Origin of the sequence: Marinobacter maroccanus (assembly GCF_002933275.1) — a bacterium.
Classification (GTDB): domain Bacteria; phylum Pseudomonadota; class Gammaproteobacteria; order Pseudomonadales; family Oleiphilaceae; genus Marinobacter; species Marinobacter maroccanus.
The window spans coordinates 1-54,643 of sequence record NZ_PSSX01000009.1 but is presented as its reverse complement, the minus strand read 5'-3'; the positions used below and the strand labels follow the sequence as shown (position 1 = coordinate 54,643).

The window sequence follows — 54,643 nt, the reverse complement described above, 5'->3', positions numbered from 1 at the left end:
CATTACTGCCTTCCAGAGCAATGATGTCGCCGAGTTTCTGAGGCTGGCGGCTAACCAGGCCCATGTCTTCACAGTAGGCGATCCAGTCCTTGCCGGAGCCCTCTGGCAGGGTTACCGTTTCCGCATAGGGGAAAGCCCTGAGCAGCCCGGCGTATTGATCCATCAGGCGGATTAACTGGCCCTCATCCATCGCCAGTCGGTCGGTGCCCAGCAGAACCGTAGCGGTCATGCCGATCGGGTTAACGGCAACCGAGGCGTTGATGTTGGATGCCACCCGGAACGATAGCTCCGACACCGCGCTGTTAAGCCAACGTGGACGATATTCAGTGTCGTAGGCCTCATCCCGCCAGCTGCTGTGAACATCATCGAGAACCTCTGACAGGTGAATGGCTTCGCCAAAGTTCACCGCGACGCGACCAAAGGAGTTGCTTAGTTTGCGAACGGTTTTCGCCAGGCCTAATACGCTCTCTTTCTCTTTTTTCTTGCCACGAAGTTCGCCCAGATAGGAGCGACCCTCCATGACTTTTTCATAGCCGATGTAAACGGGCACAAACACAATGGGTTTGCGGTGGTCGCGGAGGAAGCTGCGAACGGTCATTGCCAGCATGCCCGGCCGCGGCTGCAGCATCCGGCCCGTGCGGCTGCGACCACCTTCCACAAAGTACTCGACGGAGTAGCCCCGGGAGAACATCACGTGCATGTATTCATTGAAAACCGTGGCATACAGGGGGTTGTCCTTGAAGCTGCGGCGCATGAAGAATGCCCCGCCCCGGCGCAGGATCGGCCCGACAACCGGCATATTGAGATTGATGCCAGCGGCAATATGCGGTGGCATCAGGCCGTTCTTGTAGAGCACATAGGACAACAGCAGGTAATCAATGTGTGACCGGTGGCAGGGCACATAGACCACCGCGTTGTCCTGGGCCACTTCTTTCACCACCCGGATATTGTTAACGGCAATACCTTTGTAGATCCGGTTCCACAGCCATGACAGCACCACTTCCAGGAACCGGATGGTAACGATGGACATGCTGGCGGCAATTTCGTCTGCGTACTTGTAGGCCTTGGCACGAACCTTCTCCGGGGGGATGTCGTCTTTTGCCGCGGTCTCCCGAATAGCCTCCTTGACTGCCTGGGTGCGCACCAGGCCTGCCACCAGGGTGCGGCGATGAGAGAGGTCGGGCCCCAGAACAGCCTGGCGAACGCGGCGGAAGTGGGTTCTCAGAATTCTCGCCAGTTTGCGGTTGGCGCGCTCCTCACTGTGCCGGTATTCATCGATGACCTGCTTCAGTGACAGCGGCTGGTTGAACTGTACGTAGGTATTGCGGCCGTGAACCATGATGATCAGGAACTTCTGAAGCCGACCGGCAATGGACCAGGTGTCGGATAGCAGCAGTTTGACCAGGGATTTTTCCTTGTCCGGAGAGCGGCCCCAGAAAAGGGACACAGGAACAATCTGGACATCCTGGTCTGGATGTTCGAGTCCGTAGCGAACCAGGGCCTGAAATTCATTTGTGGGCGCAGGCGCCTGGCGCCCTCTGAAAAAACCGCCAATCCGGCGGTACAGAAAAAAGAAGGAGTGGGACGGTCCGTTCTTCACCGGCAGGGCTTCAGTGGCGCCCGGCAGGCCTGCCCGGATGACTTCCTGCTCGAGAACCAGGCGACTCGAGAGAGAGCTGTATTGCAGCACGTAGCAAACTGGTTTTTCGGGATCCAGGGCGAGGGCGTCAACGCTGTTGCCGCTGACATCAGTCCGGACCCAGATGAACAGTATCTTGCGGAAAAGGGTCAGGATCAGGCTGCGAATGCCCTGGTAAAGACGCATAAAGTGCAACTCCGTTGAAGAAACAGGTGCCAAGTTTACTTGGTTGAGTACAGGGCGGAAAGTCGAGCTTTCATTCTTGGCCGGTGCAGCAATGTGGTACATTTCGGACTGATCTATTAATCACCCGGTTGACGCATCAAATGGTGGTCGAATGACTCAGTGGATACCCGGCTGGACGACCCGGCCGCCGGAAAAAGGCGATCTGATCCTTGCGTTGTCGGGATCGGACGTGATCAAGCCTGAGAACGGCTGGCTGCATGATGGCGGCAGTCGCCTTTTCCGGGACGGGTTGCCCGAGTCAGTGTCTCTGGGCAGCTACAAAGGACGAGACGTATTCGTCACCGAATTACCAGACTCCAGTGTTGGTGCTCATGAGGCCATTCCCTTGCGGGATGCCTTGCTGATGCTCAGCGATGCCCCGGCCGATATGCTCAGCACCGGGTTTCAGGTCTGGCAGTGGTGGCGGGACCATCGTTTTTGCGGCCGCTGCGGCGAACAAACCGGCTTCCACCCCCGGGAGCGGGCCAAGTGGTGCGAACCCTGCGGAATTCCCTGGTATCCGAGGCTGGCTCCCTGCGTGATTGTGGTGATCCGTCGGGATGATCGGCTGCTGCTTGCAAGGTCTTCGAGGGTCAAGAGGCATTTCTACAGCCTCATTGCCGGGTTTGTTGAGCCCGGCGAAAGCCTCGAAGGCGCAGTGCATCGCGAGGTTAAAGAAGAGACCGGGCTGGATGTCACCAATATCCGCTACCATGCGTCGGAACCCTGGCCTTTTCCCCATCAGCTGATGGTCGGATTTTTTGCCGACTACGCCGGGGGCGAGCTGGTTCTTCAGGAGGACGAGCTTGCCGATGCCGACTGGTTCCTGCCGGGTGATACCCCACCGGTGCCGCCGGAAACCACGATTTCGGGCCGGCTGATCCGGGCTATGGAGAACGAGATTTCCCGGGGAGGCATTCCGGTTTGAGCGGGCAGGCGCCTCCAAGGGTTCTGGTGTTCGACTCCGGTGTGGGCGGGCTGAGCGTTGCAGCTTGCATTCACCGGCATCTGTCGGGGCTGGAGATCGTCTACCTGGCAGATAACGCAGGCTTCCCCTATGGTGACAAATCCGAAACGGTCGTGATTGAACGTTGTTGCACCCTGATTGCCCGGGCTCTCCAGCTGTACCCATCCGACGTTATCGTCGTGGCCTGCAATACGGCCAGCACCGTGGTTTTGCCGCATTTACGGGCCATGACAGAAGTGCCGGTTGTCGGGGTGGTGCCCGCTATCAAGCCGGCGGCGGCGAGAACCGTGAACCGACGGATGGGGCTTCTGGCGACACCGGCAACGGTTCGCAGACCCTATCTCGACAGGCTGGTCGAAGAATTCGCCGGCGATTGCAAAGTTGAACGTATTGGTCATCCCGGGTTGGTGCGCTGGGCTGAGGACCTGGTTTCCGGAGTCGAGGTTCCCTTTGCCGAGCTGCGCGAGGCAATGAAGCCATTTCGCGATGCCGATGTGGACACGGTGGTGCTCGGTTGCACCCACTATCCGTTGTTGCTGGAGAGTCTGAAGCTGAGTTTGCCGTCGGTTCGTTTCTGGGTCGACTCGGGCGAGGCCATCGCCCGGCGGGTGGCTTGGCTGATGGATCAGGCGGGGCAGCTGGCGTTGGCTAAAGGCCAGGCTTGCAGAACAGGGGATCATCCCGTAGTCGCAGCATTGTTTTCAGGCCCGGCACCTGAGGGTATCGTACCTTTCATGACAGGACTCGGATTGGCGCCCAAGCTGCTCCAAGAAGGTTGGCCCGGTGAAGCCCCGGAAGCTACAGCAACCGGGTCAGCTTGAACATGGCGAGGAATTCCAGCGCCGGGATCGACCGTTTGTGACAGCAGTAGGTCTTGAAGTTCTCGCCCCGGAAACGCGATTTGGTGAATTCCAGGCCCTTGAAGTTGTAAAGGAAATTACCTTTCTCATAGACCCCGTGCAGCAAACGTTTCAGCAGCCGGCTCTCCTGGTGCTCGGTTGCCGAATCCAGTGACAGGGGAATCAGCCCGAGATCCAGGTAGGGCACGCCTTCGGCCTTGAACACGTCCATCGCATGGGCCATGAGGGTATAGAAAATACCCTGGCGAAAATCGGCATTGGCCCTGGAGATGTTGGGCACATAACTGATGATCTCATTGTTGCGATAGATCGGGTCGAAATAGATAAACCCAACGGCTTTACCGTCCTGATAGGCATAGAAATGCCTTTCGTTTTCTCGGTAGTCCATTTCCATGGGGCGGATAAGGAAGCGGATCTCATTGCTCTTGCATTTCCGGGTTCGGATCCAGGCCTCGGATATTTCACGGGTGTGGTCGTCGCTGAAACGTTCCTTGACGGTAATGCCGCTTTTCTCCGCCTGGTTCAGTGCGGTTCTGAGAATCTGCTTCTTTTTTCCGCTAACGGACCATTTGCTCAAATCGATGCGGGACTCGCTGCCAAACTGGGTGCCGTAGAGGCCAAAGCGCAGATGAAGGAAATCGACCACGGGCTTGGACACCTGTATGTAGCTGGCATTCGGAAATTTCTGGTGAAAGCTCTCCAGCACGCTGCCAAAGTCTTTCGGGGCGCAGACAGGATCAGAGAGCACGAAGGTTGCACCCCACTTGCGCATGTAAGCGATGTAGCCCATGCCCGGTACATCGAAATACTGCATGCCCGGTTGGAGCGTCGAGAACGACTGGGAGTGGGTTCCGTACTTCTTGAGGAATCCGACCCGCTCGGTAAACGTGAATGAGCCGCTTTCCAGTGTGCCAATCCTGTCCAGTGCGAGGATCTGATCCGACATGCTGCTGCTCCCTGTTTGTTTTTGTTGGGTGACTCTCTAGCGAGGGTAATCAGGCCTGCTTGCGTCCGAGAATGGACCAGTAGCAGTTCATGTTCAGAAGCTTGAAGTGCTTCTTGTCGGTGACCTGAAGGCCCAGCCGCTGCATGTGTTCGGGGTAGTTATAGATTTTGTGGAAGGCATTATTGGCGAACAGCCAGAAAATGAAGACCGCCATGTACCAGTAGAGCTTCTTGAACATTCTGGAAAGCAGGTTGCCCGTGGGGTAGGAAAAGTCGCCAACAACCACTCGGGCGTCGGCCTTGCCCAGACGGATCAAATGCTCCAGGACCCGGACCATCATGTCTTCGTCGAATACGTTGAGGAAAAAGTTGGCCACCACCATGTCGTACTGCTCGAACTCATCCACCTTCATGATGTCGCTGTGGATACGGCGGATGGTCAGGTGTGGCGCTTCTTTTTCCTGAGCCTCGGCAAACTTTCGCAACATGGTTTCGGACAGATCCACCACAGTCACTTCGGCGCCCAGTTCAGCAGCCCGAATGGCATCCCGGCCGTGGCCAACCCCGGCGAACAGTATCCTGTCTCCGGGCTGGACGGTTTCAACATCCAACATCGCTGTCTTGCAACGGTGAATGTTCTTTCCGCTATAGAGGTTGCTCAGGAAATCGTAGACGGGACCAATGTACTTGTACTTGTCGCGCATGATGACTGCTGCCTGTTCTTGTTCCTTGGATGCCGCCACCGTTTTTGTCGTTATTGGTCCGAGAATGTCGGACATTCCGGTGATCAGCGCCTATGGATTTGAGCTTAGAGAACAGGGTGGGAGAAATATGTGCAGTAATGCGCATTTCCGGATACACAAAGTAACGTACTGCAATACTTTGCAAACCAGATCGCGGTTTTATATCGGAGTGTCAGACAATAAATAATCGCCTGTCAGAATGATGCGACTTTAGCCCGTGTGGTGCCGAGGGTTCTGGAGATTTCGGCGGCAGGCCTGGCAGGACCGTAGAAGAAGCCCTGAACCTGGTGGCAGCCCAAGCCTCGAAGGTATTCCAGTTGCTCGTCGGTCTCCACGCCTTCGGCAACAATCTCCAGCTTCAGCCCGTGAGCCATGGCGACGATGGCATTCACGATGCACGCGCCATCTTCTCCGCTGCGAATGGCTTTTACGAAAGACTGGTCGACCTTGAGGGTATGGATTGGAAGGCGGTGCAGGTAATTCAGTGACGAATAGCCGGTGCCAAAATCGTCAATCGCTATCCGGACACCCAGAGCCGCCAGTTCCCGGAGTTTCTGGGAGATTTGCTCAAGATCGTTCATGATCACGTTTTCGGTGATTTCGATTTCCAGGTTGCCGGCGGGGAAGTTGTGGGCCTTTACTTGCTGCATCAGGGTTTCCACAAAGCGTGGGTGTTCGACCTGGATGGGTGACAGATTGACAGCCAGCCTGAGGTCGGCACGGCCGGCCCGGATCCAACGGCCAACGTCCTGGCAGGCCTGATCCAGAACCCGCTCACTGAGCTGGCCGATCAATTTGGTCTCCTCCGCCAGGGGCAGGAAGTCCCTGGGGTAGAGCAGTCCACGTTCGGGATGCTGCCAGCGGACCAGGGCTTCGAGACCGACGACCCGGTTGGTTGTGGAGCAAACCTGGGGTTGGTAAAAAACCCTTAACTCGTCCCGCTCCAGCGCCAGGCGCAGATCCCGCTCCAGGTTAAGCCGGTTGGCGGTGTCGATGCTCATGCTGTCGGAATAGAAGCGGTAGCCGTCCTTGCCCTTGCCTTTGACGTGGTACATGGCAATGTCGGCGTTCTGGATCAGTTGGTCCATGGATTCACCGGCTTCCGGGAAGATGGCGATGCCGATACTCACGCCCACGAACACCTCGTGATCACCCAACTGAAAAGGCGCCCTCAGGGCATCAATCAGTTTCTTGGCGATCTGTCTGGCATCGTCGTGATTGTGGATGGAAGGCAATAACAGGGTGAATTCATCGCCACCGAAGCGGGAAAGGGTATCGCCCTTGCGCAGACATTTCTCCAGACGGTGGGTTACTGCCTGCAGCAGACGATCTCCCATGGCGTGGCCGAGGGTATCGTTAATGACCTTGAAGCGGTCCAGATCCAGGAACATCACTGCCAGTTTCTGGCCGCCACGTTTGGCGTGGGTTATCGCGAGCTCAAGACGGTCCTTGAAAAGCGCCCGGTTTGGCAGGCGGGTCAGCAAGTCATGATAGGCCTGGAAATTGATGAATGCTTCGGCCTCCTTTCGCTCGGTGACATCGCGGGCGGTGCCGTAATAGCGCGCGCCATTGCCATTCCCGCCACCCTGGGTTGTTCCAGAATGGGGCCAGGTTTGCGGATCGATTGGAAAGGCCGTTATCTCGAAATGTCGGGTTGCCCGGCGGCTTCCGCGGGTTTTCAGGCGAACCTCCAGGGTTCTGGGATTGTCCGCGGTAATGTTGGGGCCCTTCAGGGCCAGGGTTCCCCGGGTCACGTCCCGGTCGTCGAGGATATGTCGGAAATGTTGACCACAGAGTTCCGCTGGCTGATATCCGAGCAGGCTCTCGACCTTGCTGTTTACAAAACAGAAGTGGCCGTCGTGATCGAGCATGAAAACGATGTCGGGCGAGCTGTTTACGATGTATCGATGCAAGGCCTCGGATTTTTCCAGTCGCATCTGGATGTGTTCGTGGGCTTCAAGAAGTGATTTCTTCCCGATAACACTCTCGACCGTGGCCAGCAATTCTTCAGGATCGAAGGGTTTGCGGATGTAGTCCAGGGCGCCCCGGCGCAGGGCGCGGCTCACGGCGCTGAAGGAACTCTCGCCGCTAACCACAATCACTCCACAATCCGGTTGACTATTGGCGAGGTGGGCCATGACATCGAAGCCGCTGACCTCCGGCATCCGCAGATCCAGCAGCGCCAGGTCGAATGTTTGCTGGTCAATCAGGTCACAGGCTTTTCGACCACCGTGGGCTTCGGCAACCTCGTACCCCCGGCTGCGCAACAGCGAAGCCAGTGTATTCAGCAGGCGGGGTTCGTCGTCCGCTACCAGTATCCGTGCCGTTAACCCGTGACTGAAAGGCTGATCAGTTTGTTCAGGTGCCATCGGTCTGTGTCCGTTGTTTCTGCGTCAGTCGGTCTCGTTCTTTTTATGGCTGGCGGCCGGGAACAGAATCCGGAAGGTGGTGCCCTCCTGCCCGGTCCGACAAGCTATGATGCCCTCCATGTCATCGATTAGCTGCTTCACAATACTCAGGCCCAAACCGCTGTGGCCTTCTCCCTTTGTGGTTTTTACCGGTGAAAACAGGGTGTCCCTGATCTCACCGGGTATTCCCCTGCCTGTGTCTTTAATTTCCAGCTCCACCCAGGTGCGATGATTCTGCCACACCGGGGAAGACGTATGTATTTCAACTGTGCCGCCATCATCCGGAAGGCTTTCCGAAGCGTTACGAACCAGGTTGATAACAACCTGGCGAATTCTGGTGGCGCCGGCTGTAACCCGTGTTGGTTCGCTGCACAGGGATAACTTCAGGTTGCGGTTCGCTGAGCTGAACAGGCTATCTTCGAGGATACGGGCCAGACTTTCCAGTTCGGCATTGAGCTCAACCCCGTCGTCACCCTGTTGGCTGTTGTCAGTATGGCTCATCTGCAGCAAAAGGTTGCCGGCCCGGTCCAGCTCATCGCGGATCACGTCCAGCTCCTGCTGGACACCGGCATCTTCGAGCCTGCCGCGTAACTGGTAAATGTACTGTCTGATGATGGTCAGCGGGTTACTGACCTCGTGCACCTGTTTGCGCAGCCGGTCACGGGCTATTTCCTGATCCAGTCCTTCCGCTGCAGTGTCCGCGTTTGCTCCAGCAGGCGTTCGGTTTGCCAACACGGAAGACAGCTGGTGGGTAAAGATATCAGCCAGTTCAAGCGTTGTCGGAAGATGATCATTGTCGGTGCCAAGGGCGAATACGCCAGGGCAATTGTCACCATCCCTGACCGGCACGGCCAGCAGCGATGGTGTGTGTAACAATGAGAGCAACTGACGGTCCAGCACCGTTGGTGAGCGTTCGCCAAGGCTGACTGGCAGCCCGGAAATGAAAGCTTCGGTGAGCACACTGCCGCCGGGCTTGGCGGTTACTGCCAGTTCGGGGATGTCGCCAATGGTGCCGGACAGGAGCACGAGGTTGTCTCCTGTGTGCCCAAAGCAAAGTGCCGGCAGGCCCGTGATAAGGGTAAGACTGTTTACCGTTTCGGCGAGAATATCCTCGGTTTCACCGGTCAGGTCGGCAAGGTTGATGGCCTGGTTCGCCATGGCCTGACGAAGAATGGTCTGTTTGAGTTGCCTCGAGGCGCTTTCGCCACAGTAATCCTCATCCAGTGGAATTCCCATAGAGGCAGCCATACCCGAGACTTCATGTCCGATACGGCGGTTGATCTCGCGGGTCAGTTCTTCGTTCAGCCCGAATACCGTGCCTGCAGCTGCAATGCCTGCGGCGTCGGACAGAGCCAGCCGGGTAGCGAGGCTGATCAGCTTTACCAGATGCCCGGCATCCCGCAGTTCCGAGGGCAAGGCTTGCTGATATCGCATGGCATCGGCGGCCATGGGCCCCAGTCCCCAGGAAGCCACGAGCTCGGCGGCGATGTCTGACTGGTGATCAAGATAGTGTTGCTTCGCCTCGGTGACTGGCGTTTTAATAGCGATCAGTTCGCCGATGTTGTGAAGCATGCCCAGCATGAAGGCTTCGTCTGGTTCCGGGTAACGGGTGAGCGTGGCCAGGGCCCGGGCGGTCAGGGCGGTAGTAAGCGAGTGTCGCCAGAAGTCTCTGAGCTGCTGCCATTCGTCCCCGCCCAGTTCGAAGAGCAGTTGCCGCAGGGCGGCGGTCAGTACCAGCGTGTGAAAACGGCGGGTGCCAAGTCTCAGGAGTGCCTGGTCAACGGATCGGATCGGGGTAGAGGGACCGTACAGGGCGGAATTGGCCAGTGCCAGTATACGAGCCACCAGCGCCGTATCGGCAGAGACAATCTCGCTGATTTTTCGGTAGCTTTCGTCCTGATGACAAGCATCGAGCGCCCGCAAGGTCACTTCCGGGAGACTCGGTAGCTGTAAATCAGGCGCAATGTGCATAGGCTTACCTGCCGTGCGGCGAAAAATCAGTATCTGACGGAGCGTTCATTCTTATTGTCCGAAAAGAGCTTAGACAATAATCCGTCGTTATTAAATACTTATTGCTCTTTTTTTAAGCAATATATTATCTGATTCGTGATATGTGTAGAATTTTTACAGGTTAAACTATCCGAAACCGAAAAATCAGGGACCTAGATTACCGGTGATGAGCGCCAGAGAACCTGTTAAGCACAATCCGAACCAACCTCGCACCATCGCCATTACCGGCGGAAAGGGTGGGGTGGGTAAAACCTCGGTTGCCCTGAATCTTGCGCTTACCCTGGCGAGGCAGGATAACCGGGTTTTGTTGCTGGATGGCGACACTGATCTGGCCAATGTCAGTATCATGGTGGGCCTGTATCCGCGAAAAACCCTTGCCAATGTGATGGCCGGAGAGTGTCGTCTGGAAGATATTATCCTCGAGACGGATTACGGCCTGCACATCGTGCCAGGGGCTTCCGGTGTGCAGGAATGCATGGATATGGGGCCGACTGAAAGCCTCCGCATACTGCGGGCGCTTTATAATCTGGAAAACCGCTACGATTACGTCATCACCGATACCGCTGCCGGTCTGCAGGCCGCCGGGCTACATATGATTGCTGCAACGGAGTTGGCGTGCATGGTCGTGACCCCGGATCCGGCCTCCCTGACCGACGCCTTTTCGCTGATCAAGGTTCTGCGGCGCAGGGGGTACAACCGGATTCCCAGCATTCTGGTGAATATGGCCCAGGGTGCCAGTCAGGCGCGATCCGTGTTTCAGCGTCTGGATGCCGCTGCTCAGCGCCACCTGGGAATCTCGCTCCATTACATGGGTGGGATCTGGCGGGACGAAACCCTTCGCCAGTCGGTTCTCAACCAGAAGCCCGTTGCACTTCTGCCCGTTTCGGACCCCTCATGCCGCCAGTTTCATACTCTTGCGGACATGCTGGATGTGCGACTGTCCCAGTTACCCAGGCGCAAGGCCGGTATTGCAGCCTACTGGCACAAGGTGTCCAAAAGAGAGTCCGCGACCCCGCCCAAAGGGTTGAGCAAGCCAGAGCCCCAGGCTGAGAGTGAGGCGCCGGCGATCAAAGAGCGTTGCCTGGAGGCCGTTGGTGAAATTGAGGCTGTATTCAGTCAGGCGCCGGTCGACCCGATGCTGCGTTATGAAGCATTCACCCGGCTTTTTGCACTGCTGGGGAGCACGCTGGACAGTGATGCCATCGAGATTATCCAGACCGGATTGGGGTCTTTCCAGTGGGAGAATCTCAGCCCGGAGCGTAAGAATCATCTGGCCATCCATCTTCGTGAGCTGGCGGACCAGATTTCGCCTCCCGCGCGCGAACCGGCCACCCCTGAGCCGGCCCACCCGGTGCTCCGCGAGCCGTTTTACGACCGCATCAGCTTTGGCGAGCAGGATCGCCTGGTACGGGTGTTGAAGGAGCAGCCGGCGGATATCTCCCTGGATCAGCTTTTGCGGTCTCTCTCGGGCAGTGACCAGGGGCGCTCCTGATAGGCAGAAAAACCTACCCTCTTTTCCGTCATTTTATTAGCACTTTTTGTAGCGTAACTTTGCTGTGTGTCACCACTCTGTCACCAAAGTTGTGCAACGATTAACCATAAATCTTAATCGTGGCCCGCAATATGCAGTGGATCTGTCGTACCGGATTCGCAAACTTTCCTTTTGTTGGCAGGTGTGCGCCGACAACGAATTGAAATGAGAAGGAGTTCTCCCATGGCAACACAGCAGTTGAATCCCGAAGCGTCGTCAAAAGTACTTGAACGGCTCCGGGGCAAGCATGTTCTGATTACTGGTACCACCGGGTTTCTCGGCAAGGTGGTGCTGGAAAAGCTTATTCGCGCCGTTCCAGACATCGGCGGCATTCACCTGCTGATCCGTGGTAACAAACGTCACCCCAATGCCCGGGAGCGTTTTTTCGATGAAATCGCCACCTCGTCTGTCTTTGATCGCCTGCGTCAGGATGACAACGAGGCTTTCGAAACCTTCATTGAAGAGCGTGTGCACTGCGTTACCGGGGAAGTGACAGAACCATTGTTTGGCCTGTCCGGTGACCGTTTCCGCAAGCTCGCTGGCACCATTGATGTGGTCATCAATTCCGCGGCCAGTGTGAACTTCCGTGAAGAACTCGACAAAGCGCTTGCCATCAACACCCGATGCCTGGAAAACGTCGCCGAACTTGCCCGGCAGAACAAAGCCCTGGCAGTCCTTCAGGTGTCCACCTGTTATGTAAACGGCATGAATTCCGGCCAGATCACAGAGACCGTGATCAAGCCGGCGGGTGAATCCATTCCCCGCAGCACGGAAGGTTATTACGAGATTGACGAGCTGGTTCGGCTACTGGAGGACAAGATTGCGGACGTACGCTCTCGCTACTCCGGAAAAATGCTCGAAAAGAAGCTGGTGGATCTGGGCATCCGTGAAGCCAATCACTACGGCTGGAGCGATACCTACACCTTTACCAAGTGGCTCGGTGAGCAACTTCTGCTGAAGGCCCTGTCAGGACGCGCGCTGACGATCGTGCGCCCATCGATTATTGAAAGTGCGCTCGAGGAGCCCGCGCCGGGCTGGATTGAGGGGGTGAAGGTGGCAGACGCCATTATCCTGGCCTACGCCCGCGAGAAGGTCACGCTATTCCCGGGCAAGCGTGCCGGCGTTATCGATGTTATTCCCGTGGATCTGGTGGCCAACGCCATCATTCTTGCCGCCGCCGAAGCCGTTGTGGATGCGCCGCGTCACCGGATTTACCAGTGTTGCAGTGGCAGCTCCAACCCGGTTTCCCTGGGACAGTTCATTGATCACCTGATGGCGGAATCCAGGGCCAACTTCGCAGAATACGATCAGCTGTTCTACCGGCAGCCGACCAAACCCTTTATTGCGGTTAACCGCCGGCTGTTCGATGCCGTTGTCGGCGGCGTGCGCATTCCCCTGAGCATTACCGGGAAGGTTTTGCGCATGCTGGGCCAGAACCGCGAGTTGAGAGTGCTCCGGAACCTGGATACCACCCGGTCCCTGGCAACCATCTTTGGTTTCTACACCGCACCGGACTATATCTTCCGGAACGACGACCTGTTGGCACTGGCCTCCAGAATGGGCGAGCTCGACAAAGTTCTGTTCCCGGTGGATGCCCGCCAGATTGATTGGGCGGTCTACCTTCGCAAGATTCACCTCGCAGGGCTCAACCGCTACGCTCTGAAAGAGCGCAAGGTATATAGCCTGCGCTCCGCCAAGGCTCGTAAAAAGGCCGCGTGAAGCCATGAGCCCGGTCGTCAGGACCGGGCTTTTTTGCGTAGCCCGCTTCCCTCCCGGTTTGCCATTGGCTGCAATCGAACTATCCTTTAGAAAGCTTCTCGTTCGACGTAATTTACCGTTGTTTTCTTGCGGGTTTTCGACCTTTTTTGGCTAAAAGTTCAGGCGGATTAGGACGTTAGTCTAATTCATTGTGTAGTGGCTGGCATGGTGAACTACCACTATCCGTCTACAGGGCCGGAGAGGCCTCAACGTCTGAATTCCAAAACCGACAATGACAACAGACTCTGACTAAAGGGGGAGCACAATGACTGATAAACAGGTATATCCGGTGAGCCCGGAAGTGGCCAAACGAGCCCTTCTGAACCGGGAACAGTATGAAAAGATGTATCGTCAGTCAGTTGAAGACCCGGATACCTTCTGGGGTGAGCACGGCAAACGCCTTGAGTGGATCAAGCCTTACACCAAGGTGAAAAACACGACCTACGATTACAACAATCTGTCCATCAAATGGTTCGAAGATGGCCAGTTGAACGCCTCAGCCAACTGCCTGGACCGTCATCTGGAAAAACGTGGCGACCAGACAGCCATCATTTTTGAAGGTGATGATCCGGCCGATTCGCGTAACGTGACCTACCGCGAACTGCACGAGGAAACCAGCAAGTTCGCCAACGTCCTGAAAGGTCTGGGCGTGAAAAAGGGTGATGTCGTTACTATCTATATGCCGATGATTGTCGAGACAGCCGTCGCCATGCTGGCCTGCGCTCGTATCGGTGCGATTCACTCTGTGGTTTTCGGCGGATTCTCTCCGGAAGCCCTGGGCGCGCGGATCGTGAACGGCAAGTCCCGCTTTGTGGTCACCGCGGATGAAGGTGTCCGTGGCGGTCGCAAGATTCCGTTGAAAAAGAACGTGGATGCGGCCCTGAAGAACGAAGACGCCGCCAGTGTCGAGAAAGTGGTGGTTGTGACCCGTACCGGCAATTCCGAAGTGCCCTGGAATGATGCCCGTGACGCGCGTTATGAGGACCTGATGAAGTCCGCCGCGGCAGACTGTCCGCCAGAGCCCATGAACGCCGAAGATCCGCTGTTCATGCTTTACACCTCTGGTTCCACCGGCGCGCCGAAAGGTGTGTTGCATACCACCGGCGGGTACATGGTCTACACATCCATGACCCACGAGTACGTATTTGATTACCACGATGGCGATGTGTACTGGTGTACTGCCGATTTCGGCTGGGTGACCGGCCATAGCTATATTCTCTACGGCCCGCTGGCTAACGGCGCCACCACCGTTCTGTTCGAAGGCGTTCCCAATTATCCGGACAGCTCCCGCATGGGTCAGGTGGTGGACAAGCACAAGGTGAGCATTCTTTACACGGCCCCGACCGCTATCCGGGCCCTGATGGCTGAAGGCGAGTCCTGCATGGACGGCACCACCCGCGAAAGCCTGAAACTGCTTGGCTCCGTGGGTGAACCCATCAACCCGGAGGCCTGGGAGTGGTACCATCGGGTCATCGGCAACAGCAAGTGCCCCATCGTCGACACCTGGTGGCAGACCGAGACCGGGGGCATTCTGATCTCTCCGCTGCCGGGCGCCATCGACCTGAAGCCGGGTTCCGCCACCGTTCCGTTCTTCGGTGTGCAGCCGGCACTGGTGGACAACGAAGGTAATATCCTCGAAGGCAAGACCGAGGGTAACCTCGTTATCCTGGACAGCTGGCCGGGCCAGATGCGCACAATCTTTGGCGATCATGAGCGCTTTGCCCAGACCTACTTCAGCACCTATAAGGGCATGTACTTTACCGGTGATGGCGCCCGTCGTGATGAGGACGGCTACTATTGGATCACCGGCCGCGTCGATGACGTTCTGAACGTGTCCGGTCACCGTCTGGGTACCGCGGAAGTGGAAAGCGCGCTCGTTGCCCATGATAAAGTCGCCGAAGCGGCTGTTGTTGGCTATCCCCATGAAATCAAGGGGCAGGGCATCTATGTCTACGTTACCCTGGTTCATGGTGAGGAGCCCTCTGACGAACTGAAGAAGGAACTGGTGCAGTGGGTGCGCAAGGAAATTGGCCCGATTGCCTCCCCGGATGTGATCCAGTGGGCGCCTGGACTGCCAAAAACCCGTTCTGGCAAGATTATGCGCCGGATTTTGCGTAAGATTGCCTCTAACGAGCACGATCAGTTGGGTGATACGTCTACGCTTGCAGATCCGGGTGTAGTCGATGACCTGATCAGCGGTCGTGCGAACCAGTAACGCCTGTGTGTTACCAGGCCACGTACCTGTAAGGAATCTGTTGAATGGCACAAACAATTATCGTCGCTGATGATCACCCGCTGTTTCGCGCAGCATTGAAGCAGGCGGTCAGTCAGGCGGTGCCCGATGCCGAGACGGTGGAAGTCGACAGCATCAAGGCACTGCAGGCGGCGGTAGAGTCGCACCCGGATGCGGATCTGGTTCTGCTGGATCTCAACATGCCGGGTGCCCACGGCTTCTCCGGGCTCGTGTTTATGCGCGGGCAGTACCCGGGGTTGCCGGTGGTGGTTGTGTCAGGATCCGAGGAGTTGCAGGTGATGCGCCGCTCGATTGACTACGGCGCTTCCGGCTTTATTCCGAAGTCGGCGCCGCTGCCCACCATCACCGAGGCGATTCAGGCTGTCCTTGAAGGGGATGTCTGGTTGCCGGAGGGTGTGGCGGACAAGATCGAGCGGATGCATTCGGATGCCACCGACTTTTCCGAGAAGCTGGCATCGCTCACTCCGCAACAGTTCCGGGTGCTGGGGATGCTGGCCGAAGGGCTTCTGAACAAACAGATCGCCTATGATCTGGACGTGTCGGAGGCCACCATCAAGGCGCATATCACGGCGGTGTTCCGGAAGCTCGGGGTGCGCAACCGCACCCAGGCGGTGATTGCGATTCAGCAGATGGAGATCGATCCTTCGGACCAGTCGTTGTCTGGTAGCTGATCTGGTTTTACTGGTTTGAATGTGAAACGGGAGCCTGCGGGCTCCCGTTTTTTCTGCTGGCGGATAAAGTCGGTTATTTGCTGCCAGCGTATCCCAGTTCCTTATCCACCAGGTTGAACAACTCCTCGCCCTTGTGCCAGCGGTCGAAGTTCTCCAGGAACTGGTCGGTCAGCGCCCGCTTCCAGCCGATGAAATCGCCGGCCATATGGGCGGTCATGGTAACGTTCTCCATGTCCCAGAGCGGGTGATCTTCTGCCAGCGGTTCTTCTTCGAAGACATCGAGTCCGGCGCCGGCAATTTCGCCATTTTCGAGGGCTTTGACCAGATCATTGGTTTTGACGATCGGGCCACGTCCAATGTTGATCAGGCGGGCGGAGTTTTTCATGGCCTTGAAGGCTTTCGCGTCAAACAGGCCTTCGGTCTGGGGCGTCAGGGGTGCCGCAATCACCACAAAGTCCGCGTGCCCCAGCTGCTCGTAAAGATCGTCGTTGCCGTGCACCGCTACAAAATCCGGATCCTCTTTTCTCGGTTTGCGGGCAATGCCGTGTGCCTTTAATCCGGCAGCGCCGACCAGGCGACCAATCTGGCGGCCAATGGAGCCGGCGCCGACAACCAGAACCTGCTTACCCTCAGCCCGCTCAGTATCCCGATGTTTCCACTGGTGCTTCATCTGCAGCCGGATGGAGTTCGGGAAATCCTTGGCGAACATCAGGATGGTGCAGAGCACATACTCGGCAATGGTGCGGTCGAAAATGCCCCGGGCATTGGTCACGGTGACATCGCCCTTGATCAGATCCGGGAACATCAGCGCATCAACGCCAGCACTGGTAGCGTGGATCCATTTCAGCTTGTCTGCCGTGTGCCAGGCGGCTGCCAGGGCCTCCGTGCGAAAGTCCGTCACCATCATGATGTCGGTGCCGGGCAGGGTGTCGCGAAGGGTCGGCTCGTCACAGGCAAAACGCACATCCGCGCGGGCCCTGACTGCGTCCATCCCCGGCGGTTCCTGCTCCCCTGGCGCGGTGAGAACGGTAACAACAGGTTTGCTGTGCTGAGTCATTAAGCCTCCGCTTTTTGTGATGAATGACTATGTGTGACTGATGATCGCCCATGAGGGTATTTACAGTCTGGTCGGCAGGTACTGTCGGGTCAACTTGCGGGGTAACAGATTTTGCCCTGACGGCGGTGATGGCGGTACTTTCACGTACACCATCTTTATGACGTTTTGTCTTGTAGAGGCCTTTCATACTGACTAACCTGCAGGAGTGGATTTTATTTGCCCCGTTTGCAGGAGGTGTTTATGGCAGAAGCCGCCAACAAAGAAACCGGCCAGACCAAACCGCGTAGAGTGAAGTACCGGAAAACGAAGGCCAGTTGGAACCCTGCCATGCAGGCTATCCCGGTGCCGGGCATCCGGCGCATGGTGAATATGGCGGCCACCATGAAGGATGTCATTCATCTTTCCATCGGTCAGCCGGATCTGCCGACCCCCAAGCACGTGATTGATGCCTATATCGATGCGCTCAATGCGGGGCAGACCGGCTACACCATGGATGCCGGACTGCCGGAACTGCTGGTGGCCCTGCGCGACTACTACGGCAAGCGTTACAACCGCAAGCTGACCCGGGATAACATCCTGATTACCAGTGGTGCCACAGAGGCCATGTACCTGGCGATTTCTGCCACCTCCGCGCCAGGTCGGCAGTTTATCGTGACGGATCCGTCATTCCTGCTCTATGCGCCACTGATCCGAATGAACGGCGGTGAGGTGAAGTTTGTCCAGACCCGGGCGGAAAATAACCACCAGCTGGACCCGGATGAAGTGATCCGTGCCATGGGGCCCCGGACCTTCGCGCTTATCCTGAATAACCCCAATAATCCGACCGGGGCGGTTTACCCGCGCAGTACCGTTGAAACCATCCTTGAAGAGTGCGCCTACCGGGGCATCCAGGTTTATGCGGATGAAGTCTACGATCACCTGATCTTTGACGATGACGACTTCGCCAGCGTGCTGAACTGTTCGATGGACCTGGATAACATCATGTGCATCAGCAGCTTTTCCAAAACCTACAGTATGGCGGGGCTGCGGGTAGGCTGGGTAATTTCCAGTCAGGCGGCGATCAAGTCTCTGCGTCGCTACCACATGTTCACCACGTCGGTGGCAAACACGCCGTCACAGTTTGCCGGTGTGGCCGCTCTGACAGGCGACCAGCAGTGCGTTCGAGATATGGTCGATATCTATCGTGAACGTCGGGACAAGGTGGTTGAGCTGGTTGATCAGACTCCCTATATGACGGGCTACAAGCCTGGCGGTGCCTTTTTTGCGTTTCCTGACCTTCCGCCCCATGTAGACGGCTCGGATCTGGCCCTGCGGATGCTGAAAGAAACGGGGGTCTGTATGGTGCCCGGTGATGCCTTCGGCGAAGGGTGTACCAACGCCGTCAGGATCAGTTTTTCCACAACCTGCGAGAAACTGGAAGAGGCGTTTGATCGCGTCATCCCGTGGATGGCCAAGCAACAGTTCTGAGGTAATGCCATGTCAGCCCTGGACTCGGTATTGATTCAGTGCCCGTACTGCTGGGAGACGCTGGATATCAGCGTCGACCCCTCAGTGCCGGAACAGGAGTATGTCGAGGATTGCCAGGTCTGTTGCAGGCCCATCCTGTTGCACGTGGTTTTTGACGACAATCTGACGCCTCAAGTGGAGGCCCGTGCTGAAAATGAATAAAACGCCGCTGTATCTCTTTCGGGCGCTACTGGTCCTGATGCTGGCGCTCGCCAGCGGCTGTGCCAGTCTGTCGCCCTATTCGATTTCCGAAGGTGAGCTGGAAAGGCATCTCCAGGATGTGGTGCGTGAATTTGATCGCAACCAGTTGAACAGCGGGTCACCGCTGAGTCTGAGTCTCGATGATGCAGACATTACCCTGGGGCTCGATGGCCGGGACGTGGCTGTGATTGATTTGAGGGGGCAGGTTGCCCTGAATGCGTTGATGGCGAAGTTGCCCGTAGATATTGCCTTGAAGGTTGAGGGTGCGCCGGTTTACGACAGCGCTGAAAAAGCCATTTTCATACGACGGTTGCAGCTTCTGGAGAGCAGTATTGACTCTCCCTTCTTCAAAGGGGATCTGAAGCCTGTAACCGATACGGTGATGCGGCTCGTGGCCCAGATGCTGGAGACCATGCCGGTGTATCGGCTGGACGAAACCGACTTCGCCCAGCGTATGTTCGGTATGATGCCTGTGGATGTGCGGGTGGCGCCTGGCCGACTTGAATTCGTCATGGCCGACCAGTAGCCCTGATTTACTGAGACAGCCTCTCGCAGATCGCAGAGCCGATTTCGTGGGTACCTCGCCGGGTACCGGAATTTTCGGCAAGATCTGCAGCCACTGCATCGAACAGTTCTTTGCCCGCGGCGGCAACGGCGGGATCTTTGCGCCCCAGCCATTCGAGCATGCGGGCGGCGGTGAATAGCATGGCGGTGGGGTCCGCCAGGCCCTGTCCGGCGATGTCCGGAGCACTGCCGTGGGTGGGTTCGAACATAGAAGGCATATCAGGATCGGTGGGGTTCAGGTTGCAGGAAGGCGCAACCCCCATGCCGCCTGACAGCACCGCGGCCAAGTCTGTCAGGATGTCGCCCTGCAGGTTACTGGCCACCACCACGTCGAATGCCCAGGGGCTTTGTACGAACTTCATGCAGGCTGCGTCTACCAGCTCATGGTGTGTGGCCACATCCGGGTATTCCTTGCTGATTTCGTCAAAGGCCTCGGTGTACATATCGCCCCAGTAGCGCAAGGCATTGCGTTTGGTGACCAGACAAACCTGGCTTTCGCAGGTGCGGCCATCCAGGGTTCGGAATGTTCGCGTCCGACCTTCCTTTACCCGATCTGCCGCGCGGTTTCGGGCCTGTTCAAACCCGTAACGGATGATCCGGTCGGTTGCCTTGCGTGTGAACACCTCCATCTGGGTGGCTACCTCGTCTGGCGTGCCCTTGCGCAACCGACCACCCTGGCTCACGTACTCACCCTCCGAGTTTTCCCGAATCACCAGCATGTCGATGTCCTTGGCGCGCTCATCCGCCAGGTATTGGCGGGCACCGGGAAGAAGCCGGGCCGGGCGCTCACAGACCCACTGGTCGAACCCTTTGCGCATGTCCAGCAGGGGTGCCAGAGAGATACTGTCCGGTAGCAGGTAGCGGTCCGGATCGTCCATGGGGCCCGGATCGCCGAGGGCGCCCAACAGAATGGCATCGTACTTCTGTAACTGCGCCAGGGCATCCGCCGGCATGGACTCTCCATGCTCTTCGTGCCAGGCGTGGGAGGGCCAGGGGAAACGCGTCCACTCGATGTCCAGGCCGTGTTTCGCGCGCAGGGTTTCCAGGCAGCGCACAGCCTCGGCCACCACTTCGGGGCCTATGCCGTCGCCCGGGGTTACAGCGATACGGGTAGATTGGGCCATTCGGGAAACTCCTTTTGTGGACAGACACGTATAAACGACAAACCCCAGTTTAGTCATGTAAACAGGGGATGCCACCGTTTGACACGCTTTAACCAAAAAGTGGTTTTACCAGAGAGGGGTTCGAAGCTATATTGGATTGAAAATACGTCTTATTGACACTGTAAAACCGCCAGAAGTGAAGTCAGGAGTTGAAGTGAACCAACCCGCCGTATTATTTGATGAGTCTCATTGTGAGCAATGTGCCTGTGGAGCGGGGTTGGACTTCTCCTTTACCTTCGCGTTCCAGCCCATTGTCGATGTTCTAAACAAGTCTGTTTACGCCTATGAAGCCCTGGTGCGAGGCACTGAAGGCGAGGGTGCGTTGAGCGTTCTCTCCAAGGTGAATGACCAGAACCGCTATGCATTCGACCAGGTATGCCGTGTCAAAGCGGTCAAGCTCGCTGCCAAGCTGGGCATGGATACGATGCTCAGCATCAATTTCATGCCGAACGCGGTCTACCGGGCGGAGTACTGCATCCGGACCACGCTCGCTGCAGCGAAGACCTACAGTTTCGATACTCGCAAGATAATCTTTGAGCTGACCGAAGACGAAAACCTGACGTCTACGTCTGTTGAACATCTGGCGTCGATTATTGAGGCCTACCAGGAGATGGGGTTCAGCACTGCCATCGATGATTTTGGTGCCGGATTCTCCCGCTACAACATTATGATGGCCAGTCCCCCAAATCTTCTTAAACTGGATATGGCTCTGGTTCGTAATATTCACGTAGAGCCCAACAAACAGGCGGTAGTGGCCGGGATTATTACCATGATGAACCAGCTTGGCGGCCAAATAATCGCTGAGGGTGTCGAAACCAAGGAAGAGTACTTCTGGTTGCGCTCGCAGGGTATTAACCTCTACCAGGGCTACCTGTTTGCCAAACCGGGATTTGAATGCCTACCGGAGCCCGAGTTTCCGGCATAAGCTGCCCCTGAACCGATAGGAACGACATCTTGCTATACCGAATGATCACCATTGTTGGCGGACTGGTTTTTGTCATCATCCTGTTCGCCCTGATCTGGTTTTTCTGCAAGAAATTTCTGGAGCACCACGGCGTTACTGATCAGGTAAAAGACCGCGCCATGGTTCTCGCTACCTGGACCTTTGCCGGGATTAGCGTCGGGTTGGTTTTTGCAGTCGTCGGTGCTTTCGTCCTGGGCCCATGGGCTTTCTACCGAACCCTCAGGGGCCACGATGTTGAAGTATCCGATGGCGCCGCTGTCTTGTGGGGGCTTGGCATCGTCGTGGCCTCCCTGGGCATCACGGCTATCGGATTTTTCGGTTTCCTGATGCTTGTCGGGGCGTACTGATTCTCAACTGATCGCCTTCAACTGCTGCCGGAACCAGATCAGCGCCGGCTCTCTCTCATAAGCCTTGTGCCAATAAAGGTGAACGTCGATGGACGGCAGGTCCGCTGGCGGATCCATGATCCGGATATTGGCCCGCTCGGCAATGATGCGGGCATAGGCTTCCGGCATGGTGAGCAGCAGATCGGTGTCCTCCACCACTCTGCAAGCGGCGTAGTAATGCTGGCACCTTAGCCGGATGCTGCGCTGAACCCCCAGCCTCGATAGCTCGAAATCCTCAATTCCGGGCCCCTCGGTCCGTGACGACACCAGCACGTGCTTTGCCGACAGGTACCCCTCCATATCCAGAACCTCTGTGGCCAGGGGATGACCTTCCCGGGCCAGAACCACAAGCCGGTCGCGCCGCAGCAGTTCGTGAGAAGTCTGGTTGCTCACGGGCAAAAGCACATCCACGGCAAAATCGAGTTTGCCTGCCGCCAGTTGCGTCTCCATATCACGCCGCGCAATCCGCTGACTGACGATCTCCAGTTCCGGGTAGGCGTCCAGACGCGCCATCAGGCGAGGCAGGAAGGTGGATTCCAGGATGTCCCGCAACCCGAGTGAATAGGTTTTGCGCTGGGTGGCCGGATCAAAGGCATGAAACTGGTTTACCGCGCCCTGGATCTGGGTGAGGCCCGGTCGCATGGATTCGAGGAAGCGCCGGGCCAGGGGCGTTGGCACCATCTGATTGCCCTGGCGGGTAAACAGAGGATCATCAAAATGGTCCCGGAGCCGGGACAGCGAGTGACTGACCGCAGGCTGTGTCAGATGCAGTGCCCTGGCCGCGCGGGTCAGGCTTCCTTCCCGGTAGATGGTGTCGAATACGTGCAGCAGGTTCAGGTCCAGGCGGTTGAGGGCCATGAGCGGGTCCGTTCTTGCGAATTTTGGAATAAGTTTGGTTAATAATAAACGATAAGAATAATTCAGTCGCGTAATAGTTAAGTCGTCCCTAGACTGGTCTCAACGTGATTATTCCGTGCACGCCACCGTGCAACCGTTAGCGAGGAGACGGCGATGGATTTCAATATTTCCGAGAAAGGCCAGGATTATCTCAACCGCGTGAAACAGTTCATGAAGGATGAGATTTTTCCAATTGAAGAGCAGTACCACAAGGAGCTTGCCTCCCTGGATAACCGTTGGGTTGTGCTGCCGATCATTCGGGAGCTGAAGGAAAAAGCCAGGGCCCAGGGCCTCTGGAACATGTTCTTCCCGGACGAAAAATACGGCTGCGGCCTGCTGAACTCAGACTACGCCCTGATTGCCGAGGAAACCGGGCGCAGTTTTATTGCGCCGGAGATCTTCAACTGCAACGCGCCGGACACCGGCAATATGGAAGTGCTGATCCACTACGGCTCGGAAGAGCAGAAGGCCGAGTGGCTGCCCCGGCTGCTCAGCGGTGAGATCCGCTCCGCGTTCTGCATGACCGAGCCGGCGGTTGCTTCTTCCGATGCAACCAACATGGAAGCCACCGCCGTAGTTGAAGGCGACGAAGTGGTTCTGAACGGTCGCAAATGGTGGAGCACCGGTATCGGGCACCCCGACTGCAAGGTCGCCATCTTCATGGGCCTGACGGATCCGGACGCCCACAAACACCGCCGCCATTCCATGGTGCTGGTGCCGCTGGACACTCCGGGCGTCAAGATCGAGCGTATGCTGCCGGTATTCGGTGAATACGATGAGCCCTACGGCCATGGTGAGGTGCTGTTCGATAACGTTCGGTTGCCCAAGAGCGCATTCATTGCCGGTCCGGGCCGCGGGTTCGAGATTGCCCAGGGCCGTCTGGGGCCAGGCCGTGTGCACCATTGCATGCGCGCGATCGGTGCGGCGGAGCGCACACTGGAGATTCTGATCAAGCGTGCCACCACTCGGGAAGCCTTCGGGCGGCCGATCGCCAAGCTGGGCGGTAATCCGGATATCATTGCCAATGCCCGCATGGCCATTGAGCAGGCGCGGCTGCTGACACTGAAATGCGCCTGGGCACTGGATACCAAGGGCATCATGGGGGCGCTTCAGGAAGTCTCCATGATCAAGGCGGTGATTCCGTCCATGCTGCAGACCATTGTTGATCAGGCCATTCAGATTCACGGTGGTGCCGGGGTCAGTGATGACGACTTCCCGCTGACGCAGCTGTTTGCCTATGCTCGTGTTTTGCGCCTGGCCGACGGGCCTGATGAGGTGCATCGGGCTATGGTGGCTCGTCTTGAATTGCGAAAGTACAAGAACTGATAGCTCGGTGCCGGAGCGGGCGGGGCTGGACTTCTGAAACACGCTGTGAATACGTCCATGTACGCTTGGCTCCGCACAGTTTCAGAAGGCCAGCCCCGCCCACTCTCGTATACCTGTGAGTTAAGCTGACTAAAAATCGATACAACGGGAATCACCATGACACAAAGAGTATTCATCACCGGCGGCGCCAGCGGTCTCGGTCGGGCGATTGCACTGCGTTACGCCAGAGAAGGCGCCAAAGTCTGCATCGGCGACATCAATCCGGAGCAGGGCGTTGGCGTGGAGAAAGAGATTACCGCAGCTGGCGGCGAGGGCTACTACGTCGAATGCGATGTTCGCCGCCTGACCGATTTTGAGAAAGTCCGCGATGATCTGGTGAAAAAATGGGGTGGCGTTGATGTGGTGGTGAACAACGCTGGCGTTGCCTCTGCCGGTTCCATTGAAGATACCACTATGGCGGATTGGGAGTGGATTCTCGATATCAACGTGCTGGGTGTGGTTCGTGGTTGCAAGGCGTTCACGCCTCAATTCAAGCAGCAGGGTTCCGGGGCGTTCGTGAATGTGGCTTCTATGGCCGGGCTGATGCTGGCGCCTTTGATGGATAGCTACAATGTTACCAAGGCTGGGGTGATTGCCCTGTCTGAAACCCTGAGTCAGGAGCTTCGGGATGCCGGTATTCATGTGAGCTGTGTGTGCCCGGCGTTTTTCCAGACCAATCTGACCAGCAGCATGCGTTCAGACATTCCCGGCATTCAGCAGAATGTGAACAAGCTGATGAAGCGTTCCACGGTAACCGCCGAGGACGTAGCCGAGGATATTTTTCGGTCGGTGGAGAACAAGAGTTTCTGGGTACTGCCCCACGCCAAGGAGCGCCGTATGTGGATGCTCAAGCGTCATGCGCCCAAGGCTTTCGACTGGCTGATGCATCAGGAAAGCAAGCGCTGGATGAGCAAGATGGGTGGCAGCAAGGCCTGAGGGCGCTGTTTTTAACTGTCTTTAACTGAAGATTCAAAAGGAGAGTCCTGAATGACCCAGATCGACGAGGCCGTGGACATCCGGGAAGGCGAGGAGCTGGACACCGGCGCCGTAGACCGGTTCATGAAAGAGGCGATCCCGGACCTGCAAGGCGAGCCTGAGATTCGTCAATACCCGGGCGGCGCCTCAAATCTGACCTATCAGGTGGACTACGGTGATCGGTCTTATGTGCTGCGCCGGCCGCCGTTCGGCAAGATTGCCAAGTCTGCCCACGACATGCTGCGTGAGGCGAAGGTCATGCGGGCGCTCAAGCCCGTCTATCCCTACGTGCCCAACATTATCGCCATCTGCGATGATCACGACGTGCTGGGTTGCGATTTCTACGTGATGGAACGGTTGAAGGGCATCATCCTGCGCCAGGACTTTCCGAAGGATTTTGAGCTTAGTGAAGCCGATACCCGCAAGCTTTGCCTGAACGTGATCGACAAGCTGGTAGATCTGCACCGTGTGGATGCCAAAGCAGCCGGCCTGGACAAGCTGGGCAAGGGCGAGGGCTACGTTCAGCGCCAGATTGGCGGCTGGAGTGACCGTTTTCGTAAGGCCCGCACCGATGATGTGGGCGACTTCGAGCAGGTCATGAGCTGGCTCAACGACAAGATGCCCGAGGACATTGCCCAGGTGGTGATCCACAACGATTTCCGCTTCGACAACGTGGTGCTGAATCCGGACAACCCGTTCGAGGTAATCGGCGTGCTGGACTGGGAAATGGCCACCATCGGCGATCCGCTGATGGATCTGGGTAACAGCCTGGCTTACTGGATTGAGGCCGATGATGAAGGCCCGTTCCAGATGCTGCGCCGACAACCGACCCATCGCCCGGGCATGCTCTCCCGCAAGGAAGTGGTGGCGTATTACATGGAGCAGTCCGGCTTCAAGGTCGATAACTTCGACTTCTATGAGATCTACGGCTTGTTCCGGCTGGCAGTTATCATCCAGCAGATCTATTACCGGTTCTATCATGGCCAGACTAAAGACAAGCGTTTCGCTGCCTTTGGGCACGCCGCCAATTACCTTGAGAAGCGCTGTCAGCGCCTGATTGCGGAGAGCTCCCTGTAATGGCGACGATTTATCTGGTTCGTCACGGCCAGGCCAGTTTCGGGAAGGAGAACTATGACCAACTCTCTTCCACCGGCTGGGAGCAGGGCAGGGTGCTTGGCCGCTGGCTGGCTGGCAAAGTTGAACCGGCGGCGATTTTCGGGGGCGATCTGGAGCGCCACCGTGAAACCGTGGAAGCCATCGCCACCGGGTACGGAGCCAAACTGCCCGACATGCAGGTAGTCCCCGGCTTCAACGAGTTTGACCACACCACCGTGGTGGCCCGGTACCGCCCGGAGTGGAGTGATCGCGCGGTGATGGCGCGGGATCTCAAGGCGTTCCCCAAGCCGGCCAAGGCGTTTCAGGAGGCCTTTGTGCACGCTGTGCATCGCTGGGCCTCAGGCGAGTATGACCATGAGTACGAGGAAAGCTGGCCGGACTTCAAGGCCCGCGTTCTGGCGGCCTTCGAGGAGATGATTGAGTACGCCGATGGCGGCGACGTGTTGGTGGCGACCTCCGGTGGACCGATTTCCGTAATCGCCCAGCATCTGCTTGGCCTGGATGATGCCCGGGCACTGGGCCTGAACGAGGTGATCGCCAACACCAGCGTGTCGCGGGTCCTGTATTCAGGCCCCCGGCGCAGCCTGGCCGTTTTTAATAACTACAGCCACCTGGAAGCGGATGACCCCGCCCTGGTGACATTCCGATAGTGAATTGAGGTGAACGAATGAGCAGCAAGAACCTGTTTGATCTGACTGGCAAGGTTGCCCTGATTACCGGTGCCAGCCGCGGCATTGGCGAGAGCATTGCCCGGACCCTGGCCGAGTATGGTGCCCACGTGATTGTCAGCAGCCGCAAGATTGACGGTTGCGAAGCCGTTGCCAGCAGCATCCGGGATGCCGGCGGTAGCGCCGAAGCCTACGCCTGCCACATCGGTGATATGGATCAGATCGAAAGTATCTGGGGGCACATTGAACAGACCCACGGCAAGCTGGACATTCTGGTGAACAACGCTGCGGCGAATCCGTACTTCGGACCGGTGGAAGACACCGATCTCGGTGCGTTCAACAAGACCGTGGATGTGAATATCCGCGGCTATTTCTTCATGTGCGCCCGCGGCGCCCAGATGATGAAGAAAGCCGGTGGCGGTTCGATTGTGAACGTGGCGTCCGTGAACGGTGTTAATCCGGGCCATTACCAGGGCATTTACTCGGTCACCAAGGCCGCGGTGATTTCCATGACCAAATCCTTTGCCATGGAGCTGGGTCAGCAGAAAATCCGCGTGAATGCGCTGCTGCCGGGGCTGACTGATACCAAGTTTGCCAGTGCTCTGACCACCAACGAAGCCATCAAGAAGCAGGCCATGGCCCACATCCCCATGAAGCGTGTAGCGGATCCAGGTGAAATGGCAGGTACCGTGCTGTACCTGGTTTCTGATGCCTCCAGCTATACCACGGGCGCCTGCATCAATGCGGACGGCGGTTACCTGACCGTCTGAGGCTAATCAGGGGTCAGATGAAAGCCTTCATCTGACCCCACTTTCAAACGGTCTCGGCGATCAGGCCGGCGAGCAGGTCAATGCTTCAAAGTCGTTGTTGAGCTCTCCTGCCCGATTCTGAAGATGGGCCAGTGTTGTATTGTCACCCGCAAGAATCAGATCATGCATCAGGGACGCCATGGCTACGCGGCTCTCCGCCATCATGGCTTTGTAGGCCTCGCCCCGCACCTCCTCGGAATTGAGAATCAGATATTCCAGTTCCGCCTCAAACGTCGGCTCGTCTCTTCCCTCCAATATCTCCAGCAGTGCCAGTTGCCAGTTCCTGCGCCCCTGCAGCCAGACTTCAGTCTGGGCGGCCCGATTGGCAGACCATTGCCGCACGATGTCTCGTTGCTTACTGTTCAGCTTCCCCAGCCAACGCTCAACCCGCTCTGCGGTTCTCTCGGCCCGGGCCTCGGCTGTCGCTTCAGGGGAATCGGCCAGGAATTCTTCTTCCATTTCCCGCTGGCTTTGCGCCATGTTGTCCGCCAACTCCTGTACCTGCTCATCGCTCAGGCTGGAGAGAAGGTTTGTTGCGACCGGGGCTGCCCGTTCCAGAAGACTCGGGAAGAAACTGAAAAGTTGCTGCTGATGGTATTCTACAGTGGCCTGATCGGGCGGGTTGTTGGATATGTCAGACTCGAGTTCATCCAGCCAGGCCTGATAACGGGGCAGCTCGGCACTGCAGTGCCATTGCCGGAGTTGCTCAATATCGTTATTAAGCCGCTGCTTTTGATCGGCGGTAAGCGAAACATAGTCTTCAACCCACCATACAATGCCCCAGTCTGCATATCGGTAAGCGAGCTTGGTCGAACTGCAACCAGCCAGGCCAAACGCCAGTACCAGAATGAGAACAAAGGGCTTGGCAAAACTGGTTGTGCTCTCTTGACCGGTATCCATGGCTCACCTGTCTTGATAAAAAGGCCTATCGAAAAAAGATTGCAAGCTCACTATCATTCTGGTTTTGATAGATATCAGTGTACGACATATCACGCCTTTCAGATGCTGCTCCGAGTAACGCTGGAGCATTGTTCAGGAGAAGTCATGAGCAAAATGAGACTTTCACGTCTACGCCAGCTGATTTTCGGCTTTTACATGTCCGGAATCATGTCCCTGCTGATGTCCGGGGTGATCACCTTCATCAATACGGGCATCGACAGTGAGTTCCATTACAGATGGGGACCGGCTTTCCTGGTCGCCTGGGCCGTCGCCTTCCCTCTGGTGACCTTCATCGCGCCGCTTGCCGGGAAGATGACGGAGTTCACCATGCGCAGACTTGACTGATTGCGTACACATGTAAGCTTAAATGTTAAAAGATGCAAATCCGTTCTTTCTGACTCCCCGTAAATGCTTTGACGCATGATTCAAGGACTGAATTTGTGCAGGTTCGAACCACTCAAATCCTGGTAAACAACCTCTACAAGTGGGGAGTTGAAACAATGAATACAAAATACGCTTTACCGATGGTTTTGGCGAGCAGTGTCATGCTGTCCGGGTGTTGGCTTGATGACGATGATGATCCAGCAACCACCAGTGTCCGAGTCCTGCATGCATCTTCGGATGCACCTGCGGTGAATGTACGGGTGAACGGTGATGTTGTCGTCCCCGGTGCTGATTATAAGCAGGCCGCTGCTTTGACGCCGAGTGCTGGAGTTGCTGATATTGCTGTCGACGGATTGCTCCCGGGCGGTGAGACTGTGACAGTGATCTCTGCAGATGGGGTTTCGCTTCGTTCCGATACCAGCTACGACGTCATTGCAGTTGGTAAAGTTGGCGACGAGACCATCGAACCTCTGATTCTGACCGATGATGGCGCCCGTGATGATGCCAACAGCGCGCGCTTGAGGGTTGTCCATCTTTCACCCGAGGCGCAGACCGCTGCCGCTGGTCCAGTGGATGTATATGTGACCGCTTCCGGCGATCCGCTTCCTGCCGAAGCTACCTTCAGTTTCTCCTTCAAAGAAAGTGTAGGTCCGCTGGAGCTTCCTGCCTCAGACGACTATCAGATTCGGGTTACCCCTGCAGGTTCAGACACCGTTGTTTACGACAGCGGGCAGATTGGCTTGCCGGCAGGTTCTGATCTTCTGGTTGGCGCCGTTGACAATACTGGCGCCAATAGCGATGCAAGCCCGATCAGCTTAGTCGTACTTAACGGCAGTAATGTTGCCGAAATTTTCGATGCAGGCCAAGACGCCGGCGTGCGCGTTGTGCATGCATCTTCCAACGCACCTGACGTTGACGTTTTTGTTGGCGAAACAGGTCCGGCGGCACTGTCTGACATAACGTTCGGCAGTGTTTCTCCGTTCGCCTTCCTTGATGGCTATGCTGCTTTGCCGGCCGGGGATACCCGAGTTCGGGTAGCGGCTGCTGGAACCATGCTCAGTGGTGGGCAGGTTGTCATTGACGAGACACTGCCACTTGTCAACGGTCAAGGCTATAGCGTTCTTGCGGTTGGGCAGTTGGATAACATCGAAGCGCTCGTCGCAGAGGATACTGTTCGCAGCATCGCGACCCAAGCCTCTCTGAGAATTGTTCACGCGTCCGCTGCCGCCGGCAATGTCGACATCTATCTGGTACCGGGCACTCAGGACGGTATTGGTAACGCTGATCCGGCTCTGTCAGACGTGCCCTTCAAAGCCGTAACAGATTACCTGCCGATAGCGGATGGCACCTATAACGTTTACATTGCGCCGGCAGGCACTGGTACACCGGCGATTACCGCCGAAGGTGTTGAGCTGAATGCAGGTGGAGTCTACACAGTGGTTGCGCGGGATGCGGATCCTGATAATGCAGATCCGGCGTTGCAAGCGTTGGGGCTTATCTTGTTCGATGACTTCGTAGGTCAGCCCCAGTAAAGCGTGTTGTTAACGCTTTGAATGAGCCCCGGCCACGGCCGGGGCTTTTTATTGAATACTGGTTTCAGAAGTGCCGGAGTCGGCATGTGAAATGGCGGTTCCCGTCGGTGGCCGGAAATGCAGCGAATACAGAATCCGGTCCAGCACGGCCTGGCCGTTCCAGGCAGGATCGTTATTGACCATCCCCACTACCGCCCAGGTGGTGTCATTGGCATCGCGGGTGAATCCGGCGATCGACCTCACGTTTTCCAGATAACCGGTTTTGATGCGGCCCTCACCATCCATGCCGGTATTGCGCAGGCGGCGTGCCATGGTTCCATCCATAGCGATAATGGGCATGGAGGCCATCAGGTCTGCGGAATAGGCGCTGTTCCAGGCATGCTGCAGAATTTGTGCACCCTGGCGGGCGGTAATGCGGCCATGTCGGGTGAGGCCCGCGCCGTTGTCGATCACCATGCCGGCGGTGTTGATGCCTTTGTCTTCGAGCCAGTCATAGATCACACGAATGCCGGCAACCCGATCATCGTTCTCATCTTCCAGGCGGTTCTCGGCGCCAATGGTGAGCAACAGCTGGCGAGCCATGACGTTGCTGCTCCACTTGTTGATATCCCTCACCATGGTTACCAGATCCGGCGAGGTGGTTTTCATTACCAGCCGAGCGTCTTCCGGCGTAACCCCATTGAGATCGCCGCCAGAGACCACGACCCCGAGTTCCGCCAGCAAGGAGCGAATCAATGAGGCGCTGTACTGTTCATGGGGCAGCAGCGACAGGTAGGTGGTGGTTCGGCAGCCCTGGGGCAGTTCGCCGGTTACCCGAACGGTCACCCGGTGCTCTTCATGAATAATGGGTTCCCATTCGAAGTTTCTTCGTGACGGGCAAGGGCCTTCGGCGGTGGCAACCACGCGGTTATCGATGACGACTTCACCCAGGGAGGGCGTACTCCAGGCCTGTGTGCCGCGCTCATCGGCCCGCACCTGAAAGTGCATCAGGTTGAGGTTGGTCAGATACGCGGACGGCTCTACCAGGAAGGGCGCGTGGGGGTTGTCGCCGTTGTCTTCAAACGCAGGAAAACCACCGTCAACCTGAAAGTAGGTGCCATCAAGAATCAGGTCGCCCTCAATTCTGGTAATCCCCATGCTGCGCAGCTCGCTCAGCGTTGTCCAGAGCCGTTCGATGGTGAGCTTCGGGTCGCCGCCAAAGCGGACGTAGAGATTACCTTTGAGGGTGTCGTCGGCCATAACGCCGTCGGTCAGGAAATCGGTATCCCAGTGGTGATTGGGGCCGAGTAACTCCAGTGCCGCAAAGGTGGTTACCAGTTTCATGATGGAGCCCGGGCTCATCAGTGCATCGGCATTGATGTACTGATTGATGCCGGGGCCATTCAGCGGAATGGCCGCCATGCTCATGGCATCTTCATTATGAAGGGACTGAAGCGCGTAATCCTTCAGCTGATTGGTCCAGAGGCGATTGCCGGAGAAGCCGGAGTCATCGTTCTCGGCGACTGCGACGGAAGGAGCCGCCATCACAGTGAAGGCCACGAGGGATGCCAGCATCGAGCGTCTGATTCGAAGACACAGTTTTTCTGCTCTTACAGGGCCTGAGCGTCGCATACCCGGGATTACCATGATCACCATCCAGTGAGTTCTTATACCTCAACAATAGCCCATCCTGGCTGTTTGTACTATGCAGAAAAGCTCTACATGACGTTAAAAATTGGCAGTAGTGTCGTTGTTTGTATTGAATTTTTGTGACGCGATGTAAGTGCCCTTGTGAATCATGGGGTTAGGTGGACAAAACTTAATGATCTTGGGGCCTGATCCCGGGAGCCAATGGAAAATCGTCAGATTGCGTGATAATGGCGTGGTCTCCAACAGAAGGTTTGTTTATGTCGAATATGCTGTCTCATAATGTCCACGTGCTGGGTTCGGTCGCTACATCGTCGCTCACAGCCTGGCGCGGTTGCCTGGTGGTTAAAAACGTGCCACAGCCGGAAAAGCCCATTGTGCTCTACGACATGGAGGGCTGTCCGTACTGCCGCCGTGTTCGTGAAGCCCTGACGGCCCTGAATCTGGATGTGGACATCCGGCCCTGCCCGAAGGGTGGTTCGGTTTTCCGGGCCCAGGCGGAGTCGCTGGGAGGTCGGCAACAGTTCCCGTTGCTGGCGGACCAGAACACGGGCACGGTCATGTACGAATCCGAGGAAATCATCGAGTATCTGTTCCGGCAATATGCAGGCCGGTCGGTGCCGTCCTACTATCGTGGCCGGGTCTGGCAGCCGGTCCTGGGATCGGTGGCTTCTGTGACCAGTGCCATGCGGGGGCTGCGTGTCACCCTGGGCAAGCGTCCGGAGCAGCCGTTACACCTATGGAGTTTCGAGGGCAGCCCGTTTTCTCGGCTGGTGCGTGAGCGGCTTTGTGAACTGGAAATTCCCTATACCTTGCACAATCTGGGCAAGGAGCACTGGACTGAAATCGGGCCGGCGAAGCAGCGTATCAAGCCGGGGCCCTATACGCCGATTCCCGGTGGCAAGCGGGATGCGTTTTTCCAGGTGCACAAGCGGGTTCAGGTGCCCTATCTTGAAGACCCCAATACCGGGGAAGGGCTGTTAGAGTCTGCCCGTATTCTGAAATATCTCGACGCCCATTACGGGAACTGACCTGCGACGAAGACTGTCAGCTCTCGAGTGGTCGCATGGGCGGGTCATCCCTTTGCCAGACACGCCGTAAATACTTCCATGTAGGCTCGGTCGGGCCATCCCTGGCCCTCCACGGTCTGGCAAAGGGATGACCCGCCCACGCTTTGGCACCTTGTGCTTTTCGCATGAAAATTCGTCGTGGTGGGAGTGGAGACATGGCTGACTGGTTCAGTAGACGACAGTTTCTTATCAATGCGGGTCTTGCCGGTCTCGCTTTGAAATCTCCGTCGCTGTTTGCAAACACGTCGGGAACACCCTCTTTATCCCCTATCATGCGCCGGATCCCGGGAGCGAACGAAAGCATCCCTGCGATCGGCATGGGCACCTGGATTACCTTCAACGTTGGTGGCGACGAGCAACTGGTCGCGCAGCGTACCAGAGTCCTCAAAACCTTCTTCGATCTGGGCGGGACCGTTGTGGACGGTTCGCCGATGTACGGCACCGCTGCGGACGTGATTGGTGAGGCGCTGGATTCTCTGGACGCCCACGACCGGATTTTTGCAGCAACCAAGATCTGGACCGGCGACGAATCGGAAACCCGGCAGGAGGCTGCGCGTTCTGGCAGGCGCTGGGGTTTGGATCAGTTCGATCTGTTGCAGGTCCACAATCTGCTGGGTTGGCAAGGGCATCTTGAAACCCTCAAGCAGATGAAGGCCAACGGTGACGTTCGGTATATCGGCATCACCACGTCCCACGGTCGACGGCACCGGGAGTTTGCGCAGATCATGGAGCGGGAACCACTGGATTTCGTGCAGCTGACCTATAACGTGCTGGATCGCGAGGTTGAGGATCGGTTGCTGCCACTGGCCCGGGAGCGGGGCATCGGGGTGATCGTTAACCGGCCGTTTCAGGGTGGTTCGCTGTTTCGCCGGTTCCAGTCCGAGCCGCTACCGGGTTGGGCCGGGGAGGCCGGTGTCAGCAACTGGGCAGAGTTCTTTCTCAAGTTCATCATTTCCCATCCGGCCGTGACCTGTGCCATTCCGGCCACGAGCAAGGTCGAGCATATGAAGGAGAACATGGGCGCACTCTATGGGGCGCTTCCGGATGCCGATCAGCGCCAGCGGATGGCGGATTACGTGGGGTCTCTGTGAGTGGCGCGGATTGGCTGAGCTACTCGCTGCAGGATTTCGTGATGTTCGGGCCGCAGGTTTTTCTGCGGCTGTTTGTTCGGATCAACCAGGATCTCTGGCCCTGGCAGGTGCTGGCGGTGGTTGCTGCCATTGGCATTCCTGTTCTGCTTTTCAGGCAGAAGCGGTTCGAACGGCGTCTGGCTGTCGGGCTGATGGCGGTTGCCTGGGCCGTCAGTGGCTATGGCTTTCTGGTGGGCTATTTCGGCCCCATTAATTGGCCGGCGGTTTGGTTTGGCTGGGCCTTTGTGGCGCAAGGGGTTCTGCTTGCCGCCGCGATGTTTTCCGGTGGCGTTCGTGAGGCCGCGCTACCATCTGGCCGATTTGTTGCCCTCTGGCTGATCGTGGTTTGTGGTTTGCCCTGGTTGGCCGTAGCGGAGTCTGGCCAGTGGCAGGCGCTCGCGCTGTTTGGCATCGCGCCCGGAACCACCGCAGCGGCCGGTGCCCTGATTGTTGCAGTGATAACCGGGCCCTGGCGCTGGCTTTACCTGCCGCTGCTGGTGTTGTGGAGTCTGTTCAGCGCGGCCATGTTCTGGGTGCTGCAAGCTTGGTGGTTGCTGGTCGCCCCTATGGCTACGCTGTTTCTGGTGGGTGCAGGCTCCTGGCTCAGTCCCAGGACGGCGCAAAGTCCGGATTAGCGATGCGTTCGTTACGGTCGAGTTCGTCAATCGCGCGTATTTCCTCCTCGCTCAACTCAACCTCCAGCGCCTCCAGGTTGGCCTTCTGGTGTCCCGGGCGTGTGGACGAAGGGATGGGCACAACGCCTCTCGATGCCACCCAGGCAATAGCCACCTGGGCCGGCGTCAGGTTTCTCTCACCGGCAATGCGTTGCAGTGTTTCGTCCTCCATCACCTTGCCGACTGCCAGCGGCATATAGCCAGTAACGGTAATGCCGAGCTTCTGCGCATGCTCCACGACCTTGCGGTTGGCGAGGAAGGGGTGCACCTCTACCTGGTTGGTGAAAATGGGTGTGTCGCCCAGGATCTCTTTCGCCTCATCCATCTGGGCGCAGGTGAAGTTGGAAATGCCGATGTGCTCGGCCAGCCCTTCGCGCTGGGCATCCCTGAGGGCACCAAGATATTCTTTCATGGGCACTTCATCGCCGGGCGATGGCCAGTGAATCAGGGCCAGATCCACATGGTCGGTTTTCAGCCGCGCAAGACTGTCGTGCAGGCTGTTGATCAGATCGCTGGCGTGCAGCTGGTCAAACCAGATTTTGGTGGTCAGAAAAATTTCCCGGCGCGGAATGCCGCTGGAGGTAATGCCATCGCCAACTTCCGCTTCATTCCCGTACATCTGGGCGGTATCAATATGGCGATAGCCCAGCGACAGGGCGCTCTTGACGGCGTCTCGGGCGTCATTACCCTTGAGCCGAAAGGTTCCCATGCCGATTTTCGGAAGTGCGCTGAATGACATAATGTCCTCCTTAGCGAATCATGTGTTTCTAAAGTGGTGCCGGCAGACTGGTTCTTCAAGTGGCCCGCGGGTATCATCCCGCGAGAATTAACCAGTGAACCGAAGCAGTGAGGCCCGGACCATGTACACCGGTCGTTGCCTGTGTGGCGATATCAGTTTCCAATACGATGGCCCGCTCGGCCCGGTGGCCCTGTGCCATTGCAGCCAGTGCCGGCGTGCCCACGGCAGCGCGTTCTCGGCCAGCGCGCCGGTGCAGAAGGTGCGGTTCCGGTTCGTATCCGGCGAAGACAGGATTACCGAGTTCGAATCACGCCCCGGCAAGTACCGGGGTTTCTGCAGCCGTTGCGGCAGCCAGCTCTACAGCCGTGTCGATGCCATTCCCGGGATTCTCCGCCTGAGAGTCGGTTGCATCAACGAACCCCTGGGCAAGGGGCCGGCCCAACACGTCTTCGTCGGGTCAAAGTCCGACTGGTTCGAGATCACAGACGAACTGCCACAGTTCGAAAAGACTGAAAGAACCAACGACCCTCACTGAGCCGGCACCATCCGGTAAACCTTGCCCCGGGGTGAATCCGTGAGCAGCCAGAGTGCCCCATCGGGGCCCATGCGCACATCGCGGATCCGTTCGTCGAGATCGGTCAGCAGATCTTCTTCTTCCGTCACTTCACCGTCCTGGATACGCAGGCGAACCAGTTTGCGCATCTTGAGTGCGCCCACGAACAGGTCGCCCTGCCATTCCGGAAACAGATCTCCGGTATAGAACGCCATGCCCGAGGGCGCAATGGACGGGTCCCAGTAATGCAGTGGCTGGGCCATGCCTTCCTTCTTGGTTTTGTCAGTAATGGGCAGGCCCGAATAGTCGATGCCGTAGGTGATTGTCGGCCATCCGTAATCGGTGCCTGCCCGGATGATGTTGATTTCGTCGCCACCCCGGGGGCCGTGTTCGTGGCTCCAGATCTCGCCGGTTTCCGGGTGGATGGTCATGCCCTGAATATTGCGGTTGCCGATTGTATAAAAGGTATCGTTGACGCCGCTGGTGTCCAGGAACGGGTTGCCCGGCGCGGGGGTGCCGTCGGTTGTGATTCGGTGAACACCTCCGGCATCGTCAGCGTCGTCCTGGGCGCGATCCATGTCGCCACGATCGCCGACCGAGACGTAGAGATTGCCGTCCCGGTCGAATTCCATGCGGCCCGCGAAGTGCCGACTTGTGTTGGAGCGGGGTAGCGCTTCAAAGATGACCTCAACGTCAGTAAGGCGATCATCGCCCAGGCGGGCGCGCGCCACCCGGGTGGTCATACCGTCCCGATTTCGGTGGGCGTAGCTCAGGAACAGGATTTGGTTCTGCCCGAAGTCCGGGTGCAGGATCACATCCAGCAGTCCGCCCTGGCCGGATACGACGAGCTCTGGTAGCCCGCTGATAGGGGTACTCAACAGCGTACCGTTACGGATCATTCGCAGCCGTCCTTCCCGCTCCGTCACCAGCATGGAGCCATCCGGCAGAAATGCCAGGCTCCAGGGGTGTTCGAGATTCTGGGCCACGGTTTCCAGGCGGAAATCCGCTTTTTCGGAGGAAAAGGTCTGGTTCGCCATGCCGGGAGCGGCAACCAGCAATAAGCTGCCTGTCAGGACAAGGTGCTTGAAGATGCCCATTGGTTCCTCCGTTTTTACCGGTGCCGTCTGAACATTCAGAGTAGCAGTTGAAGCGGGCTTCGCCGAGCAGCGGTCCCGTTACCAGGAGTATAGGGCTCCCGCCGGATTACGGATCAGTGATCGGCTATTGCAAATAATAATGATTCGCAATAAAGTGGATCCAATGGGTTCACGTTAAACGGGAGGAAAGGGAATGGCACCCGAACAGGAAATGATCGAAGGTTTGAAGCTTGCGGCAGGGGCGGGTGTGCTTATCGGCCTGGTTGCCATTGGCCTGGCGCTGTTGTCCGCCGTTGGGGCGTAAGTGCGGCGAGTCGTTCCTTGCGATGCACACCACAGGTGCCGCAGTAACCGCCTTCCGGGAGCAGGTATTTCAGGCAACACCCCTTGCGCTGGGGGATTGCCGTGGTCTGCCCACCGAATACGGCCGGAATCCAGTCGATGAACTGGTTTGCATCGTTCTGAAACTGCTTCAACCAGCCTTGCGCCAACAGGCAGAGCGCTTGCGGTTCGGCCCGGTTCCACACGGCTGAAAACGGCGCTCCCAATCCGAGCCCTATGCTACTCCAGTAGGCGCCGGGGCTGACGCCCAGCTGGCGCCGGAAGGCCGGGTACCACTCAGCTGTAAGAGCACCTGCCGACCGGACAAATGTTTCTTCATCAACTTGCTCCCCGCCCGGCACCTGAAACCATCGGGATGCTGTCTGTGTCTGTTCGTCCGCCGGGGCCAGGAATATTCGTTTGGGGTCAGGTAAAGGCGCGTGGCCGTCGCGGAATAGCCTGAGGGTCAGAGGCGCAACCACGCTGAGCGCCAGATCCTGCTGCAGCACAGAAACAAACGCGCGCACGGCCCGGGGCCCGGCGTTGTCGGAGGATTCAATGCCAACCTGGCTGAGCAGTAGCGACGGTTGCTCCAGGCACTGGGCCAGAGAAAAGAGGCCGCTTCGTGCACCGCCAGAAGGCTGCAGCGTCTCATTCAAAACCAATTCCCGATCCAGTCCTGACCGGCGCAGGAGAAGGCTGTATTCCCGGGCCCAGGGGCCGACCCCGGGGGTGCGGTCAGGCTCTGCCATGGCGACTCAGCCCCCAGAGAAAATACAGGCCGCCGACCAGAGCGGCCAGAAGCCCGGCCGGAAGCTGGTTGGGGTAAACAACGGTTCTGGAGAGGTAGTCGGCAACGCCCAGCAACAAGCCTCCGGCAAGGGCAGCCACAACGAGCTGTCGCCCCACGGTCTGCTGGCCCAGAACACGGGCCAGATGGGGTGCGATAAGACCCACAAAACTCAGCGGGCCGATCACCACCGTCGCCGCAGCGGTCAGCAGCGCCGCCAAAAGAAGCAACAGCAGACGGACTTTCGTTACCGGCAAGCCCAGTGAGCTGGCCGATGTTTCACCCAGGGGAAGAATGCTCAGGGGCCGGATAATCACCAGGAGGCCAGCCGAAATCAGCACGATCAGCGCCAAAAGCCCCAGGGCCTCGGCTTCCGAGACCAGCCAGGTGGAACCGTACATCCAGTTGAGAAGCTGCGAGGCGACCGTGCCACCGGAAGCCATGACCAGGCGAAGGCCGGCGTCCATAAACACATAAAGTGCGAGCCCGCCGAGCAGGAGCTGGTTGCCGGCAAACCGGTGCTTGCGGGCCAGCATGATCAACAAACCGAGAGCAGCTGCGGCGCCCAGGGTGGCCGCTCCAAGCTGTCCTGCCCGGCCAATATCGGCACCAAACAGCACAATCAAGACCATGACCACCGCCGCGCCGCCGCTGATGCCGAGCATCTCCGGGCTGGCCATGGGGTTGCCTGTCATTCGCTGGATCAGCGTTCCTGCAAGGCCCAGGGCGACGCCGGCAAGAATGGCTGCCAGTAGTCTGGGGCCGCGCCAGACCCACGCCTCGTGCCACTGGGCAATCGGAGTCCAGCTCCATTCGTCCAGCCCCGGGGACCACCCCATGGAGATGCCAATTGTGCTCAGAAGGAGCGCGGCTATGGCTCCTCCAATCACAAGGGTGGAACGTCTTTTCGGCAGGAAACCGGCGGGGCTGTCGTCTTGCCCGGGCATATGATGGGTGTTCTTCAAACCCTGCAGGGCCAGCAGAATAATCGGTCCGCCGATCAGGGCGGTGGTCGTGCCGGTTGGCACCAGTGACCCGTCGCCCCAGGTGGATGCCCAGTGGGCGAGGGTGTCCGCCAGTAACAGCAGACCCGCACCCAGTAGGCTGCTCCAGATCAGGCGCTCAGGCAGGGTTCGGGCGCCCAGCAACCTTGCCAGCACCGGTGCCGCAAGACCGATAAAGGCCACGACACCAACCCGGCTGACCACGGTGGCGCTCATCAGAACCACCAGAAACAGCGCCAGCACCCGAATCAGACCGACCTTTGCGCCGAGGGACCGGGCAGAGGTCTGCCCAAGTTGCATGACCTGCAGCGGGCGCATCAACAGGATCATTAGCACGCCCAGCACCAGCACCCGGGGCCAGAGTTCCATAAACGGCTGCCAGTTATTCTGGACCAGGGAGCCCGCGCCCCAGATAAACAGGTTCCCCAGCCATTCGCCCTTGAGTAACAGGAACGCCATGTTCACGGCGCCCAGGAAAAAAGTGACCACAAGTCCGGCCAGTATCACGGTGACCGGTGAAAAGCCCAGGCGCCAGGTGAGCGCGATAACCAGGCCGATTGCCAGTAGCCCGCCGGAAACCGCCACCAGGTCCGGACTAAAGGCGAGCAACCCGGGAAAGAACATGGTCGCGACTGTTACCCCGAACTGGCCGCCGGCCTCCACACCCAGGGTTGTGGGCGAGGCGAGGGGGTTGCCAAGGATCTGTTGGGTAACCGCGCCGGCGAGGCCAAGGCCACAGCCAATGAGGACGGCAATGGCGACACGGGGTGCCCAACTGTAGTGCGCCAGTACCGACGCGTAGTCGTTGGCTTCAAACGTCCAGAAGGCGGCGATGAGGGCGCCGACGTCGAGTTGACCAAACCAGGGCGCCGCGCTAGCGAGAAACGCGCTACACCAGATCAGTGCCGCAGCCACCGGCACCCTTGCGGGCAGGGATGGTCGACCGACCGGGCTGTATGTGGATTCAGCGTACATTGTCTGAACCTCCTGCCAGCAGACCATCAGCGAGTAACGTTGCCAGTCGCTTTACCGGGAAGACCCCGCCAAACGGCCAGACCGGATCAATCTGGTACACCTGATCGCGCTGAACCGGCGGCAGGTAGGTCCAGAAAGGGCTGTTGGCCAGGGTGTCTGACAACCCGGGCAAGGTCGGAGAAATGACAACGATCCGACTGTCCCGGTAGGGCGCAAGTGCTTCAAGCCCGACCACCGAGAACCCCCAGTAATTCCCGGAGTGGGGCCAGGCGTTCTCAAGGCCGAGGGCGTTCAGGGCGCTCTGGAAAAGACCGTTGGGTGCATAGACGCGAACGTGGCGGTCATCCAGAAAGTTCATCAGCGCCACCGGTCGGTCCGTGAGGCCGGCATTCTCCAGACGACGGCGCTGAGCCTGCAGGGTCTGGTCGATGTCGTTGAGAACAGCCTCTGCGCGTTTCTCCCGGTTCAGCATATCACCAAGCGTTGTAAGCATACCGCTGGCCTTTTCGAACGGTCGGGAGCCTTGCTTGTAAACGCTGACAACATAGGTAGGAGCAATGCGCTCCAGCAGGTTAGCCGCAGGAGCCATCTCGGAGCTGGTGACGATCAGATCCGGTTTGAGCTCGGCAATGGCTTCCAGGCTCGGCGCCACCCGGGTGCCGATGTTGGCCACACCTTCGGGAAGTTCCGGTTCCTTGACCCAAACGTTATAGCCATCGCGATCGGCAACGCCGATGGGTGTGACACCCAGTAGCAGCAGCGCCTCGGTGGCCGCCCAGTTCAGAGCAATCACCCGTTCCGGCGTTTTTTCGAGGGTCAGGGTCCCCTGTTCGTGCTGCCAGCTTGCGGCACTGGCAAAGATCGGCACCAGGCTCAACAGCAGCGCCGCGCTGTATCGCCAGAAGCGTTCAGACCTAGTGAACATAGGACACCCACTGTCCGGGCGCCCGTTCCATTACGCCCATGGGCACGCCATAAATAGATTCCAGGATGCCGGAGTCCATGATGTCCCGGGGGCTGCCATCGGCGACAAGCTGACCGGATTTAAGGGCGACCAGACGGTCGCAGAACCGCGCTGCAATATCCACATCGTGAAGCACCACGACAACCGTAAGGTCCCGCTGTTCGGCGAGACGATGGACCAGTCGCAGGGTTTCAACCTGGTGTTTTACATCCAGGGCCGATATGGGTTCATCCAGAAGCAGGCACTGGGTCTGCTGGGCCAGCAGCATGGCAATCCAGGCACGCTGGCGTTCACCACCGGAGAGCGTGTCGACAGAGCGATGCTGAAACTGACCGAGCCCTGTGTCCTCAATGGCCTGGGCAATCAGTCGGTGGTCTTCCTCGTTATAGCGGCCCAGCGGGCCGCGCCAAGGGTAGCGACCCAGGGCAACCAGCTCGCGGACCGTCAAACCGTCGGTTCCCGGTGGATGTTGGGGCAAATAGCCCACGCTGCGGGCAAACTCCCTGGCGCCTGTGCTCCGGAAGGATTTCCCCAGAAGCTGTACTTCGCCCGAAGACGGTGCAAGCTGCCGGGCAAGCACCTTGAGCAGGGTGGACTTGCCGGAGCCGTTATGCCCGAGCAGGGCTGTTACCTCACCCTCAACGAAACCGAGGTTCAGGTCCTGAAGTATGGTGGTGTCGCCAATGCGGACATTGAGACTGGAAACGTCGAAGAAAACAGGCATGCAGGCTCCCGAAATGCTGAGGGCCTGCAGAATAATTTAAATGCGAATCACTATCAATATATATTGCGTTAAATGGCTGCCTGTATTTGCCCGGTCTGCACCCGCCACTGGTTGGCGTAGGCGCCATCCTGGTCCAGCAGCTCCCGGTGGGTTCCCTGTTCCAGCACTTTGCCGCCTTCAATCACCGCAATGGAGTCGGCATCAACGATGGTGGAGAGTCGATGGGCAATCATGATCACGGTCCGGTTATGGCCAATGCGCTTCAGTGACCGCTGGATGGCGGCTTCTGTTTCGTTGTCCACGGCGCTGGTGGCTTCATCAAGCACCAGGATTGGCGGATTTTTCAGCAGCGCACGGGCGAGGGACAGTCGCTGGCGCTGTCCCCCGGAAAGGCGAACGCCCCGTTCACCGACCGGTGTATCCAGGCCTTCAGGGAGGGCTTCGATGAAGGACCAGGCTTCCGCGGTTTTGGCTGCCTCGGTGATCTCGGCGTCGCTGGCAGCCGGATTTCCGTAGGCCAGGTTCTCGCGAATGGTGCCTTCAAACAGATAGACATCCTGGCTCACCAGCCCGATTGCGCTGCGCAGGGACTTCAGGCTGAGGTCCCGAATGGGTTGGCCATCAATGCGGATTTCGCCATTGCTCGGATCGTAGAACCGGAGCAGCAATTTAATAAGAGTCGATTTTCCGGAACCGGTAGCGCCGACCAGCGCAAGCGTATTGCCGGCTGGCACGGTCAGGCTGATATCCCGGATGCCGGCACCGCTGGAGGGATAGTGAAAGCTTACTTTCTCCAGCTCAACGTCGCCTTTTACCGGTTCCTGGAGAGCCTTGCCTCCCTCGTCACGCACGTGCACGGGTTCGGCCAGGAGGTCCAGAATCCGACGGGTGCTGGCCATGGCACGTTCAAACAGGTCAATAACCTCGGCAAGCCCTGTCAGGGGCCAGAGCAGGCGCTGGGTCAGGAACACCAGTACACCATAGGCACCCACGTTCAGGCTGCCCTCCAGGGCCATCATGCCGCCGACCGTGAAGGTGGCCAGGAAGCCGGCTAGGATGGCCATCCGGATGACCGGGATAAAGGCCGAGCTGATGCGGATGGCCCGGCGATTGGCCTCCACGTAGGCTTCGCTGCTCTCTTTCAGGCGCCTGGCTTCCCGCTGTTCAGCGGTAAAACTCTTGATGGTGGCGATGCCACCCAGGTTGTTCGCCAGCCGGCTGGACAGGTCGCCCACTTTTTCACGGACATCAGCGTACAGTGGCCCGGCTTTGCGCTGGAAGTAGAAGGCGCCCCAGATAATCAGGGGAATGGGGGTGAATGCCAGCAGCGCGATGAGCGGCGAAAGCACGAAGAATACGGCGCCGACGGCAACAACAGTCACCAGCACCTGGATCATGGCGTTGGCGCCGCCATCAAGAAAACGCTCGAGCTGGTTCACATCGTCGTTCATGGTGGCCACCAACTGACCGGAACTGCGGGCCTCGAAGAAGCTCATGTCCAGGCGTTGGGCATGTTCGTAGGCATCCTGTCGCAAGTCCGACTGCAGCCGTTGGGCCAGGTTGCGCCAGAGTATCTGGAACAGGTATTCGAACAGGGATTCGCCGGCCCAGATGAAGAAGGTGAGTACGGCCAGAATGGTGATCTGTTCCTGGGCGGTTTCAAAACCCAGGCCAGCCACAAAGCTCTCTTCCTGGTTTACGACCACATCGATGGCAACGCCTATCAGGATTTCCGGGGCAATATCGAAGAGTTTGTTGATGATCGAGCAGGTGGTTGCGGCGATGATCTGTCGGCGATATCCCCGGGCGTATCTAAGCAGGCGGGCCAGGGCAGCAAAACTGCTGGTGGTTTTGTGGCTGTGTGAGGACATACTCCGCTTCTCTCCCGTGAATCAGGCAGGCCCGCGCTGAGCCTGCAATCAATAAGGCGGGAAGGGTAGCGGATCTGCCCGGGTTTTAAAATAGAATCATTATCAATTGCGTGCGTTTCTTTGCAGCCACCGATCAAGCTTGTCGGCGAATTCCTTACGGTCGGTCTGGCTGAAGGGGGCGGGTCCTCCGGTGACCTGGCCGGCGTTGCGCATTTCTTCCATAAAGTTGCGCATGGCCAGGCGCTGGCGAATATTCTCTTTGGTGAAGGCCTGGCCGCGGGGGTTGAAGACGTCGGCGCCCTTTTCAATGGCTTCGGCAGCCAGGGGGATGTCCTGGGTAATGACCAGGTCGCCTTCGTGCATCTGGTCCATGATTTCGTTGTCGGCCACGTCGAAGCCTTGTGGGACCTGTCGGCGCTTGATGTAAGGGCTCGGGGGCAGGGTTATGGCGTGGTTGGCGATGAAGGTGGTGTCGATTTGCCAGCGGGTGGCGGCGCGGCAGATGATTTCCCGGATTGGGACGGGGCAGGCGTCGGCGTCGACCCAGATTGGCATGGTGGTTCCTTCTTTTGGCTTGGCTCTGGTGGGAGTTTACCTTTTGTTGTTGTGAGCTTGGTAGGGTGGATCCGCGTATCTTTTCGTGGTTCTCGGCTTGGGTGGCTGAGGCATTGGGGGCGCCCTTCCAAAAACCGCTACGAGCACGTCCATGTGCGCTTGTTTCAGGCCATCCCTGGCCTTCAACATTTTTGGAAGGGCACCCCCAATGCCTCGATCGGGCATCGTCAGTTTGTCCGCGAGTCCTACAACGAGTTTGGATCTTTTCGGGAGGTAGCAACTATGCGTGGTCAATTTCTTCTAACCGTTTGTCTGTCGGTGGCTCTGTGTTTCAGCGTTTCCGCTGCCGATAACAACGAAGAAGCCTGGGACGCCCTGCGAGACGGACGGGCTGTTCTGATGCTGCGTCACGCATTGGCGCCGGGGACCGGGGACCCGGGCAACTTCGATATTAACGATTGCAGCACCCAGCGGAATCTGAACGATACCGGCCGGGAGCAGGCTCGGGCGTGGAAGCCGTTTCTGGCAGAGCATGGTATTACCGAGGCGCGGGTGTTCAGCAGTCAGTGGTGTCGCTGTATGGATACCGCTACCGGAATGGACATGGGGGAGGTGACCGAGTGGCCGTCGCTGAATTCGTTTTTCCGTAATCGTGGTGACGGGCCGACTCAGACGCGGCAGACGATTACTCTGGTGAATCAGCTCGAGGAAGGTGCGCCGGTGATCATGGTGTCGCACCAGGTAAACGTCACGGCTCTGACCGATATTTTCCCATCGTCCAATGAGGGGGTGATCATTGCCTTGCCTCTGTCCGAGACGCCAACGGTTTTGGCAAGGGTTTCGCCCGGGCGTTGATGGTATAATCCCGCGCCCATTCAATTAACAGGAAATGATAATGTCGCAGCTTCCGCCATGCCCCCAGTGCAGTTCTGAATACACCTATGAGGACGGCGTTCAACTGGTATGCCCAGAGTGCGGGCATGAGTGGTCTGAGGCAGAGGCTGCGGCGGCTGACGCCGCGAAGGTGGTTCGCGACGCCAACGGCAATGAGCTTCAGGATGGCGATTCGGTGACTGTTATCAAGGATCTGAAGGTCAAGGGTTCCAGTTCAGTGGTTAAAGTTGGCACCAAGGTGAAGAGTATCCGCCTGGTTGAAGGCGATCACGATATCGACTGCAAAATCGATGGTATTGGTGCCATGAAACTGAAATCCGAATTCGTCAAGAAAGCCTGACTTTTACCCCGTTGTTGCACTCTGGATCTGTTGCTCCAGTTCCCTCGCAAGCCCTGGGTCGAGCTGCAGGGCGCTGGCCAGTTGGTCCAGCCACGCGCGCTCCATGGGGTTCTGTTCGTCAATCATTACGGCACTGACGATGTAGATTTCCCGGCTTGCCTGTGGCGAGTCAGCATTGCGGGCCAGGGCAGATGCATCCAGCGGGGCGTCGAACTGCTGTTGGATCCAGGTGTGGAGTTCGTCATCCGGCCCCAGTTTTTCGATTTCCTGGGTAAGAAGGGCGCGCTCGTTGGCGTCGATGTGGCCATCAGCACGGGCCGCCATGATCATGGCCTGGAGTATTTCCAGTCCTCTATGCTCCTGAGCCTGTCCCTGCAGTTGCTCCAGTGGTTGGCCCTGTTGCGCGATTGTCGGCTGGGCCGAATTCTGACTGTTGGTCTGATAGTTCTGATAGGCTTTCCATGCCAATACGCCCACGCCGGCAAGGGCACCGTATTTCAGGGCTTTGCCGCCCATTTTCCGGCCGCGTTTGGACCCCAGCATCATACCCAGGGCACCACCGCCCAGCAGGCTTTTCACGTCAATGCCTGAACCGGAACTTTGGCCGCCTTTGAATTGGCTGCCAAGGCTGTTCACCATCTTGTTGACATCCATGCCTCCACCCTGGGATTGAGTGCCCTGGGCCTGTTTCATTACCTGGTTCAGTACAGACATTACGTTCATTTGCCAGCTCCTCTTTCAGATAACCCGCTACGTATTGACGCCAGTTTACGCTGACTGACGCCGTGGGTTCATGGGTTCGGTATTACCCTGTTGTCATATTTGGCAGCATTTAGTTCCAAGGATGACGGCCTGAAGGCATGGGAGCTTGAATTGGCGCTTCGCCCGACTATCTGCGACCATTCGTCGCACTGAAAAACTTGGATCCGCGGTACCGTCTTTTTATCCTGTACCTCTATATCATCGACAAGGAATACTGGACATGAAGTACTGCCTGAGCGTATTTGTGCTGGCATTGGCCCTGGTTGCCCCGACAGCTCTGGCCCATGATTACAGCCAGGGGCCGGTCAAGGTCGATCACCCCTGGAGCCGGCCTACACCGCCTGGTACGCCCATGGGGGTGGGCTACATGAGTATCTCTAACAGCGGCAGCAGTGATATCACCCTGGTTGGTGCCGCAACCCCCAGGGCAGGCAGCGTATCGATCCACGAGACCAGCATGCACGATGGTGTGATGCGAATGGCTCCGGTCAAGGGCGGGCTTGTCATACCAGGGGGTAGTACCGTGGAGTTGAAGCCCCACAGCTTTCATCTGATGCTGGAAAAACTGAAAAGCCCGTTGCGCGAGGGTGAGAGCATTCCGATGACCCTGAGCTTTGAGGGCGCTGAAGAGATGCAGGTTGAGCTGAATGTTGCGCCGCTGGATCGCGAGATGATGGAAAAACAAAGCATGGACCACTCCGGCAAGGAAATGGGCTACAGCGGGCACTGACGCATCTGCCCGGTTTAGTCTTCTATGCTTGAACTGGCCGGGCTACCACTCCTTGTCTTCCGCGCTTTCCTCGGCTTCGATCTCCGCCTTTCGGGCCTGAATCTTTTTCATTTTCTCATCGGAGATTTTCATGCTGTGTGCGTTGTCGCGCAGTATCATCAGGCTGCCCACGATCAACGCAAGGGCAACAATTATGAATATCCATCCTATGGCTGGCATGTCCACCTCCACCAAATGATCCACTTCCCTACATAGTGGACCACGCATCGATCTGTCACAACTGTCACGCATCCTGCCACAGAGTTGTCGGATCCAGTCGATAATACCCTTGCAGGGCCTTGTAGACCTCGGGCTGTTCTCGCTTGAGATGGCGCGGCTGCTGGAAAAATGCCTCGGTCAGCACTGCGAAAAATTCTGCCGGTTCGGTAGCGCCGTATGGATCAAGCCAGGATCTATGGTGGTGCCGGAGGGAATGCCTGAGGTCTTCGTAGGCCGTCGTCATGGAACTTTGCCAGTGCAGGGCCTGCTCTCCACTCAGCGGCGGTGCCCCGTCTGCGGTGCCGTCCAGGTAGTCCAGCTGGTGTGCAAACTCATGTAGCATGACGTTATGGCCACTGTGCGGGTTCCTGGCGGCCTCCTGACATTCTCGCCAGGCCAGCACCACCTGGCCCCTGCTTGAGGCCTCGCCGGCCCGAATTTCATTACTTTCGCTGACAACCATGCCATCGCTTTCAATGTCTCTGACGTGATAGGCATCGGGATAGACCAGAATGCTGCTTACCTCGTCAAAATCCGAATAGGGGCGGGCAAGAATCAGCAAACAGGCGTGGCCGGCAATGGTTACTCTCACCGTGTCGTCCACCTCAAAGCCGTCACAGCCATAGAATTCTTTCTCGGAGAGAAAAAGCTGGACCCGTTGCTCCAAGGTTTGCTTGAGGGCTTCAGGAAGCTGTCGGTAAAGCGGCACGTTCGAATCAAGATGCTCGCGCCACGGTGTTGGAAAGGGGGCCCTCAGTTCCCGTTCCCTCCGCCAGGCGCGGTAGAAGAAGAGGTAGAATATGGTTGCCGCGATCAGGGTCACTGCAAATACTGCGAAAACAAGTGCTGCCGACATGCTGCCCCCAGCGACCATTGATTGAATTACCCCGTATCTTACAGAAAAATTGGATCTGCACGCAGTCAGGGCCCCGTATTGCTGGTTGTTCTACAGTGCAGGGGATGTGAAGCTGCATGAACTGAATTGATCGTTGAGGAGGCTGATATGTCCGATAATTCCACTGTTGTAATCACCGGGGCAAACCGGGGCATTGGTCTGGAGCTCGCCCGGCTCTATGCAAGCCGCGGCTGCTCGGTGATCGGCGTGTGCCGGGAGGCCTCGCCGGAGCTGGAAGAGGTTGCGGCGAGGATCATCGACAGAGTCGATGTGACCACCGATGAGGGCGTAACCAAGCTCGTGGCCGGTCTTGAGGGCGAGCGTATCGATCTGTTGATCAACAATGCCGGTCTGCTGCAGGACGAGAAACTGGGCAGTATCGATTTCGATTCCATCCGCACCCAGATGGAGATCAATGCCTATGCTCCCCTGAGAGTGGCTGAAGCCTTGTTCGAAAAAATCCCCTCCGGAGGCAAAATCGCCAACATCACCAGCCGGATGGGCTCTATCGCCGACAACGACTCTGGCGGCCGCTATGGGTACCGTGCTTCAAAGGCGGCGTTGAATGCCTTTGGCAAGTCCCTCGCGATGGATCTGAAACCGCGGGGTATCGCCGTGGCCCAGCTGCACCCGGGTTATGTTCAGACCCGAATGGTGAATTTTGGTGGGTTGATTACTCCAGAAGAATCGGCAAAGGGCCTGGCAGAGCGGATTGATGGCCTGACCCTGGAGAATACCGGATCGTTCTGGCACAGCAACGGCGACGAGCTGCCGTGGTGATCCTAAAAACATTTTCATTTGTTTGCATTGGAGTGAGGCAGGATTCTGTTTTAACGAGTACTCTTGTTAACTTAAAAAGGAATTCTGCTGTCGATGAAAAGTGCGAGTGCTCCAATGAATTATGAGCCTGAGCGGGAGCGCAGGCCCCAGTTCTGGCGTTTGGCCATGCGATGTGCCCAGATCGCCGGAACTGTAGATGTCATCTTTTTCTTTCTTTTTCATGCATTGGGTTCGCCGATTCTGGCATGGATCAACGTGGTTAGCGTGGCCATGTACGCCGGGGCCTATTACGCACTCAAATACCACAGGAACAGGATTGCGGTCGTACTCATCTGGGCCGAAGTGCTTGGCCATGCCGGACTTGGCATCGTTCTGATTGGATGGGAGAGCGGTTTCCATTATTACCTGTTGATGTTCATACCGGCGATTTGTGTGTCCGCATCACGGAAATGGGCCATCTATGCGCTGTTGGCCCTGTGGGGTTACTACATCGCCCTGGATGTCCTGATGTGGTATATCGAGCCGTTACAGCCGATTCATCAAACGGCTCTGCATATCGTCCATCTGTTTAACCTGAGCGTGGTCTTTGCCATGTTCAGTTACCTGTCTTCCTATTACCTGAGAATGGTGGTCACAGCCCAGCGCAAGCTCCGGGAAATGGCAACAACGGATTCACTGACCGGGCTTTTCAATCGCCGGCACATGACCTATCTGGCTGAAAAAGAATTGGCCAGGTTCAGCCGCAGCGGCCACCCGGTTGGATTTCTTCTGCTGGATGTCGATCATTTCAAATCAATCAACGACGCCTATGGCCACGAAACCGGCGACCGAGTGTTGGGTTTCGTTGCCGATGTGATTCGTGAGGAGCTGCGAGCCCAGGATCTGATTGGTAGGTGGGGCGGTGAGGAGTTCCTGGCCATTCTCCCTGATACGGATTCCGGCAAAGCGCAGGCAAGCGCGGAGCGGATACGCAACGCATTTTTGGCCAGAGACTGGAGTGGGATTATTGGTGGTGATGCCGATGTTACGATCAGTATCGGGGTGAGCGAGCTGCGGGCTGGCGAGGACCTGAGTACGGCGGTCAGTCGGGCTGACGAGGCGCTCTACCGGGGTAAAACCGGCGGCCGGAATCGGGTAGAGCTTGAAACCATCTGAGAGCCAGGCAAAGAGGAGTTTTCATGAGTCTTGCAATTGCACTGCACGTTCTGTCAGCGGTTATCTGGGTTGGCGGGATGTTCTTCGCCTACATGGCGATGCGCCCCGCCGTGGTTGAGGTGGTAGAGGCCTCACAACGTGGCGCTCTCTGGTCCAGGACACTTGAACGCTTCTTCCGTTGGGTGTGGCTGTCAGTTCTACTGCTACTGGTCACCGGCTACTGGATGATTTTCAGTGTGTTTGGCGGTATGGCCGGTGCTGGCTGGCATATTCATGCCATGCAGACGCTCGGGCTGGTAATGATGCTGCTCTACTTCCACGTGTATTTTGCCCCTTTCCGGCGGCTCAAGCAGGCGGTTGCAGACAAGGATCCGCAGGCTGGCGGCGTTCAGGTGGGAAAGATTCGCCGGCTTGTGGGTATCAATCTGATCCTCGGCCTGATTGTGATCGCCATAGGGTCTGGCGGTCGGTACCTGTGAACTGCTGAGCGATCGGGGACCGATACCATGTCTGATATTCGAAAGAGAGCCATTGCCGGCCTGAAAGCCGGGGATTCCTTTACCCTGGCGCGAACGTTCACCGAGGATGAGACCCTGTCCTTTGGAGACATCAGCCGCGATCAGAACCCGGTCCACTACAGCGATGAATTTGCACAGGCCAAGAACCTGCAGGGCAAGATCTGCCATGGTCTTCTGGTTGGTGGAATGATCACGGAAGTGGGCGGGCAGATAGGCTGGCTAGCGTCCGGAATGAACTTTCGCTTCCTCCGGCCAGTGTATTTCGGCGACACCATAACCTGCGTGTTCACCATTACCGATGTAGATGAGCGCAACCGGGCCCGGGCCGAAGCGGTACTCTCCAATCAGCACGGTGAGCCGGTTATCGAAGCCTGGTTGACGGGTATTCTGCCCGGACCCAGGGAACAGGAGGTGATGTCAGTAATGGTCAGCGAACAGAAAACGACGCCCGAGAGCTGACCAGCAGCGGCTATTATTTCAGTCCTCTTCAGAGTCCCTCATTCGTTCCTGCCGCTCCCACTCTTCTTCCTTTGCCGCATCGATGATTTCCATCAGTTCGTCGACGTTGGCGGCGGTATCATCGTGCTGGAAGCAGCCGGTGAGTTTGCTGTCCGGGTGGAGGTCGCCTGATTCGTAGAGTGCCCAGATCTCCTTGCCGTAATCGGTGTTCAACAGCTCCGGCGCAAATCGGCCAAAATAGCGGCGCATATTGTCCACGTCGCGCTCGAGCATGCGTTCTGCATTGTTATTGCCGGACGCATTGACTGCCTGGGGAAGATCAATGATAACGGGTCCGTTGGCATCGACCAGAACGTTGAATTCTGACAGATCCCCATGGATCAGACCGGCGCTCAACATGCGAACCACCTCGCGGATGACCTGGCCGTGGAAGTCTCGGGCCTGTTCCGGGGAAAGGATGACATCATCCAGCCTGGGCGCGGCCTTGCCATCTTCGTCCGCCACCAGTTCCATCAGCAGCACACCGTCCACGAAGCCCAGGGGTTCGGGAACCCGGACACCCGCGGCGGCAAGCCGGTAGAGGGCATCTACCTCGGCGTTGAGCCAGGCGTCTTCCTGTTCCTTCTGGCCGTATTTGGTCTTCTTGCTCATAGCCCGGGCACGCCGGCTGTTCCGGACCTTACGGCCTTCCTGGTATTCCACCGCCTGCTTGAAGCTTCGCTTCGAGGCTTCCTTGAAGACCTTGGCGCAACGTGTCTGGTCGCCACAGCGCACCACATAAACCTGCGCTTCCTTGCCGCTCATAAGCTGGTAGAGCACTTCGTCCACCATGCCGTCATCGACAAGTGGTTGTAATCTCTTCGGTACTTTCATAAAACCTTTCAGACGGACAGTGAGTCGGCCAGTCACGTTCGTTGATCTGGAACAAGACTGGATACGGGCCAGGCAGGGACAATGACTGCTACGGAGCATAGCTTACATGAAAATCTTTTTCCTGATCCTGTTGATTTTGTTGGTTGCTGTCACCGTTGCCCTCTGGTTCTGGCGACAGGCTGACGACACCGCGGACCGGGCCGCCATGGCGAAGTTGGCGGCTCTGCAGCCGGCGTCACCGCAGCGCTTCGATCTTTCTCTTCTTGACGGCCTGCCGGAGCCGGCCCAGCGGTATTTCCGGTACACTATTCAGCCTGGTACACCGCTCTACACAGTGGCCCGGATATCCATGAATGGAAAATTCGCTATGGGTAATCGGGAGTCGCCCGATTACATGGCCATGCAGGCCACCCAGATGCTGGCCATGCCCGAAGGATTTATCTGGAAAATGAGCGCCAACCGCGGCCTGCTCAGGATTTCCGGCTCAGACACCGAGCAGTGGACGCGGTTCTGGCTGATGGGATTGCTGCCGGTTGCCCGGATGGGCGGCGATCCGGATCACACCCGTTCGGCATTCGGCCGGTATGTGGCAGAGGCGGTTTTCTGGTCGCCGGCGGCGCTGCTGCCAGGCCCGGGTGTTGCGTGGAGGCTTGTGGATGTAAATACCGCGAGGGTGATTGTCCGCCACGAGGGTATGGAGCAGGCGGTGGATGTTGTGGTGGCTGAAGACGGTCGTCCCCTGCAGGTAAGCTTCGACCGCTGGAGCAATGCAAATCCGGAAAAAGTCCATCGCCTGCAGCCTTTCGGCGGTTTCCTGTCAGAGTTTCGAGAGTTCCAGGGGTTTCTCTTGCCAACCCGCGTGGAAGCCGGGAATTTCTTTGCCACAGACGATTATTTTCCGTTCTTCATTGCTCAGGTGACAGGTGTGGAGTTTCCAGGACCTGATACAGCAAAGCATCCGGAGTAGCGTCCCGGCCGCCATTTTAGGGGAATCTGGTCCTCAGCGTACGACGAACACCGAAATATCACTGTGTCTGACAATGTTGGCGCCGTTCGAATGGAGAATATGGAGCCTGTCGCCGATACCCGGTGGATGAGAAGCCATCACCACCAGGTCGGCACCGGTTTTTTCGATCGCCTCCAAAAGCTTGTCGTCCAGCTCCACGGCGGTATCTGCCGATTCCATGACAATGCTGTCCGTGCTGATGCCATGGGATTTGCCCTGCTCGTCCGCAAAGACGCTGAGTTTTTCTCTAAGTTCTTTCGGATTGTGGGCGGCGGCTCCCGGCGTGCTGTTGGTGACACTGACGTAGCACAGGGTCGCGTTGTAATGCTTGGCAATATCAATGGAGGTATTGAGCGCCTTCACCATTTTATCGGTATGGGCGAGGTCGACCGGAACGAGGATCTTGCTATACATGAGAGTTCTCCTTTTCCGCCTGAGTTGCGGAACATTGGTCTGTTGTCCTGCATTCAGATTGGCAATGTCCTGTTGGGTATGTCAAAAAAAGCCCGGTGAAGTTCACCGGGCTCAGATTGCTGACGAACCCCGGTTTTTCCGGGGTTCGTTGCGCTTGGGCATTTTAAATTCAGTTGGCGATGGATCTAGCCCAATATCCCCGACCGGATTGCCAATACTCCGAATAAGCCAGTTTCCGGTCCCATTTCCGAATTTGGCTCTGCAAGCCAGGCACCCCAAGGGATTTGAGCCATAAAAGACGCGCCAGGATCTGCGCGATCTTCTTCATATTCTGGGCAGCGGCGGCCAACAGGCATTGCTCACGCACCTTCGAGAGCCCTCGCAAGCGAGCGTAACGATGACCATGTAACTGCTTGGCATCGGCGAATGATCGCTCTACGGTTTCCTGTCGTCGTTTGTAGAGCGCTTTGCCCCATGGGGTTAACCGGTAACTGTCCGTTCGGTCCTTGCTGTCTTGCCAGACATGCCGGGTAAGCACTTTGACGTGATTGGCGCTGCGTGTGCACTGACCCAGTAGCGGGCAGTCTTTGCAGTGAGCCGGATTGGATTTGTACTCCCGATAGCCCAGGCGATTGGTGGTGGCGTAGATCAGTTGCTGACCTTGCGGGCATCGATAGCTGTTGGTCTCGGGGTCGTAGGTAAAGGCGCGCTTCGGGAGATAGCCCTTGGGCTTGTTCGGTCGCCGATAGCCCATCACCCCGTAGAGGCCCCGGTCTTCCAGCCCCTTGCAGATGCCGGCGGTGTAGTAGCCCGCATCCAGTCCAACGCCCCAGACATTGAAGCCAAAGCGCTCACATTGGCGATCCAGCCTGTCCAGATAAGGGCGGCTGTCGTGCAGGTTGGCCGGCGTAGCGTAACTGTCCGTGATG

Annotated in this window: 54 protein-coding genes (1 of these 54 cut by a window edge); 30 read left to right on the top strand and 24 right to left on the bottom strand. The window is 57.7% G+C overall.

Translation table 11 applies throughout. The annotated features are described in order from the left end of the window. On the bottom strand, window positions 1–1,825 hold the 5' portion of the coding sequence (gene plsB, locus KEHDKFFH_RS11510) for a glycerol-3-phosphate 1-O-acyltransferase PlsB (protein ID WP_104322062.1). Its footprint begins 644 nt before the window's first position; 1,825 of the gene's 2,469 nt are visible here — the first part of the coding sequence; the start codon lies at window positions 1,823–1,825; its stop codon lies beyond the left edge, outside the window. 151 nt (window positions 1,826–1,976) lie between these two features. Between plsB and nudC the strand changes: the two genes are divergently transcribed. Then, the gene (gene nudC, locus KEHDKFFH_RS11505) at window positions 1,977–2,792 is read left to right on the top strand and encodes an NAD(+) diphosphatase (protein WP_104322061.1); all 816 of its coding nucleotides are present in this window, start codon (window positions 1,977–1,979) and stop codon (window positions 2,790–2,792) included. After that, window positions 2,789–3,652: a glutamate racemase gene (gene murI / locus KEHDKFFH_RS11500; RefSeq protein WP_104322060.1), complete on the top strand. Its 864-nt coding sequence runs from the start codon at window positions 2,789–2,791 to the stop codon at window positions 3,650–3,652. Before nudC ends, murI begins: the two co-directional genes overlap by 4 nt. Here the strand turns inward: murI and KEHDKFFH_RS11495 are convergent. The 4 genes from KEHDKFFH_RS11495 to KEHDKFFH_RS11480 all read right to left on the bottom strand — a co-directional run bounded on the left by KEHDKFFH_RS11495 (window position 3,630) and on the right by KEHDKFFH_RS11480 (window position 9,758). Beyond that, window positions 3,630–4,637 carry a DUF2156 domain-containing protein gene (locus tag KEHDKFFH_RS11495; RefSeq protein ID WP_104322059.1) on the bottom strand — a complete coding sequence of 336 codons (1,008 nt, stop codon included), beginning with the start codon at window positions 4,635–4,637 and terminating at the stop codon, window positions 3,630–3,632. The genes murI and KEHDKFFH_RS11495 overlap by 23 nt on opposite strands. Window positions 4,638–4,686: 49 nt before the next feature. Next, entirely contained in the window at window positions 4,687–5,340 is a 654-nt protein-coding gene (locus tag KEHDKFFH_RS11490; RefSeq protein WP_104322058.1) for a class I SAM-dependent methyltransferase, read from the bottom strand. A 233-nt stretch (window positions 5,341–5,573) separates the two neighbouring features. Beyond that, on the bottom strand, window positions 5,574–7,748 hold the full coding sequence (locus tag KEHDKFFH_RS11485; protein ID WP_104322057.1) for an EAL domain-containing response regulator: 2,175 nt from the start codon (window positions 7,746–7,748) through the stop codon (window positions 5,574–5,576). Between the two features lie 24 nt (window positions 7,749–7,772). After that, window positions 7,773–9,758 (bottom strand): HDOD domain-containing protein, encoded by a 1,986-nt coding sequence (locus KEHDKFFH_RS11480; RefSeq protein WP_104322056.1) that lies wholly within the window; start codon window positions 9,756–9,758, stop codon window positions 7,773–7,775. Between the two features lie 205 nt (window positions 9,759–9,963). On the opposite strand from KEHDKFFH_RS11480, the gene KEHDKFFH_RS11475 reads away from it, so the two are divergent. The 4 genes from KEHDKFFH_RS11475 to KEHDKFFH_RS11460 all read left to right on the top strand — a co-directional run bounded on the left by KEHDKFFH_RS11475 (window position 9,964) and on the right by KEHDKFFH_RS11460 (window position 16,011). Beyond that, window positions 9,964–11,289, top strand: a complete 1,326-nt coding sequence (locus KEHDKFFH_RS11475) for a MinD/ParA family ATP-binding protein (RefSeq protein WP_104322055.1) — start codon at window positions 9,964–9,966, stop codon at window positions 11,287–11,289. A 222-nt stretch (window positions 11,290–11,511) separates the two neighbouring features. Next, window positions 11,512–13,047: a fatty acyl-CoA reductase gene (locus KEHDKFFH_RS11470; RefSeq protein ID WP_104322054.1), complete on the top strand. Its 1,536-nt coding sequence runs from the start codon at window positions 11,512–11,514 to the stop codon at window positions 13,045–13,047. A 304-nt stretch (window positions 13,048–13,351) separates the two neighbouring features. Then, window positions 13,352–15,301, top strand: coding sequence for an acetate--CoA ligase (acs, locus tag KEHDKFFH_RS11465; protein ID WP_104322053.1), 1,950 nt, complete (start codon window positions 13,352–13,354; stop codon window positions 15,299–15,301). 44 nt (window positions 15,302–15,345) lie between these two features. Beyond that, window positions 15,346–16,011: a LuxR C-terminal-related transcriptional regulator gene (locus KEHDKFFH_RS11460; RefSeq protein ID WP_064227147.1), complete on the top strand. Its 666-nt coding sequence runs from the start codon at window positions 15,346–15,348 to the stop codon at window positions 16,009–16,011. Between the two features lie 73 nt (window positions 16,012–16,084). Here the strand turns inward: KEHDKFFH_RS11460 and KEHDKFFH_RS11455 are convergent, their stop codons facing one another. Continuing rightward, on the bottom strand, window positions 16,085–17,068 hold the full coding sequence (locus KEHDKFFH_RS11455) for a D-2-hydroxyacid dehydrogenase (protein ID WP_104322052.1): 984 nt from the start codon (window positions 17,066–17,068) through the stop codon (window positions 16,085–16,087). Between the two features lie 240 nt (window positions 17,069–17,308). Here KEHDKFFH_RS11455 and KEHDKFFH_RS11450 point away from each other — a divergent pair, with 240 nt between their 5' ends. From KEHDKFFH_RS11450 to KEHDKFFH_RS11440, 3 genes are read left to right on the top strand one after another with little or no spacing between them, the layout of a single operon-like run. Then, the gene (locus KEHDKFFH_RS11450; protein WP_064227150.1) at window positions 17,309–18,535 is read left to right on the top strand and encodes a pyridoxal phosphate-dependent aminotransferase; all 1,227 of its coding nucleotides are present in this window, start codon (window positions 17,309–17,311) and stop codon (window positions 18,533–18,535) included. A gap of 9 nt (window positions 18,536–18,544) precedes the next feature. Next, a complete protein-coding gene (locus KEHDKFFH_RS11445) occupies window positions 18,545–18,736 on the top strand; it encodes a CPXCG motif-containing cysteine-rich protein (protein WP_064227151.1) in 192 nt (63 codons plus the stop codon). Continuing rightward, window positions 18,729–19,301 carry a YceB family lipoprotein gene (locus KEHDKFFH_RS11440; protein ID WP_104322051.1) on the top strand — a complete coding sequence of 191 codons (573 nt, stop codon included), beginning with the start codon at window positions 18,729–18,731 and terminating at the stop codon, window positions 19,299–19,301. Before KEHDKFFH_RS11445 ends, KEHDKFFH_RS11440 begins: the two co-directional genes overlap by 8 nt. A 7-nt stretch (window positions 19,302–19,308) precedes the next feature. Here the strand turns inward: KEHDKFFH_RS11440 and KEHDKFFH_RS11435 are convergent, their stop codons facing one another. Next, entirely contained in the window at window positions 19,309–20,463 is a 1,155-nt protein-coding gene (locus tag KEHDKFFH_RS11435) for an isocitrate/isopropylmalate dehydrogenase family protein (RefSeq protein WP_104322050.1), read from the bottom strand. Between the two features lie 193 nt (window positions 20,464–20,656). Here KEHDKFFH_RS11435 and KEHDKFFH_RS11430 point away from each other — a divergent pair, with 193 nt between their 5' ends. Together KEHDKFFH_RS11430 and KEHDKFFH_RS11425 are read left to right on the top strand one after the other, a co-directional pair. Continuing rightward, a complete protein-coding gene (locus KEHDKFFH_RS11430; RefSeq protein ID WP_192875780.1) occupies window positions 20,657–21,427 on the top strand; it encodes an EAL domain-containing protein in 771 nt (256 codons plus the stop codon). A gap of 29 nt (window positions 21,428–21,456) precedes the next feature. Beyond that, window positions 21,457–21,813: a hypothetical protein gene (locus tag KEHDKFFH_RS11425; protein ID WP_241956484.1), complete on the top strand. Its 357-nt coding sequence runs from the start codon at window positions 21,457–21,459 to the stop codon at window positions 21,811–21,813. A 3-nt stretch (window positions 21,814–21,816) separates the two neighbouring features. On the opposite strand, the gene KEHDKFFH_RS11420 is transcribed toward KEHDKFFH_RS11425, so the two are convergent. Continuing rightward, a complete protein-coding gene (locus KEHDKFFH_RS11420) occupies window positions 21,817–22,710 on the bottom strand; it encodes a LysR family transcriptional regulator (RefSeq protein ID WP_104322047.1) in 894 nt (297 codons plus the stop codon). Between the two features lie 153 nt (window positions 22,711–22,863). Here KEHDKFFH_RS11420 and KEHDKFFH_RS11415 point away from each other — a divergent pair, with 153 nt between their 5' ends. From KEHDKFFH_RS11415 to KEHDKFFH_RS11395, 5 genes are all read left to right on the top strand, one after another. Beyond that, window positions 22,864–24,075 (top strand): acyl-CoA dehydrogenase family protein, encoded by a 1,212-nt coding sequence (locus KEHDKFFH_RS11415; protein WP_104322046.1) that lies wholly within the window; start codon window positions 22,864–22,866, stop codon window positions 24,073–24,075. A 156-nt stretch (window positions 24,076–24,231) separates the two neighbouring features. After that, entirely contained in the window at window positions 24,232–25,050 is an 819-nt protein-coding gene (locus tag KEHDKFFH_RS11410; protein WP_104322045.1) for an SDR family oxidoreductase, read from the top strand. A gap of 51 nt (window positions 25,051–25,101) precedes the next feature. Continuing rightward, the gene (locus KEHDKFFH_RS11405; protein WP_104322044.1) at window positions 25,102–26,166 is read left to right on the top strand and encodes a phosphotransferase family protein; all 1,065 of its coding nucleotides are present in this window, start codon (window positions 25,102–25,104) and stop codon (window positions 26,164–26,166) included. Further along, complete coding sequence (locus KEHDKFFH_RS11400; RefSeq protein WP_104322043.1) at window positions 26,166–26,855, top strand: histidine phosphatase family protein; 690 nt, start codon at window positions 26,166–26,168, stop codon at window positions 26,853–26,855. Before KEHDKFFH_RS11405 ends, KEHDKFFH_RS11400 begins: the two co-directional genes overlap by 1 nt. A 17-nt stretch (window positions 26,856–26,872) precedes the next feature. Continuing rightward, on the top strand, window positions 26,873–27,643 hold the full coding sequence (locus KEHDKFFH_RS11395) for an SDR family oxidoreductase (protein WP_092030253.1): 771 nt from the start codon (window positions 26,873–26,875) through the stop codon (window positions 27,641–27,643). Between the two features lie 60 nt (window positions 27,644–27,703). Here the strand turns inward: KEHDKFFH_RS11395 and KEHDKFFH_RS11390 are convergent, their stop codons facing one another. Then, window positions 27,704–28,582 carry a DUF6279 family lipoprotein gene (locus tag KEHDKFFH_RS11390; RefSeq protein WP_104322042.1) on the bottom strand — a complete coding sequence of 293 codons (879 nt, stop codon included), beginning with the start codon at window positions 28,580–28,582 and terminating at the stop codon, window positions 27,704–27,706. Between the two features lie 144 nt (window positions 28,583–28,726). Between KEHDKFFH_RS11390 and KEHDKFFH_RS11385 the strand changes: the two genes are divergently transcribed. Continuing rightward, window positions 28,727–28,966: a DUF2798 domain-containing protein gene (locus KEHDKFFH_RS11385; protein WP_064227162.1), complete on the top strand. Its 240-nt coding sequence runs from the start codon at window positions 28,727–28,729 to the stop codon at window positions 28,964–28,966. Between the two features lie 95 nt (window positions 28,967–29,061). Beyond that, window positions 29,062–30,537, top strand: a complete 1,476-nt coding sequence (locus KEHDKFFH_RS11380) for a DUF4397 domain-containing protein (RefSeq protein WP_104322041.1) — start codon at window positions 29,062–29,064, stop codon at window positions 30,535–30,537. A 48-nt stretch (window positions 30,538–30,585) separates the two neighbouring features. Here KEHDKFFH_RS11380 and dacB read toward each other — a convergent pair whose 3' ends face one another. Continuing rightward, a complete protein-coding gene (dacB, locus tag KEHDKFFH_RS11375) occupies window positions 30,586–32,091 on the bottom strand; it encodes a D-alanyl-D-alanine carboxypeptidase/D-alanyl-D-alanine endopeptidase (protein ID WP_104322040.1) in 1,506 nt (501 codons plus the stop codon). 332 nt (window positions 32,092–32,423) lie between these two features. Between dacB and KEHDKFFH_RS11370 the strand changes: the two genes are divergently transcribed. The 3 genes from KEHDKFFH_RS11370 (at window position 32,424) to KEHDKFFH_RS11360 (ending at window position 34,998) form a co-directional block, all read left to right on the top strand. Next, complete coding sequence (locus tag KEHDKFFH_RS11370; RefSeq protein ID WP_104322039.1) at window positions 32,424–33,194, top strand: glutathione S-transferase N-terminal domain-containing protein; 771 nt, start codon at window positions 32,424–32,426, stop codon at window positions 33,192–33,194. Between the two features lie 194 nt (window positions 33,195–33,388). Continuing rightward, window positions 33,389–34,324 (top strand): aldo/keto reductase, encoded by a 936-nt coding sequence (locus KEHDKFFH_RS11365; protein ID WP_241956483.1) that lies wholly within the window; start codon window positions 33,389–33,391, stop codon window positions 34,322–34,324. After that, window positions 34,321–34,998 carry a DUF6064 family protein gene (locus KEHDKFFH_RS11360; protein WP_146084205.1) on the top strand — a complete coding sequence of 226 codons (678 nt, stop codon included), beginning with the start codon at window positions 34,321–34,323 and terminating at the stop codon, window positions 34,996–34,998. The genes KEHDKFFH_RS11365 and KEHDKFFH_RS11360 overlap by 4 nt, the downstream gene beginning before the upstream one ends. Here KEHDKFFH_RS11360 and dkgB read toward each other — a convergent pair. Beyond that, window positions 34,967–35,776, bottom strand: a complete 810-nt coding sequence (gene dkgB, locus KEHDKFFH_RS11355; RefSeq protein ID WP_104322036.1) for a 2,5-didehydrogluconate reductase DkgB — start codon at window positions 35,774–35,776, stop codon at window positions 34,967–34,969. The genes KEHDKFFH_RS11360 and dkgB overlap by 32 nt on opposite strands. A gap of 121 nt (window positions 35,777–35,897) precedes the next feature. On the opposite strand from dkgB, the gene KEHDKFFH_RS11350 reads away from it, so the two are divergent. Further along, complete coding sequence (locus KEHDKFFH_RS11350; protein WP_104322133.1) at window positions 35,898–36,311, top strand: GFA family protein; 414 nt, start codon at window positions 35,898–35,900, stop codon at window positions 36,309–36,311. On the opposite strand, the gene KEHDKFFH_RS11345 is transcribed toward KEHDKFFH_RS11350, so the two are convergent. The 7 genes from KEHDKFFH_RS11345 to KEHDKFFH_RS11315 all read right to left on the bottom strand — a co-directional run bounded on the left by KEHDKFFH_RS11345 (window position 36,305) and on the right by KEHDKFFH_RS11315 (window position 44,630). After that, window positions 36,305–37,426: a PQQ-dependent sugar dehydrogenase gene (locus tag KEHDKFFH_RS11345; protein WP_104322035.1), complete on the bottom strand. Its 1,122-nt coding sequence runs from the start codon at window positions 37,424–37,426 to the stop codon at window positions 36,305–36,307. The genes KEHDKFFH_RS11350 and KEHDKFFH_RS11345 overlap by 7 nt on opposite strands. A gap of 251 nt (window positions 37,427–37,677) precedes the next feature. Then, a complete protein-coding gene (locus tag KEHDKFFH_RS11340) occupies window positions 37,678–38,499 on the bottom strand; it encodes a (2Fe-2S)-binding protein (RefSeq protein ID WP_104322034.1) in 822 nt (273 codons plus the stop codon). Continuing rightward, window positions 38,486–40,516 (bottom strand): Fe(3+)-hydroxamate ABC transporter permease FhuB, encoded by a 2,031-nt coding sequence (gene fhuB / locus KEHDKFFH_RS11335; RefSeq protein WP_104322033.1) that lies wholly within the window; start codon window positions 40,514–40,516, stop codon window positions 38,486–38,488. The genes KEHDKFFH_RS11340 and fhuB overlap by 14 nt, the downstream gene beginning before the upstream one ends. Next, the gene (locus KEHDKFFH_RS11330; protein ID WP_104322032.1) at window positions 40,506–41,441 is read right to left on the bottom strand and encodes an ABC transporter substrate-binding protein; all 936 of its coding nucleotides are present in this window, start codon (window positions 41,439–41,441) and stop codon (window positions 40,506–40,508) included. Before KEHDKFFH_RS11330 ends, fhuB begins: the two co-directional genes overlap by 11 nt. Continuing rightward, window positions 41,431–42,204, bottom strand: a complete 774-nt coding sequence (locus KEHDKFFH_RS11325) for an ABC transporter ATP-binding protein (protein ID WP_104322031.1) — start codon at window positions 42,202–42,204, stop codon at window positions 41,431–41,433. Before KEHDKFFH_RS11325 ends, KEHDKFFH_RS11330 begins: the two co-directional genes overlap by 11 nt. 68 nt (window positions 42,205–42,272) lie before the next feature. Beyond that, window positions 42,273–44,075 (bottom strand): ABC transporter ATP-binding protein, encoded by a 1,803-nt coding sequence (locus KEHDKFFH_RS11320; RefSeq protein ID WP_104322030.1) that lies wholly within the window; start codon window positions 44,073–44,075, stop codon window positions 42,273–42,275. Window positions 44,076–44,177: 102 nt separating this feature from the next. Further along, window positions 44,178–44,630: a YaiI/YqxD family protein gene (locus KEHDKFFH_RS11315; protein ID WP_104322029.1), complete on the bottom strand. Its 453-nt coding sequence runs from the start codon at window positions 44,628–44,630 to the stop codon at window positions 44,178–44,180. 282 nt (window positions 44,631–44,912) lie between these two features. Here KEHDKFFH_RS11315 and KEHDKFFH_RS11310 point away from each other — a divergent pair, with 282 nt between their 5' ends. Both KEHDKFFH_RS11310 and KEHDKFFH_RS11305 read left to right on the top strand, forming a co-directional pair. Beyond that, a complete protein-coding gene (locus KEHDKFFH_RS11310) occupies window positions 44,913–45,485 on the top strand; it encodes a histidine phosphatase family protein (RefSeq protein WP_104322028.1) in 573 nt (190 codons plus the stop codon). A 40-nt stretch (window positions 45,486–45,525) separates the two neighbouring features. After that, a complete protein-coding gene (locus tag KEHDKFFH_RS11305) occupies window positions 45,526–45,864 on the top strand; it encodes a zinc ribbon domain-containing protein YjdM (RefSeq protein ID WP_008176055.1) in 339 nt (112 codons plus the stop codon). Window positions 45,865–45,867: 3 nt separating this feature from the next. Here KEHDKFFH_RS11305 and KEHDKFFH_RS11300 read toward each other — a convergent pair whose 3' ends face one another. Further along, window positions 45,868–46,587, bottom strand: coding sequence for a tellurite resistance TerB family protein (locus KEHDKFFH_RS11300; RefSeq protein ID WP_104322027.1), 720 nt, complete (start codon window positions 46,585–46,587; stop codon window positions 45,868–45,870). Between the two features lie 259 nt (window positions 46,588–46,846). On the opposite strand from KEHDKFFH_RS11300, the gene KEHDKFFH_RS11295 reads away from it, so the two are divergent. Next, a complete protein-coding gene (locus KEHDKFFH_RS11295) occupies window positions 46,847–47,356 on the top strand; it encodes a copper chaperone PCu(A)C (protein WP_104322026.1) in 510 nt (169 codons plus the stop codon). A 42-nt stretch (window positions 47,357–47,398) separates the two neighbouring features. Here the strand turns inward: KEHDKFFH_RS11295 and KEHDKFFH_RS11290 are convergent, their stop codons facing one another. Next, on the bottom strand, window positions 47,399–47,575 hold the full coding sequence (locus tag KEHDKFFH_RS11290) for a DUF2897 family protein (protein ID WP_064502513.1): 177 nt from the start codon (window positions 47,573–47,575) through the stop codon (window positions 47,399–47,401). Window positions 47,576–47,639: 64 nt separating this feature from the next. After that, the gene (locus tag KEHDKFFH_RS11285; protein WP_104322025.1) at window positions 47,640–48,470 is read right to left on the bottom strand and encodes a M90 family metallopeptidase; all 831 of its coding nucleotides are present in this window, start codon (window positions 48,468–48,470) and stop codon (window positions 47,640–47,642) included. Window positions 48,471–48,617: 147 nt separating this feature from the next. Here KEHDKFFH_RS11285 and KEHDKFFH_RS11280 point away from each other — a divergent pair, with 147 nt between their 5' ends. The 4 genes from KEHDKFFH_RS11280 (at window position 48,618) to KEHDKFFH_RS11265 (ending at window position 51,421) form a co-directional block, all read left to right on the top strand. Continuing rightward, on the top strand, window positions 48,618–49,289 hold the full coding sequence (locus tag KEHDKFFH_RS11280) for an SDR family oxidoreductase (RefSeq protein WP_104322024.1): 672 nt from the start codon (window positions 48,618–48,620) through the stop codon (window positions 49,287–49,289). Window positions 49,290–49,403: 114 nt separating this feature from the next. Next, window positions 49,404–50,444 (top strand): GGDEF domain-containing protein, encoded by a 1,041-nt coding sequence (locus KEHDKFFH_RS11275; RefSeq protein ID WP_241956482.1) that lies wholly within the window; start codon window positions 49,404–49,406, stop codon window positions 50,442–50,444. A gap of 23 nt (window positions 50,445–50,467) precedes the next feature. Continuing rightward, window positions 50,468–50,923: a CopD family protein gene (locus tag KEHDKFFH_RS11270; RefSeq protein WP_104322022.1), complete on the top strand. Its 456-nt coding sequence runs from the start codon at window positions 50,468–50,470 to the stop codon at window positions 50,921–50,923. Window positions 50,924–50,950: 27 nt separating this feature from the next. Further along, window positions 50,951–51,421 (top strand): MaoC family dehydratase, encoded by a 471-nt coding sequence (locus tag KEHDKFFH_RS11265; protein WP_104322021.1) that lies wholly within the window; start codon window positions 50,951–50,953, stop codon window positions 51,419–51,421. An 18-nt stretch (window positions 51,422–51,439) separates the two neighbouring features. Here KEHDKFFH_RS11265 and KEHDKFFH_RS11260 read toward each other — a convergent pair whose 3' ends face one another. Further along, the gene (locus KEHDKFFH_RS11260; RefSeq protein ID WP_104322020.1) at window positions 51,440–52,294 is read right to left on the bottom strand and encodes a PA4780 family RIO1-like protein kinase; all 855 of its coding nucleotides are present in this window, start codon (window positions 52,292–52,294) and stop codon (window positions 51,440–51,442) included. 106 nt (window positions 52,295–52,400) lie between these two features. On the opposite strand from KEHDKFFH_RS11260, the gene KEHDKFFH_RS11255 reads away from it, so the two are divergent. Beyond that, window positions 52,401–53,261 carry a DUF6544 family protein gene (locus KEHDKFFH_RS11255; protein WP_104322019.1) on the top strand — a complete coding sequence of 287 codons (861 nt, stop codon included), beginning with the start codon at window positions 52,401–52,403 and terminating at the stop codon, window positions 53,259–53,261. 33 nt (window positions 53,262–53,294) lie between these two features. Here the strand turns inward: KEHDKFFH_RS11255 and KEHDKFFH_RS11250 are convergent, their stop codons facing one another. Both KEHDKFFH_RS11250 and KEHDKFFH_RS11245 read right to left on the bottom strand, forming a co-directional pair. Beyond that, window positions 53,295–53,714, bottom strand: a complete 420-nt coding sequence (locus tag KEHDKFFH_RS11250) for a universal stress protein (protein WP_104322018.1) — start codon at window positions 53,712–53,714, stop codon at window positions 53,295–53,297. A 169-nt stretch (window positions 53,715–53,883) separates the two neighbouring features. Continuing rightward, a partial coding sequence (locus KEHDKFFH_RS11245; protein ID WP_158253195.1) for a transposase occupies window positions 53,884–54,643 on the bottom strand: 760 nt, incomplete at its 5' end.

What these genes read in the sequence shown, in the direction of transcription:
- KEHDKFFH_RS11390 (WP_104322042.1), bottom strand. Translation starts at nt 28,582, where the DNA reads ATGGATACCGGTCAAGAGAGCACAACCAGTTTTGCCAAGCCCTTTGTT.
- KEHDKFFH_RS11330 (WP_104322032.1), bottom strand. Translation starts at nt 41,441, where the DNA reads ATGTTCACTAGGTCTGAACGCTTCTGGCGATACAGCGCGGCGCTGCTG.
- KEHDKFFH_RS11450 (WP_064227150.1), top strand. Translation starts at nt 17,309, where the DNA reads ATGGCAGAAGCCGCCAACAAAGAAACCGGCCAGACCAAACCGCGTAGA.
- KEHDKFFH_RS11440 (WP_104322051.1), top strand. Translation starts at nt 18,729, where the DNA reads ATGAATAAAACGCCGCTGTATCTCTTTCGGGCGCTACTGGTCCTGATG.
- KEHDKFFH_RS11400 (WP_104322043.1), top strand. Translation starts at nt 26,166, where the DNA reads ATGGCGACGATTTATCTGGTTCGTCACGGCCAGGCCAGTTTCGGGAAG.
- KEHDKFFH_RS11305 (WP_008176055.1), top strand. Translation starts at nt 45,526, where the DNA reads ATGTCGCAGCTTCCGCCATGCCCCCAGTGCAGTTCTGAATACACCTAT.
- KEHDKFFH_RS11480 (WP_104322056.1), bottom strand. Translation starts at nt 9,758, where the DNA reads ATGCACATTGCGCCTGATTTACAGCTACCGAGTCTCCCGGAAGTGACC.
- KEHDKFFH_RS11395 (WP_092030253.1), top strand. Translation starts at nt 26,873, where the DNA reads ATGAGCAGCAAGAACCTGTTTGATCTGACTGGCAAGGTTGCCCTGATT.
- KEHDKFFH_RS11420 (WP_104322047.1), bottom strand. Translation starts at nt 22,710, where the DNA reads ATGGCCCTCAACCGCCTGGACCTGAACCTGCTGCACGTATTCGACACC.
- KEHDKFFH_RS11445 (WP_064227151.1), top strand. Translation starts at nt 18,545, where the DNA reads ATGTCAGCCCTGGACTCGGTATTGATTCAGTGCCCGTACTGCTGGGAG.
- KEHDKFFH_RS11270 (WP_104322022.1), top strand. Translation starts at nt 50,468, where the DNA reads ATGAGTCTTGCAATTGCACTGCACGTTCTGTCAGCGGTTATCTGGGTT.
- KEHDKFFH_RS11275 (WP_241956482.1), top strand. Translation starts at nt 49,404, where the DNA reads ATGAATTATGAGCCTGAGCGGGAGCGCAGGCCCCAGTTCTGGCGTTTG.
- KEHDKFFH_RS11300 (WP_104322027.1), bottom strand. Translation starts at nt 46,587, where the DNA reads ATGAACGTAATGTCTGTACTGAACCAGGTAATGAAACAGGCCCAGGGC.
- KEHDKFFH_RS11415 (WP_104322046.1), top strand. Translation starts at nt 22,864, where the DNA reads ATGGATTTCAATATTTCCGAGAAAGGCCAGGATTATCTCAACCGCGTG.
- KEHDKFFH_RS11290 (WP_064502513.1), bottom strand. Translation starts at nt 47,575, where the DNA reads ATGCCAGCCATAGGATGGATATTCATAATTGTTGCCCTTGCGTTGATC.
- dacB (WP_104322040.1), bottom strand. Translation starts at nt 32,091, where the DNA reads ATGCTGGCATCCCTCGTGGCCTTCACTGTGATGGCGGCTCCTTCCGTC.
- KEHDKFFH_RS11485 (WP_104322057.1), bottom strand. Translation starts at nt 7,748, where the DNA reads ATGGCACCTGAACAAACTGATCAGCCTTTCAGTCACGGGTTAACGGCA.
- dkgB (WP_104322036.1), bottom strand. Translation starts at nt 35,776, where the DNA reads ATGTCATTCAGCGCACTTCCGAAAATCGGCATGGGAACCTTTCGGCTC.
- KEHDKFFH_RS11455 (WP_104322052.1), bottom strand. Translation starts at nt 17,068, where the DNA reads ATGACTCAGCACAGCAAACCTGTTGTTACCGTTCTCACCGCGCCAGGG.
- KEHDKFFH_RS11495 (WP_104322059.1), bottom strand. Translation starts at nt 4,637, where the DNA reads ATGTCGGATCAGATCCTCGCACTGGACAGGATTGGCACACTGGAAAGC.
- KEHDKFFH_RS11295 (WP_104322026.1), top strand. Translation starts at nt 46,847, where the DNA reads ATGAAGTACTGCCTGAGCGTATTTGTGCTGGCATTGGCCCTGGTTGCC.
- KEHDKFFH_RS11460 (WP_064227147.1), top strand. Translation starts at nt 15,346, where the DNA reads ATGGCACAAACAATTATCGTCGCTGATGATCACCCGCTGTTTCGCGCA.
- acs (WP_104322053.1), top strand. Translation starts at nt 13,352, where the DNA reads ATGACTGATAAACAGGTATATCCGGTGAGCCCGGAAGTGGCCAAACGA.
- fhuB (WP_104322033.1), bottom strand. Translation starts at nt 40,516, where the DNA reads ATGTACGCTGAATCCACATACAGCCCGGTCGGTCGACCATCCCTGCCC.
- nudC (WP_104322061.1), top strand. Translation starts at nt 1,977, where the DNA reads ATGACTCAGTGGATACCCGGCTGGACGACCCGGCCGCCGGAAAAAGGC.
- KEHDKFFH_RS11250 (WP_104322018.1), bottom strand. Translation starts at nt 53,714, where the DNA reads ATGTATAGCAAGATCCTCGTTCCGGTCGACCTCGCCCATACCGATAAA.
- KEHDKFFH_RS11280 (WP_104322024.1), top strand. Translation starts at nt 48,618, where the DNA reads ATGTCCGATAATTCCACTGTTGTAATCACCGGGGCAAACCGGGGCATT.
- KEHDKFFH_RS11475 (WP_104322055.1), top strand. Translation starts at nt 9,964, where the DNA reads ATGAGCGCCAGAGAACCTGTTAAGCACAATCCGAACCAACCTCGCACC.
- KEHDKFFH_RS11265 (WP_104322021.1), top strand. Translation starts at nt 50,951, where the DNA reads ATGTCTGATATTCGAAAGAGAGCCATTGCCGGCCTGAAAGCCGGGGAT.
- KEHDKFFH_RS11385 (WP_064227162.1), top strand. Translation starts at nt 28,727, where the DNA reads ATGAGCAAAATGAGACTTTCACGTCTACGCCAGCTGATTTTCGGCTTT.
- KEHDKFFH_RS11310 (WP_104322028.1), top strand. Translation starts at nt 44,913, where the DNA reads ATGCGTGGTCAATTTCTTCTAACCGTTTGTCTGTCGGTGGCTCTGTGT.
- KEHDKFFH_RS11405 (WP_104322044.1), top strand. Translation starts at nt 25,102, where the DNA reads ATGACCCAGATCGACGAGGCCGTGGACATCCGGGAAGGCGAGGAGCTG.
- KEHDKFFH_RS11470 (WP_104322054.1), top strand. Translation starts at nt 11,512, where the DNA reads ATGGCAACACAGCAGTTGAATCCCGAAGCGTCGTCAAAAGTACTTGAA.
- KEHDKFFH_RS11435 (WP_104322050.1), bottom strand. Translation starts at nt 20,463, where the DNA reads ATGGCCCAATCTACCCGTATCGCTGTAACCCCGGGCGACGGCATAGGC.
- KEHDKFFH_RS11345 (WP_104322035.1), bottom strand. Translation starts at nt 37,426, where the DNA reads ATGGGCATCTTCAAGCACCTTGTCCTGACAGGCAGCTTATTGCTGGTT.
- KEHDKFFH_RS11490 (WP_104322058.1), bottom strand. Translation starts at nt 5,340, where the DNA reads ATGCGCGACAAGTACAAGTACATTGGTCCCGTCTACGATTTCCTGAGC.
- KEHDKFFH_RS11315 (WP_104322029.1), bottom strand. Translation starts at nt 44,630, where the DNA reads ATGCCAATCTGGGTCGACGCCGACGCCTGCCCCGTCCCAATCCGGGAA.
- KEHDKFFH_RS11370 (WP_104322039.1), top strand. Translation starts at nt 32,424, where the DNA reads ATGTCGAATATGCTGTCTCATAATGTCCACGTGCTGGGTTCGGTCGCT.
- KEHDKFFH_RS11320 (WP_104322030.1), bottom strand. Translation starts at nt 44,075, where the DNA reads ATGTCCTCACACAGCCACAAAACCACCAGCAGTTTTGCTGCCCTGGCC.
- KEHDKFFH_RS11410 (WP_104322045.1), top strand. Translation starts at nt 24,232, where the DNA reads ATGACACAAAGAGTATTCATCACCGGCGGCGCCAGCGGTCTCGGTCGG.
- KEHDKFFH_RS11365 (WP_241956483.1), top strand. Translation starts at nt 33,389, where the DNA reads ATGGCTGACTGGTTCAGTAGACGACAGTTTCTTATCAATGCGGGTCTT.
- KEHDKFFH_RS11260 (WP_104322020.1), bottom strand. Translation starts at nt 52,294, where the DNA reads ATGAAAGTACCGAAGAGATTACAACCACTTGTCGATGACGGCATGGTG.
- KEHDKFFH_RS11350 (WP_104322133.1), top strand. Translation starts at nt 35,898, where the DNA reads ATGTACACCGGTCGTTGCCTGTGTGGCGATATCAGTTTCCAATACGAT.
- KEHDKFFH_RS11340 (WP_104322034.1), bottom strand. Translation starts at nt 38,499, where the DNA reads ATGGCAGAGCCTGACCGCACCCCCGGGGTCGGCCCCTGGGCCCGGGAA.
- KEHDKFFH_RS11285 (WP_104322025.1), bottom strand. Translation starts at nt 48,470, where the DNA reads ATGTCGGCAGCACTTGTTTTCGCAGTATTTGCAGTGACCCTGATCGCG.
- KEHDKFFH_RS11255 (WP_104322019.1), top strand. Translation starts at nt 52,401, where the DNA reads ATGAAAATCTTTTTCCTGATCCTGTTGATTTTGTTGGTTGCTGTCACC.
- KEHDKFFH_RS11325 (WP_104322031.1), bottom strand. Translation starts at nt 42,204, where the DNA reads ATGCCTGTTTTCTTCGACGTTTCCAGTCTCAATGTCCGCATTGGCGAC.